45 protein-coding genes (2 of these 45 cut by a window edge) are annotated in these 57,671 nt (G+C 49.6%); 20 read left to right on the forward strand and 25 right to left on the reverse strand.

The window, feature by feature from the left end; all coding sequences use genetic code 11:
• Nucleotides 1-225, forward strand: the final stretch of a protein-coding gene (locus tag BGO59_RS00665) for a hypothetical protein (RefSeq protein ID WP_293679112.1). Its footprint begins 813 nt before the window's first position; 225 of the gene's 1,038 nt are visible here — the last part of the coding sequence; its start codon lies beyond the left edge, outside the window; the stop codon is at nt 223-225.
• Between the two features lie 63 nt (nt 226-288).
• Here BGO59_RS00665 and BGO59_RS00670 read toward each other — a convergent pair whose 3' ends face one another.
• Nucleotides 289-1,254, reverse strand: a complete 966-nt coding sequence (locus BGO59_RS00670; protein WP_293679114.1) for a lipid A deacylase LpxR family protein — start codon at nt 1,252-1,254, stop codon at nt 289-291.
• 162 nt (nt 1,255-1,416) lie between these two features.
• On the opposite strand from BGO59_RS00670, the gene BGO59_RS00675 reads away from it, so the two are divergent.
• Complete coding sequence (locus BGO59_RS00675) at nt 1,417-2,067, forward strand: HAD hydrolase-like protein (protein ID WP_293679116.1); 651 nt, start codon at nt 1,417-1,419, stop codon at nt 2,065-2,067.
• Nucleotides 2,068-2,153: 86 nt separating this feature from the next.
• On the opposite strand, the gene BGO59_RS00680 is transcribed toward BGO59_RS00675, so the two are convergent.
• Complete coding sequence (locus BGO59_RS00680) at nt 2,154-4,445, reverse strand: FAD-dependent oxidoreductase (protein ID WP_293679118.1); 2,292 nt, start codon at nt 4,443-4,445, stop codon at nt 2,154-2,156.
• Nucleotides 4,423-6,471 carry a glycoside hydrolase family 2 protein gene (locus tag BGO59_RS00685; protein ID WP_293679120.1) on the reverse strand — a complete coding sequence of 683 codons (2,049 nt, stop codon included), beginning with the start codon at nt 6,469-6,471 and terminating at the stop codon, nt 4,423-4,425. The genes BGO59_RS00680 and BGO59_RS00685 overlap by 23 nt, the downstream gene beginning before the upstream one ends.
• Nucleotides 6,472-6,535: 64 nt before the next feature.
• On the opposite strand from BGO59_RS00685, the gene BGO59_RS00690 reads away from it, so the two are divergent.
• Nucleotides 6,536-6,769: a hypothetical protein gene (locus tag BGO59_RS00690; protein WP_293679122.1), complete on the forward strand. Its 234-nt coding sequence runs from the start codon at nt 6,536-6,538 to the stop codon at nt 6,767-6,769.
• Complete coding sequence (locus BGO59_RS00695) at nt 6,769-7,179, forward strand: putative toxin-antitoxin system toxin component, PIN family (RefSeq protein ID WP_293679124.1); 411 nt, start codon at nt 6,769-6,771, stop codon at nt 7,177-7,179. The genes BGO59_RS00690 and BGO59_RS00695 overlap by 1 nt, the downstream gene beginning before the upstream one ends.
• On the opposite strand, the gene BGO59_RS00700 is transcribed toward BGO59_RS00695, so the two are convergent.
• The gene (locus BGO59_RS00700; protein WP_293679126.1) at nt 7,132-8,856 is read right to left on the reverse strand and encodes a sodium:solute symporter family protein; all 1,725 of its coding nucleotides are present in this window, start codon (nt 8,854-8,856) and stop codon (nt 7,132-7,134) included. The two genes, BGO59_RS00695 and BGO59_RS00700, sit on opposite strands and share 48 nt — an antisense overlap.
• Nucleotides 8,857-8,905: 49 nt before the next feature.
• On the opposite strand from BGO59_RS00700, the gene BGO59_RS00705 reads away from it, so the two are divergent.
• Entirely contained in the window at nt 8,906-9,346 is a 441-nt protein-coding gene (locus BGO59_RS00705) for a hypothetical protein (protein ID WP_293679128.1), read from the forward strand.
• A 23-nt stretch (nt 9,347-9,369) separates the two neighbouring features.
• A complete protein-coding gene (locus BGO59_RS00710; RefSeq protein WP_293679130.1) occupies nt 9,370-9,546 on the forward strand; it encodes a hypothetical protein in 177 nt (58 codons plus the stop codon).
• A 13-nt stretch (nt 9,547-9,559) separates the two neighbouring features.
• Here BGO59_RS00710 and BGO59_RS00715 read toward each other — a convergent pair whose 3' ends face one another.
• The 3 genes from BGO59_RS00715 to BGO59_RS00725 all read right to left on the reverse strand — a co-directional run bounded on the left by BGO59_RS00715 (nt 9,560) and on the right by BGO59_RS00725 (nt 16,874).
• On the reverse strand, nt 9,560-12,088 hold the full coding sequence (locus tag BGO59_RS00715; protein WP_293679132.1) for a glycerophosphoryl diester phosphodiesterase: 2,529 nt from the start codon (nt 12,086-12,088) through the stop codon (nt 9,560-9,562).
• Between the two features lie 158 nt (nt 12,089-12,246).
• Nucleotides 12,247-13,728 carry a RagB/SusD family nutrient uptake outer membrane protein gene (locus tag BGO59_RS00720; RefSeq protein ID WP_293680243.1) on the reverse strand — a complete coding sequence of 494 codons (1,482 nt, stop codon included), beginning with the start codon at nt 13,726-13,728 and terminating at the stop codon, nt 12,247-12,249.
• A 98-nt stretch (nt 13,729-13,826) separates the two neighbouring features.
• Complete coding sequence (locus BGO59_RS00725; RefSeq protein WP_293679134.1) at nt 13,827-16,874, reverse strand: TonB-dependent receptor; 3,048 nt, start codon at nt 16,872-16,874, stop codon at nt 13,827-13,829.
• Nucleotides 16,875-17,312: 438 nt separating this feature from the next.
• Here BGO59_RS00725 and BGO59_RS00730 point away from each other — a divergent pair, with 438 nt between their 5' ends.
• On the forward strand, nt 17,313-18,326 hold the full coding sequence (locus BGO59_RS00730; protein WP_293679136.1) for a LacI family DNA-binding transcriptional regulator: 1,014 nt from the start codon (nt 17,313-17,315) through the stop codon (nt 18,324-18,326).
• A gap of 131 nt (nt 18,327-18,457) precedes the next feature.
• Nucleotides 18,458-18,844, forward strand: coding sequence for a hypothetical protein (locus BGO59_RS00735; RefSeq protein WP_293679138.1), 387 nt, complete (start codon nt 18,458-18,460; stop codon nt 18,842-18,844).
• A 42-nt stretch (nt 18,845-18,886) separates the two neighbouring features.
• Here the strand turns inward: BGO59_RS00735 and BGO59_RS00740 are convergent, their stop codons facing one another.
• The 3 genes from BGO59_RS00740 to BGO59_RS36420 form a co-directional block, all read right to left on the reverse strand.
• Nucleotides 18,887-19,114 carry a hypothetical protein gene (locus tag BGO59_RS00740; protein ID WP_293679140.1) on the reverse strand — a complete coding sequence of 76 codons (228 nt, stop codon included), beginning with the start codon at nt 19,112-19,114 and terminating at the stop codon, nt 18,887-18,889.
• A gap of 337 nt (nt 19,115-19,451) precedes the next feature.
• A complete protein-coding gene (locus BGO59_RS00745; protein ID WP_293679141.1) occupies nt 19,452-19,706 on the reverse strand; it encodes a transcriptional regulator in 255 nt (84 codons plus the stop codon).
• Complete coding sequence (locus BGO59_RS36420; protein ID WP_365981576.1) at nt 19,690-19,923, reverse strand: type II toxin-antitoxin system HigB family toxin; 234 nt, start codon at nt 19,921-19,923, stop codon at nt 19,690-19,692. The genes BGO59_RS00745 and BGO59_RS36420 overlap by 17 nt, the downstream gene beginning before the upstream one ends.
• A gap of 67 nt (nt 19,924-19,990) precedes the next feature.
• Between BGO59_RS36420 and BGO59_RS00750 the strand changes: the two genes are divergently transcribed.
• The 4 genes from BGO59_RS00750 to BGO59_RS00765 all read left to right on the forward strand — a co-directional run bounded on the left by BGO59_RS00750 (nt 19,991) and on the right by BGO59_RS00765 (nt 25,510).
• Complete coding sequence (locus BGO59_RS00750) at nt 19,991-21,127, forward strand: AraC family transcriptional regulator (protein ID WP_293679143.1); 1,137 nt, start codon at nt 19,991-19,993, stop codon at nt 21,125-21,127.
• Nucleotides 21,128-21,306: 179 nt separating this feature from the next.
• On the forward strand, nt 21,307-21,984 hold the full coding sequence (locus BGO59_RS00755; RefSeq protein WP_293679145.1) for an ABC transporter ATP-binding protein: 678 nt from the start codon (nt 21,307-21,309) through the stop codon (nt 21,982-21,984).
• A gap of 86 nt (nt 21,985-22,070) precedes the next feature.
• Nucleotides 22,071-24,473: an FtsX-like permease family protein gene (locus tag BGO59_RS00760; protein WP_293679147.1), complete on the forward strand. Its 2,403-nt coding sequence runs from the start codon at nt 22,071-22,073 to the stop codon at nt 24,471-24,473.
• A 143-nt stretch (nt 24,474-24,616) separates the two neighbouring features.
• Entirely contained in the window at nt 24,617-25,510 is an 894-nt protein-coding gene (locus tag BGO59_RS00765) for a cyanophycinase (protein WP_293679149.1), read from the forward strand.
• A gap of 179 nt (nt 25,511-25,689) precedes the next feature.
• On the opposite strand, the gene purQ is transcribed toward BGO59_RS00765, so the two are convergent.
• From purQ to ahcY, 5 genes are all read right to left on the reverse strand, one after another.
• Nucleotides 25,690-26,421, reverse strand: coding sequence for a phosphoribosylformylglycinamidine synthase subunit PurQ (gene purQ, locus BGO59_RS00770; protein ID WP_293679151.1), 732 nt, complete (start codon nt 26,419-26,421; stop codon nt 25,690-25,692).
• 63 nt (nt 26,422-26,484) lie between these two features.
• Nucleotides 26,485-27,411 carry a bifunctional UDP-sugar hydrolase/5'-nucleotidase gene (locus tag BGO59_RS00775; protein WP_293679153.1) on the reverse strand — a complete coding sequence of 309 codons (927 nt, stop codon included), beginning with the start codon at nt 27,409-27,411 and terminating at the stop codon, nt 26,485-26,487.
• Complete coding sequence (locus BGO59_RS00780) at nt 27,389-28,168, reverse strand: 5'-nucleotidase C-terminal domain-containing protein (RefSeq protein WP_293679155.1); 780 nt, start codon at nt 28,166-28,168, stop codon at nt 27,389-27,391. The genes BGO59_RS00775 and BGO59_RS00780 overlap by 23 nt, the downstream gene beginning before the upstream one ends.
• Nucleotides 28,169-28,255: 87 nt before the next feature.
• Nucleotides 28,256-29,401 (reverse strand): hypothetical protein, encoded by a 1,146-nt coding sequence (locus BGO59_RS00785; protein WP_293679157.1) that lies wholly within the window; start codon nt 29,399-29,401, stop codon nt 28,256-28,258.
• Between the two features lie 284 nt (nt 29,402-29,685).
• Nucleotides 29,686-30,996, reverse strand: a complete 1,311-nt coding sequence (ahcY, locus tag BGO59_RS00790; RefSeq protein WP_293679159.1) for an adenosylhomocysteinase — start codon at nt 30,994-30,996, stop codon at nt 29,686-29,688.
• Between the two features lie 216 nt (nt 30,997-31,212).
• On the opposite strand from ahcY, the gene BGO59_RS00795 reads away from it, so the two are divergent.
• Nucleotides 31,213-31,689 (forward strand): GNAT family N-acetyltransferase, encoded by a 477-nt coding sequence (locus BGO59_RS00795; RefSeq protein WP_293679161.1) that lies wholly within the window; start codon nt 31,213-31,215, stop codon nt 31,687-31,689.
• 92 nt (nt 31,690-31,781) lie between these two features.
• Here the strand turns inward: BGO59_RS00795 and BGO59_RS00800 are convergent, their stop codons facing one another.
• The 4 genes from BGO59_RS00800 to murF form a co-directional block, all read right to left on the reverse strand.
• Complete coding sequence (locus BGO59_RS00800; protein WP_293679163.1) at nt 31,782-33,443, reverse strand: beta-N-acetylhexosaminidase; 1,662 nt, start codon at nt 33,441-33,443, stop codon at nt 31,782-31,784.
• Between the two features lie 255 nt (nt 33,444-33,698).
• Nucleotides 33,699-34,337, reverse strand: coding sequence for a GDSL-type esterase/lipase family protein (locus tag BGO59_RS00805; protein ID WP_293679165.1), 639 nt, complete (start codon nt 34,335-34,337; stop codon nt 33,699-33,701).
• Between the two features lie 57 nt (nt 34,338-34,394).
• On the reverse strand, nt 34,395-37,136 hold the full coding sequence (locus tag BGO59_RS00810; protein WP_293679167.1) for a hypothetical protein: 2,742 nt from the start codon (nt 37,134-37,136) through the stop codon (nt 34,395-34,397).
• A 180-nt stretch (nt 37,137-37,316) separates the two neighbouring features.
• Entirely contained in the window at nt 37,317-38,633 is a 1,317-nt protein-coding gene (gene murF, locus BGO59_RS00815) for a UDP-N-acetylmuramoyl-tripeptide--D-alanyl-D-alanine ligase (RefSeq protein ID WP_293679169.1), read from the reverse strand.
• A gap of 90 nt (nt 38,634-38,723) precedes the next feature.
• Here murF and BGO59_RS00820 point away from each other — a divergent pair, with 90 nt between their 5' ends.
• Both BGO59_RS00820 and BGO59_RS00825 read left to right on the forward strand, forming a co-directional pair.
• Nucleotides 38,724-40,982: a T9SS type A sorting domain-containing protein gene (locus tag BGO59_RS00820; protein ID WP_293679171.1), complete on the forward strand. Its 2,259-nt coding sequence runs from the start codon at nt 38,724-38,726 to the stop codon at nt 40,980-40,982.
• An 84-nt stretch (nt 40,983-41,066) separates the two neighbouring features.
• On the forward strand, nt 41,067-41,432 hold the full coding sequence (locus BGO59_RS00825; protein ID WP_293679173.1) for a hypothetical protein: 366 nt from the start codon (nt 41,067-41,069) through the stop codon (nt 41,430-41,432).
• A 107-nt stretch (nt 41,433-41,539) separates the two neighbouring features.
• On the opposite strand, the gene BGO59_RS00830 is transcribed toward BGO59_RS00825, so the two are convergent.
• From BGO59_RS00830 to BGO59_RS00840, 3 genes are all read right to left on the reverse strand, one after another.
• Nucleotides 41,540-48,673, reverse strand: a complete 7,134-nt coding sequence (locus tag BGO59_RS00830) for an SdrD B-like domain-containing protein (protein WP_293679175.1) — start codon at nt 48,671-48,673, stop codon at nt 41,540-41,542.
• A gap of 428 nt (nt 48,674-49,101) precedes the next feature.
• On the reverse strand, nt 49,102-50,160 hold the full coding sequence (locus BGO59_RS00835; protein ID WP_293679177.1) for a response regulator: 1,059 nt from the start codon (nt 50,158-50,160) through the stop codon (nt 49,102-49,104).
• Nucleotides 50,138-51,355, reverse strand: coding sequence for a PAS domain-containing sensor histidine kinase (locus tag BGO59_RS00840; protein ID WP_293679179.1), 1,218 nt, complete (start codon nt 51,353-51,355; stop codon nt 50,138-50,140). The genes BGO59_RS00835 and BGO59_RS00840 overlap by 23 nt, the downstream gene beginning before the upstream one ends.
• A gap of 190 nt (nt 51,356-51,545) precedes the next feature.
• Here BGO59_RS00840 and BGO59_RS00845 point away from each other — a divergent pair, with 190 nt between their 5' ends.
• The 5 genes from BGO59_RS00845 to ygiD all read left to right on the forward strand — a co-directional run bounded on the left by BGO59_RS00845 (nt 51,546) and on the right by ygiD (nt 54,465).
• Complete coding sequence (locus BGO59_RS00845; protein WP_293679181.1) at nt 51,546-51,866, forward strand: thioredoxin family protein; 321 nt, start codon at nt 51,546-51,548, stop codon at nt 51,864-51,866.
• Nucleotides 51,867-51,890: 24 nt separating this feature from the next.
• A complete protein-coding gene (locus BGO59_RS00850; protein WP_293679183.1) occupies nt 51,891-52,292 on the forward strand; it encodes a hypothetical protein in 402 nt (133 codons plus the stop codon).
• Between the two features lie 54 nt (nt 52,293-52,346).
• Nucleotides 52,347-52,928: a Crp/Fnr family transcriptional regulator gene (locus BGO59_RS00855; protein ID WP_293679185.1), complete on the forward strand. Its 582-nt coding sequence runs from the start codon at nt 52,347-52,349 to the stop codon at nt 52,926-52,928.
• Nucleotides 52,929-53,042: 114 nt separating this feature from the next.
• Entirely contained in the window at nt 53,043-53,567 is a 525-nt protein-coding gene (locus BGO59_RS00860; protein WP_293679187.1) for an NAD(P)-binding domain-containing protein, read from the forward strand.
• 64 nt (nt 53,568-53,631) lie between these two features.
• Nucleotides 53,632-54,465, forward strand: coding sequence for a 4,5-DOPA dioxygenase extradiol (gene ygiD / locus BGO59_RS00865; RefSeq protein WP_293680246.1), 834 nt, complete (start codon nt 53,632-53,634; stop codon nt 54,463-54,465).
• A gap of 84 nt (nt 54,466-54,549) precedes the next feature.
• Here the strand turns inward: ygiD and BGO59_RS00870 are convergent, their stop codons facing one another.
• The 3 genes from BGO59_RS00870 to BGO59_RS00880 all read right to left on the reverse strand — a co-directional run.
• Nucleotides 54,550-55,311 carry an SDR family oxidoreductase gene (locus BGO59_RS00870; RefSeq protein WP_293679189.1) on the reverse strand — a complete coding sequence of 254 codons (762 nt, stop codon included), beginning with the start codon at nt 55,309-55,311 and terminating at the stop codon, nt 54,550-54,552.
• A gap of 96 nt (nt 55,312-55,407) precedes the next feature.
• On the reverse strand, nt 55,408-56,316 hold the full coding sequence (locus tag BGO59_RS00875; RefSeq protein WP_293679191.1) for an AraC family transcriptional regulator: 909 nt from the start codon (nt 56,314-56,316) through the stop codon (nt 55,408-55,410).
• Nucleotides 56,317-56,394: 78 nt separating this feature from the next.
• Nucleotides 56,395-57,671, reverse strand: the 3' portion of a protein-coding gene (locus BGO59_RS00880) for an outer membrane beta-barrel protein (protein ID WP_293679193.1). Its footprint extends 118 nt past the window's final position; only the last 1,277 of its 1,395 coding nucleotides appear in the window; the start codon falls outside the window, past its right edge — the gene reads right to left on this strand; it ends in the stop codon at nt 56,395-56,397.

A 57,671-nucleotide genomic window follows, 5' to 3' on the forward strand; every position in this document is an offset into this window, starting at 1 on the left:
AGCGCGTATAAACAGGCCGTGACGAAATTCGAACAAACGAAGCAGGACGCTGAAGTAAAAGCTCGTCAAGCCGCCGATGCGACTGCATCAACCGCATCGAAAGCCGCTTTATTTGGCTTTATTGGCCTGTTAATCGGCGTTGTAGCATCAGGTTACGGCGCCAAACTGGGTACGGAATCAAAAAATGAATCTGATTCATTGGATCGCCCCATCCAAACCGCTTAGTATAGCTAAAGCAAACAGACCTGCCCACCCTTGGCCATCTGCCGAAGGTGGGCAGGTCTGTTTTTATCGCCCGAATCGGTATGCCATTGTCAGACCAACAAATTGCTCATTGTGCCGCATGATTGCCGCTTCTCGTTGCTTGTAGGTATACACGATTTGAAACGTCCAGCGAGGTGGTGAAAAGACAAGGCCCATGTCGTGCCGATAGCCCCAATGCCGAAGCGGAGACAAAATGGCTCCGGCATCGTTGGTAAAATACCCTCCTTGTACGGTTGCGTTATAAAACTGGTACTGATAAGCAGGCTGTACAAATACGTATAATTCGGTAGTCTCTCCCGACAGCTCCCGCCCAACACGGGCATCGAACCATGACGACTGATTGGGTTGGGCAAATCGACCGGCCCGAAACAGTAGGCCAGCCGATGCATTGGTAAAGGTATTGCCAACCGTCATTTGGGCTAGACTATGCAGATCAAATCGGGATTTACGCCACGACGCTGGGAGTAGTTCACGCCAGTACTGCCCCTGCAGGTTAATACCAACTTCATTATGAATCTGATAGTTCCAGCCTTTGGGACGCAGCAGATCAAACGTTCTATGGATAAAAATCTGGGTTTGCTCCGCCAGTGAATTTCCCCCAATCGTACCCACCGAGACAGTCGTTTTCAGGACATGGCCTTTTTTATAGAAAAATGTTAACCCTTTCTGTACGTACAAATACCCAGCAAATGGGCGGTCAATCAAATCTTTCGTCGTCTTGGGGGTAACAAACTCTGGTGTGAAGATCATCTGACCTACCTGATACTGACCGACTATTTTCGAAAGGCTGCTCGTTTCAGGGATGCGGTTATTGAGACCAACGGGCATATAATTCATCGTGATAAACAAGCCATTGGTATAGTATCCATCGTGCAGATTCAGGCAATAGTTGTCATTTTCAGATGTAACTTTCAACTCATATGGGTGCTGCTGACCAAAACACGCGCCCGCATAAGCAATCAGGAAACAGAATCGCAGCAGTCGGTTCATCCAGTCAATCATTACGAGGAGTCAATAATGTAAATAACCAAGTTCCGGTTTCCTACTTGTTGCAGCATTCGAACGAGAGCGCCTTCAGCATCATTTTGTACGAGCCATTTTTCTGAACTAATTTAACCGGAAGATCGGTAAGCCCATTGGGTTAGTGTACGCATGGCAAACTTCAAATTAGTCATTTTCGATTTCGACGGCACACTGGCCGATTCATTCCCGTTCTTTCTACGTACGTTCAACAGGCTGGTCAGCCACTACCAGTTTAAGCGAATCGAACCGGAAGACGTTGACCGACTTCGGGGGCTAGATGTTCGTCAGATGATAAACTACGTGGGCATACCCGCCTGGAGGCTACCTTTTGTAGCGCGAAAGTTTATCCGATTGATGGGTGATAGCCTCGATCAGATTCAACTCTTCGATCAAATCAGACCACTCCTCAAACAACTATCCGCACAGGGTGTTCAACTGGCCATTGTCAGTTCAAATTCGGAGGAAAATATCCGTCGCGTACTCGGCCCTGAAATCGCATCGCTGATTCGGTATTATCGCTGTGGCACAGCTATTTTTGGCAAGTCCCGCCAATTCAGAAAGGTGGCAACCCAAAGTCGTATTTCGCCCCGCGATATACTTTGTGTAGGGGATGAAGTTCGGGACATGGAGGCAGCGGAGGCCGAAAAGATGGCCTTTGGTGCCGTAACCTGGGGCTATACCCGAAGCGATGTATTCAGTGCATACGCAAACATCAGGTTATTCCATACTGTCGATGATATTTGCCGCGCCGTATTGGGCAAACACCTGACTATTGATTAAGCCTAGCATCTTTCTATAAACCGCGAGGGCGCGTAGACGCAAGGAAACGTTAATTCGTTGCGTCTTCGTGCCCTCGTGGTTCAACCCTAATAGCATCGAACTTCCATCAGCGCAGCCGGAACGGTTTTAGTCTCTTTATTACCATTGACTCGTTTCAAATGGATGGTCAGGCTGGTTGTGTCGATGGCGGGATCGAAGCGGATGGTATTACGACTCTGGTGGTTGTTCGTGGCCGTAAAAATACGTTCCTGCTGATCGTTGCAGAGGACATACTCGCTCACACAAAAAGGCGAAGCCGTTTCCGGGTGAATCATGATAACCGTTTCGAGCGGATGGTCATAGTCGGAATCAAAAAACAGTTCGACCTGCTGAATCCGTTTCTTTTCGGGCCAGTGTAAAGTCAGCGTTGGGTTTGAATCGTTCAAATCCGCCACCCAGGCATTAGGCTGGCTAAGAGGCCTTTGAAGGCCGTTTCGTACATTTTCAGCACCAAACAATCGAATACCGGGCTCAATCCGTAGCGCAATATTTTGCCCGGCTGGTCGGCGTTGGGGGCACCAGAACTCAAACGTATCGACGCCAATATCTTCCGTAGGTTCCTGCTTGCCATAGTTCGATACCGCCGGGTTAGTTTTGTTAAATACCGAAAGCACGCCCGTTACCCGTACCTCGCTGTACTGTACCTGAACATGGGGATTCTTCAGGAATGTAACGAACACATACTGTGGTTCATCGAGCTGACTGGAAAATGACAATTGTACTTCCTGCCGACCTTTCCGCAACGAAAGCGTTTGGGTTTCGAGGGTTATGTCGGGTGTATGGTTAAAGGGTTTGCTGCTACGTCGCAATTCAACGGTTAACGTTGTGTCGCGATCAGCCGTTACAAACGCCGTCAATTGCGGAACAGGTCCGGCCGGAAGTGGTATCATCTGCGCTACCGAATCTGTTAATGGCATCAGTGGGCCATTTGGCGGTAATTCATTCAGGACAAATTCACTCGAAACAGATACCTGGGCCTGTTGGGCCAAATCCTGGCTATCGTGCAGATGCAGACCGGGTATGTGCTGGCCCGTTTTCAACAATTCCTGCTGTAATGTCTGCATTCGGGCAGGGGCTGTCAACTCGCGGGGAAGCAGGGCACCGTTCGTACAGAGTGCAGCCGCCATGCCTACCGCCTGAGCCACGTGTGCCCCCGTAGCCATCACCCGCGATGAACCGAAAGCCACATGCGACGCACTGATAATACGCCCCGCCAGGAACAGATTGCTGATATTCTGACTGTATAGACACCGATAAGGAATCGGGTAAATGCCTTTGCTGTGCCACTGATTGCAGCCCGGTTTTTCGGAGAAAACCCCATCGGCGGGATGCAGGTCGATACTCCAGCCCCCAAAAGCCACGGCATCGGGATGCGACCGTTGCTCCACTACGTCCTGCTGCCGAAGCATATAGTCTCCCTCGAATCGGCGGCTTTCTCGTTTGCCGGGTATCTGGCCGACCCATTCAAGCGTCATGGTGTCAGCTTCGGGGAATTTGCCGGAGTTTTTGATGTAGTTCCAAACGCCATAAACGACCTTCCACAGCTCCCATTTAATGGTTTCGGTATCATGAACCGTATCCAATCGACCACCATACTCGATCCACCAGAGCTGACAACCGTATTCCTGGGCATTGAACCGCCGATACCTCGGAATTTTGGTAATGTCGTCCAACGCATAGGCAGGAGGCACAAACCGCACGGGTCGGCCCGTATCTTTCGTATAGAAGTACAGCGAATGACCCAGCAGCTCGCCATACTCGGCTGTGGGGGCAAATTTCTCCCCAAACTCCTCCTGGCTTTCGGCCCCCATTCGGAAAGCGGCCCCCGCCTGAAACCCAACCACGCCATCGCCCGAGGCATCGCAAAACAAAGGGGCTACCAGTTCGTAGGCCGTACTGTTCTGACTGCAATAGGCTTTCAGACTACTGATCGTATCGGGTGCCGATTTCTCAACCTCATACACCACCGTATTCAGTAGCAGCGTAATATTCGGCTCCAACACCACTTTTTCCAGTAGAATGGTATCGAAAATGAGCGGATTGCCTTCGGGATTACGGTACAGATTTTCGAGCAGCAATTCGTCGATCACCCCACCCTCGCGCGCCCAGCGATTATTGTTGCCCATGTGTGAGGTGGCCCCCAGCACCCAAAGCCGCACTTCCGACGACGAATTTCCTCCCAGAACGGGCCGATCCTGAACCAGAATCACGCGGATACCCGCCCGGGCCGCTGTAATGGCGCAGCATACACCCGCTAATCCACCACCCGTCACAACCAAATCAGCACTATGGTGAATCGTTTTAGGGGTACGTTTATCAGTTGCCTGTTCGCGTATCATTTTTTAAATCGAAGGTTTGTGTGAGAATTGAAAAGCCCGTGGGTTTAACAATGTCCACGGTTAACGTTTTGTCGAAGCCCCGCACCGGGATTGTCAGATCGACTTGCTGACCGGGTTGCAGGTCGGGAATAGGAATAGTCAGTACAGGGGTTTTGATAACGTAGTTCTTCAGCACATAGGACGGAAAATCGTGGCGGGCCGTCACCCGAAGTTTCAGGGCGTGAACACCTTCAGGCCCCGGTTCCCAGCTTATTTTTTCGAGTATAGCCGGAGCCATACCTGTCTGATGCGCTTTGTATAAGGGTCGTTTTGAGCGGTCACCACGCACCAGCCCCCAGGGACGCGTACCGTCGGGGTTGGTTCCGTTGTGCCGACTCAGGTAATCGTTAAACGACCACCACGATGCCCCCACCACATAGGGTAGTTGCCGTATATCGGACAAGAACTTCTCGATATGCATTACCTGACCCGCTTCACCATCTTTCCCATCGGCGCGGGTGCCGTATTCACTGATAAAAATGGGCTTATCGGGGTAAAGCGAGTGAATATGTTTCAGGACAGTCAGGTGATTGCCATAGGTGTTCGTCGATACAAAATCGCAGTACTGACTGGCCTCATCTTCGGGCTTTTTGGGAAGTATATTCAGACGCATCGACGCAAACGTATACAGCCGGGTAGGGTCGAGTTCGCGGGCATAGGCGATCATGTCTTTGGTCCATCGCTTACCGGCGGGCTGCTCCGACAGGTATTCATTGCCCACACTATAGGCAATCACCGAGGGGTGGTTCCAGTCGCGCTCGACCATCTCGCGAAACTGCTGCCGGAACTTCGTCCGAACGGTATCATTGTCCATTTCTCGGGGTGTCAACTGCCAGTTTCCGGCTTCGGCAATGATGAGCATGCCGTTGCGGTCGGCCCAGTCGTAAACCGTTTCAGAAGGCGTGTAATGGGTCAGCCGATGGAGTTCCATACCCGTTTCTTTCATCAGCCGCATATCTTTCTCCACCAGCCAATCAGGCTCCAGCGAACCCAACCCCGGATAATCGACCACGCGGTTCCCTCCAGCGACTTTGATAGGCTGACCGTTAAGCAGCAGTTGCGCATTCCTCACCTCCACTTTCCGAATGCCAATGTGGGTCTGAACGGTATCGGTAGCAGCAATCACCTGTACCTCATAAAGATTGGGCTGGTCGATGCTCCAAAGCTTTACATCGGCTGACTTCAAAGCTGTTTCGGCTTCTAAAATGGCGGTTTGATTGGCCCCAATACTACCAGCCGTCTGCTTCCAGGTTAGCGGAATAGCTTTTCCATTCTGCATTACCCGAAAGGCCAGTTTAGGCGTTACGGCCTGTGCCGTTGAATTACGAACACGGGTTTTAATTTTTAGGGTAGCCGTATTTTTCGCCAGGTCGGGAACGGCCTCCGTTTTCAGGTTTTCGACATATACCTCCGGCTCTACAGTCAGGTATACCGGCCGGATAAGACCGCCATAGTTGATCCAGCCTGGGAATGGGTCGTTAGGCTGTCCATTGTCTTTTGCACCGGGTATCGTACCTATCCGCCACGTATTGTTATTGACCGACACTGCCAGGGTATTGTTATCCGCTTTCAGGTACGGGGTAATGTCGAAATGAAAAGGGGTATAACCGCCTTCGTGCGTGCCCACTTTCTGCCCATTTAACCAGATTGATGTTTCATAATACGACGCATCGAAATGAAGCAATACCCGTTTACCGGACGTGGGTTTCCAGGGGAAAGTCCGACGATACCAGACGGCTCCGGTATAAAACTGATAGCGTGGGTCGGTCGAAAAGCAGTGCGGCACAGTCACTTTGTCCAGGTTACCCGTTGGGAAATCTTCCCGGTACCATTTATTGGTTTCGCCTACAACCATCGGGTCCATGCAGAATGACCATTCGCCATGCAGCGGAATTGCCCTAGGATCACGAATGGTATACTGGGCATTGGCGGAGGAAATCAGTCCGCCAACGAATAAGGTAATCAGAATGTTTCGTAGGTAATTCATGAGGCAAAAGCAGTTCGTTGATCCGATATGCTTTAGTGTATATTTGTAAAAAAAGAATAAGTAAATGGCAACTTCACAGACGACTCCCACAAAACTGAGCAACCTTCAGATGGAATTACTGAAGTTGTATCCGTATACCGTTTCCGAAGTAGAACTCCAGGAGATTCGACACGTACTGGCCGATTATTTCGCAAGAAAAATTGATACGGAAATGAATCAGTTATGGCTGGACAAAGGCTGGAACGAACAAACCATAGAGGATTGGAAAAATGAACACATGCGAAGTCGTTCTGTCTAATGAAAGTTGTATTAGACATCAATGTTCTGCTGATTTCGCTTCCGGTATCATCACCATATCGCCCCATTTTTGATGCACTCAAAGCAGGAAAGTTCGACTTGGCTCTAAGCAACGACATCCTATTTGAATACCATGAAAAACTGGCCGAAAAAACGTCTGCTATAGTGGCCGATAACGTCATTAAACTTCTGCTTTCGCTGGACAATTGCTTGGTACAACCTATATACTTTGAATGGGGATTAATGCATAATGACCCCGATGACAATAAATATGTAGACTGTGCCTTGGTGGCTAATGCTGACCATTTAGTCTCCGAAGACCGGCATTTTTCTATTCTACGAAACATTGCTTTTCCCCATTTATCAGTTATCCGAATCGACGAGTTTCTTGGTTGGCTCCTCAGCCGATAGCTGGACTTGCTGAGCTGCTCGCCAGGGAATGAGGGCCGCCAACAGAATAACCGCACCAATACCCGCTGTAATGCTGCCGCCCATCGTTGCCAGCGCACTTAGCCCAAACAGCATCAGGGCTGTAAATACCAAAGCGCCAGCAATGACCTGCAACCCAAATCGGTTTTGCTTCCGAACTTCCAGTAACTCTTCGGTCGATTCTGCCTGTGCTTCGTCACGTTTTTGCTTTCGGGCAATTAAATAGCGATAGTATTCGTCAGCAATATGATCTTTCGACCGCGCCCACAATTCATAGCCCAGTAGAAGCAGCAACGGCAAGCCAACTCCGATAATCGTTTCGGCCGCACGGGTCAGTTTAAAATCAAGCAACAGGGGCGACAACACTTTAAAGAATAGATTGACGGTCAGGCTGATACCCGTAACCCAGAGTGTTGTCCGGCTGGTCAGTCGTTTCGAGAACAGCGCCCAGAGTGGTGGCGCCAGCAATGGGCCACCCGATATCGACGAGATACTGAGTACCACTTCAACAATCCCCCCCGCAGCCGGAACCAGCAGGGCAATACCGATCATACCCAAACCAAACACCCACGACGAACCCCGCGCCACCCGAATCAGTTGCCGGTCCGAAGCGGCAGGGTTCACAATGCCTTTATAGATATCGTTGGTAAACACCGCTGATACGACATTCAAAGCCGTATTAGCACTGGCTGAGGTTGAAAAATACATACCTGTCAACATCAGGCCGAGCAGACCCGGCGGCAGAACAAGCTTGCAGATCATGAGGTAGGCATTTTCGGTATCCAGGCCCGTCAGCGATGGATTGATGGCCTTGTAAATCATGGGGGGCATCATCCAGATGACCGGGCTGATGAGGTACAACCCAGCAAACAGAAACGCCACCTTCCGGGCCGATTTCGGGCTATCGACGCTAGTGTATCGCTGAACAAAGGTCCAGTTGCCACCGATGTAGCAGATATGATAGATCACAAAAGCCGCTACAAAGCCAAAAGTATATTCACCGTTCAACAAGTCGAAAAAGCCGTCGGGAACGTGATGCGTAAAGCTGTCAAAACCACCTACTTTATCGAGCGATAAGGGAAGCAGAATAAACACCGCTGCCGACAAGACCACGAACTGCAAAATATCGGTCACCATCACTGCCCAAAGTCCTCCTACGGCTGTATAGGCAATCATGAATAGCCCCAGCCCGATAGTACAGGGCACCAGTGGCAGGTTCAGCGATGAACTGACGAGCTTAGCGACCGGGTACAACACGGAACCTTTGATGAACAGCGACACCAGCGTAAAGATGAATATATAGGCTTTCTGTACTGTAGCCCCCAGCCGTTCGCGAATGAACTCAGCAGCCGTCAAAGCCCCCGTTGCCTTCCAGCGCGGAGCCAGATACAGCCCTGTCACCAACGCACCGATACACATGGTCCACTGGATGGTGATAGCCACCCAGCCGTGTTTGTAGGCGATAGATCCCCAGGCCACGAAGGTACCAGCGGAGAAGAAGCTCATGAACAGCGACAGTCCGCCAATAAACCAGGGTACGGCTTCTCCCCCCGCAAAGAACGATTTCAGATTCCGTCCTGTCCGGGCGAAGAGCATACCAATTCCCAGCACAAAGGCCGAGAAGATGACAATGACGGTGGTATCGATGGCTGTATTCAACTTTATTTAACTTTTCGTTTATTTGTAATCGTATAAAATATCCCTAACAGTGGAGTACCCGTCCTATTCATTTAACCAGACACCCGATGCCACTCAGTTTTTCTTCGAAAGCATTGGTCCCAAAGGCCTGATTCAGAAAGTGGTTATTTTCAGCTTGATTAGTACCCCTGCCATATACAATTTAGCTTTAGGCGATGTTAAATCTGGCACCGCCGAAATCGACGATCAATCAGTCAGCGATAATGGCGATATGCCTCTTATTCTAGCTACTATATTCCAAATCACTCACCAATTTTTGTCTGACCATCCAGCGTCTACTGTTTTATTTAGAGGTAATTCTCCATCTCGAAATCGGCTTTATCGCATGGCTATTAACCGGGCGAGAGAAGAACTATTGAATTATTTTATTATGTTTGGTTACTACAGTGATTCTTGGGAAGGATTTCAATCTAACCGCCCTTATGAATCATTCCTGATTCGAAAAAAATGAGTATAACAGCAATAAGTAAATCTATGAATACGACCAAAGAACCAACACCTCCTAGGGTTGTGCCGAAGCGGATTCTGAAAGGTAAGGATGGTCGTGAACCGTTTGCTGACAAGATTGCCGATAATAAAGCCTTTATCGAACGAGTCGGACTTCCTGAAGAGTTCAAAAGCCGGAAGTCGTTTGCCACAAAAAAGGAATAGTTCATAGTTGAGGTTATAATCCTTTATCGTTTAGGGTCATCACGTCGATTCCGAAAGCGGGTAATTGTTTTTTAACTGGTTTTCCGTTTTTAGCGGTCACGGTACAATCGCTGGCTTGTGCCCGGTTATTGAGCAACACGACGAACAGCTTCCCACTCTGTACGGATTTCGCCAGAATATAATCGACGGATGGATTGTCAATTGTGATAAGGTTTTCGTCGATGATCAGATTGGCTTTTTCGCCATTTACCATTCCCGCAGCAAATCCATACGTTTGGTGCGGCCCCACTTTAGGTGTAACAAACCCACGTGGAAACGTCACCTTTCCTCCCGACCGCAATTCAGCCTCAGCCAGCAGGTAATCCGTCAGCCAGCCAACCTGCCACCAGGCATGGTGTGGGTAAGGCCCCGCCCCCCGATTCATGGCATTCCAGTAATAGGAGGCCACACTCGTTTTCGCATCGACAAAAGCATCCCGACCAATGGCGCCTGCTCGCGCCATATCAGCAAAAATGGGTTCTTTTGTGAGGGTGTACATCCGAATGAACAAACCTGCGTGGCTGCACAACTGAATTGGTCCCGCCCGATTGGCTGATCCGAAAATACCGCCATGTTCAAAGCTTAGTCCCGTCTGGCTGATCTCCCAATCCTCCCGCTGCACGCCATTGACGGTTTTCAGGGTATGATTGGCAATAGGATGTGTATAAATCGATGTCGTATAGATTTTAGCAGCTTTAATGGCTCCATCCCGGTAGCGGACATCTTTGGTCAGGTCGTACAAATCCAGCAGGGCCTGAGCCGACTGTCCCGTGGCAAAATCAGGTGCGTAGCGGGCATCGCCACAAACGCCCAAAAAGCTACCTGTTTCGATGGCATTTTTCAAAAACCAGTCGGCCCCCTTTCGGGCAGCAGTCAGGTATTTCGGATCGTTTAGCAGTCGATACGCCACGATCAATCCGTAAAACGTCGGCCGAACGTCCTGAATGTCTTTAAAGATTTCCTTTTCCGTATGTCGATCGTAGGCAACGGCCCAGTGTCCATCGGACTTTTGCCAATCGATCAGCCGGTCGGCTCCGAAGCGTAGACGTTCTTTCAGCTCCGTATTCGTGGGTTCAAAGAGGAGCATATTGCCCATATCGAGCATGGTGTAGTAGGTCAGTGCAATCGGCTCGACCACCTCACCCCATTCTTCCACAAACTTTTTAGACTTGGCCAGATAGTATTGTCCTTCCACCGCCCCCTTGAAAAAGTTATTCGCCGTTTCCTGCTGTACCAGCTTGAAATTCAGCGCGTATGGCAACACATTTTGAGTCAGCAATGGGTCTTTTGTCGCATTGGCCAGCATCCACATGGCACCGTAATCGGAGTTTTTCATGGCGTCTTTGTTTGAACCGACCACCCCGCCCAGATACGACTGCGCCCCGATCTTTTTGCCTTCAAACTCCTCAATGTTCCACATCGACGTTTTAGGGTCGGTCAGGTAGTGATGCATTTTCTGGATACGGTCGGTCAGCGACTGTTTGCTTTGCCGCAAGGCCAACGTTTCTTTGAACCGATAGATGTCGTACACTGCATGATTCAGCGCTTTAAACCAGTCACCATCCGTCAGGCTGTACCGGAACGTGTAAGTTACACGTTCACCCGCTTTTAGTGCCGACTTTGGTTCACCCAGAATCGGATAATATAGGGTTGGGAAGAGTTGCGCCTTGCGATTCATGTGCGATAAGCCAATGTTCCAGGTTGTCTGCGTGATTTTATCCACGGCCCAGGGATCGCGCGCCAGTCCCGGTTCAGGAATCACCGAGAGGGTAATGCCGTTTTTGCCCGTCAGCATGGGGCTAAGGGTACTAGCGCACCGCTCGCGATAAATGGCTGGTAAGGTTGGAATACCATGCCCATAGGCGTAGGCCAGGGCGAAGTTTTTCTGAAACGCATTACCCTGAAAATACCCTGGTACGGTTGCCCAGGCCAGGCTCTGCTCAGTCAGTGTAGCCAGCGTCGGGCTGGCCAGTGAGAAATAGCCCTCTTTTTTGGGTGTAACGGTCTGTTTGACAATAACGTCCGTTCCAAATTTCGGATCGAATGACCATTCCGTACGAATCGTAGCTACGTCCGTTTCCTGCTGAAACTGAAGGCTATTTTTACCCGTTTGCTTAGCTTCTTTCGGAAAGAAATAGAAAGCCTGTCCAGCTTTGTTCAGCGAAACGGGGCTGGTACTTTCGGCCCACTGCTCTTGCTGATAATGATATTTTTCACCTGGGAAAACCGCTCCTGTAATATCCCGGAAAGTCGTATCCGGCTTATCGGATGGTTTTTCAGCGGCATAGAGCAGTGTGTTCTCACCCGAAGGAGCCGATAACGCAGTCCAGCCTGTTCCTTTCCGAACCGATACCTGCCCAATAGTCCAGCCTTTGGCCGAATTCTTCCAGACAATTTTTACCTGCTCATTGGCCAGCGACACCGTTTGACCCGACTGTGCATAAACCGTCAGGCCTATCAGCCAGCACGCTACCAAAAGCGTATTTTTCAACTTGTAAGCCATTGATTGATAATAGGTAGTTAAGGAATCTGCTTAAACGTTTGGTCCAATGCTGTTTTGGCTCAATTTGTAAAGAGTCAAACAGCTTCAAGGTGAACTTCTTCTCCGTGATTTGTAAGGGCACAGACCACGAAGAAGAAAGGCATCCACTCGTTCACTCTTTACTTCCAGTCCGGATTTTGTTCCAGTTTCAGGTTGGCGTTCAGCTCGTCCTGGGGTATCGGGAAATATTTATTCTTCGCGGTAACAGGGCGCGACGGGTAAACGCTATTCACGGCTTTCGGAATCACCGTCAGGTATTTGCCCGTACGGGTCAGGTCATACCAGCGGTCACCTTCGGCAAAGAACTCCCAGGCACGCTCCTGGATGACCGCATCAATGAAGGCGTCTTTGCTCAGTCCCGTTTGCAAATCGGGTAGCCCTGCCCGTTTCCGAATGGTGTTGATGTATCCATATGCCGTTGGTGTTGCCCCATTTAACCGCGCTTCGGCTTCGGCAGCAATCAGGTACACATCGGCCAGACGTAAAATAGGGATATTGCATATCATACCCGTCGTGGTGTTTGGGTCCTGATATTTCTTGATCAGCACGGCATCGGTCGTGATTGGCGTAATGTTCTTTTGAGGCACAATCTTTCCGCTTCGATCCACGTAGTTTGTATCGAGCAACTGGCGTCGTTTATCGGCTGGATTAAAAGAATTGAAAAACGACATATAGGCAAACATCGATCCGAAGGTGGTTCGGCCATAATCGGCCCCTGCGCTACCGGGAGGGCCACAAAGCCCTGTCAACTGGTGCGTACGACCGGGATTGATGGGATCAACTTCATAAGCCCACATATTCTCGATCCGGGCGGCATCTTCCTGATCGTATTTGTACACATTACGCACATCGGGCATCAGCGAATACTTGCCGGAGGTAATGACTGCCTGGGCTTTTTCGAGTGCCTTGGCCCAATCTTCGTTATACAGAGCCGCTTTGGCGTACAGGGCATTCACCACCTCTTTCGATGGACGTCCTTTATCGACCGCAGGAAATGAAGGCAGTCCGGCTGCGAATGCCTGATCCAGATCACTATAGATCTGCTTATACACATCCGCCTTGGCGCTTTTGCCTACCACAGCAGCCGCTTCCGAATAGCTAGGCGTGGTTTTGACGACGACATCACCGAAATTCTTGGTCAGTGCCCACAGGTAAAACGCCCTCAGATAATAGGCTTCGCCAATGATCTGTTTCTTGCGGGTTTCGTCCATCACAGCATCAGGTACTTTGGCAATAATCCAGTTGGCTTTTTCAATACCGTCGTAGCCCGATGCCCAGATTTGCTGCGGGGATTCGTTGGTCCGGGAATTGCTCTTCTGTACCGTATAATTAACGTCATACGAGAAGAGTGTCAGCGTATTACGACCCACCACACCGCGCGGATAGGTCTGATCATCACTGAAATCAGGCACCAGCGTCATTGCCGGGCCGCTATACATATCGGCCAATGGATCATAGGCGGCAATCAGCCCTTTTTCGGCATCAGCCGCCGTTTTGTAAAACGCTTCGGTATAGATGGACGAGTAGATGGTTTCGTCCAGTTTGCAACCTGCAAGGGTAAGGGTTGCGAGTATAGGAATAAGTATTTTTTCATGGTTTATAAAGAGTGAAAGAGTGAAAGAGCGAAAGAGTGATTAACTGCTTCATTTGAAGAATGACTGACGATTTTCGCTCTTTCACTCATTCGCTCTTTCACTCTTTAGAATGTGACCTGCAAACCGCCCAGGAATGATTTCGCTTGTGGATACACGAGATTGTCGATGCCAATGGCCGTATTCGAACCCGCATAGGTGTTTACCTCTGGATCGAAACCACTGTATTTAGTGATCGTGAAGAGGTTATTGGCGCTTATATACACCCGAATCTGCTGAATACCTTTGATTTTGGGAAGGCTGTAACCCAGCGTAATATTCTTACAGCGCAGGTATGAACCATCTTCCACAACGTAGTTGCTAACGGGCATACGACCACCCTGGGCCGGAGCCGGGAATTCATTACTCGGATTTGTGGGTGTCCATCGGTTCACAACTCCTTTCAGCATATTCCGTTGCCCCAGCGGCAGGGTAAACGAAAGGCGACTGGCGTTGTAAATATCATTGCCCTGCGAACCCGACAGAAACGCGCTGAAGTCAAATCCTTTGAAAGAGAGGTTCGTCGAAAAACCGTAAATAAAGTTCGGATTCGGATTGCCCGTAATCACCTGATCGGCAGCCGAAATAGTCCCATCGCCGTTGATGTCTTTTACTTTCTGGCTACCCAGCGTACCACCATACCCTGGCAAAATTGCCTCGCCCGTTTGATTGACCCCATCAAAAACGTAAGTCTTAAACAAGCCAAGTGGGCTACCTACCTGCAAAACCGAATAGGAGGTAACAAACCGCTCCTGAGTTGTACCGCCGTCCAGATCCAGCAGCTTATTGCGGTTAAAAGTCATATTTCCCGAAACACTCCATTTCAGCGGCCCCTCCAGAATTCGGGCATTGACGGCCAGCTCAAGTCCTTTGTTTTCGAGCGAAGCAAAGTTGCCGACAATAGTGCTATAGCCTGAACTCAGTGGCAGCGTTTTTACATACAGCAAATCTCTGGTCGTTTTCTGGTACACGTCCATAACCAGGCTAATCCGGTTGTTGAGGAAGCCTACATCAAGGCCAATATCTGCCTGGGCCGAACGCTCCCACCGCAAATCAGGGTTCGCAATCCCCGACGGGTTGATACCGGTGGCATACGCATGGTTGATGTTGTAATCGCTACCCGATGCCGAAACCGTTGCCAGCGACTGGTAGGGATCAATGCCCGCAGCATTTCCGGTAATACCGTAGCTGGCCCGCAGTTTTAAATCGGAAAGCCAGGTAACGGATTTAACAAACGGCTCTTCGATGATCCGCCAGCCAGCCGATGCCGCCGGAAACAATCCATATTTGTGGTTAGCCCCAAACCGGCTCGATCCATCGACACGGGCGGTCAGGTCCAGGAAGTACTTTTCCTTGTAGCCATAGTTGATCCGACCCAGGTACGAATCCAGCCGTTGGGTGGTCCGGTTGCTGGTTACGGTACGGTTAAGCGCCAGTTGTACGGCTTCGTTCTGAGTGGCATCGTTCGGAAAACCAGTCGCATTGATCTGGTTCATGTTATAGTTTTCGACCTGGGTAGCAAATACAGCCGTAGCCTTGAACGAATGATTTTGCGCGAAGGTGTGGTTATACGTCAGAATACTCTCGTGCAAAAGCGCCAGGTTGTTGGTATTCGTTTTGGAGCCTGATCCCGAATTATCCGTCAAATCCGATTTATTGACAATCGAACGGGGCGAATAGGTATCCCGGAGGCTATTCTGCATATCAATATTAAACGAAGCTCGGTAAGTAAGCCCTTTCAACAGATTCGCTTCTCCATACAAATTAGCGAGCGTCCGCCGAATCGTCGTCTGGTTCAGGATTGCCGTGTAATTCAGCGGGTTGACTACCTCCCGATACTGACCATTTGCCTGCTCACCAAATGGAAAGATAGAACCATCGGCCCGATAGGGTTGCAGTGTTGGTGGTGCCCCAATGGCCGCTCCCAGCACGGTGTTTGTGACGACAGCCGCATCACCAATGGTTTGCGACCCTGTGGTAACGCCCGAATTGATTACATAACTCCCTAAAACACTGGTCCCGATCTTCACCCGGTCGCTAATCCGATGATCGACGTTCAGGCGATACGAATACCGTTTGAAGTTGGAGTTGATAATAATACCGTCCTGATTGAAGTAGTTAGCCGAAAGCGCCAGTTGCGTTTTTTCTGAACCACCGTTAATTGACAGTTGATGGCTTTGAATGGGCGCTTCCCGGAATATGATCTTCTGCCAGTCCGTTCCTTCGCCCAGCGATGCGGGGTTTGCGTAGTAATTGTTTTTAAACGTCTCGTTTTCAACCTGCGCAAACTCGGCCGCATTTAATAAAGGGAGCATTTTATTTACCTTCTGCACCCCATAATAGCTATCGAGGGTAACGCGGGTAGCGCCCGTTTTACCACGCTTGGTCGTAATCAACACCACACCATTAGCAGCCCTTGACCCATAAATAGCAGATGCTGAAGCGTCTTTCAGGATCTCAACTGATTCAATATCATTCGGATTGATGGTCGAAAGGGGACTTACATTGTTAATCTCGCCACTGTTGTTGGTGCCATTCGAAATCTGAATCCCATCCACCACATACAGGGGTTCCGAATTTCCATTGATGGAGTTTGTACCCCGAATCCGCACGCTGATATTTCCGCCCGGAGCGCCCGTATTCTGGCTAACCTGCACCCCCGCAACCCGTGCCTGTAAGCCCTGGGCCACGTTGGCAACGGGGGTTTGTACCAGTTCGGCCGACTTTACCGAGGCAATAGCGCCTGTCGTTTCGATCTTCCGCTGGGTACCGTAGCCGACCACAACTACCTCATTCAGTGATCGGTCGTCCGACTGCAAGGCTATGTTGATTGTGCTACGGTTCGCAATAGCTACCTCCTGCGTGACGAAGCCAATGTACGAGAAAGTCAGCGTGGCCGTCCCCCCCGGTACCGATATAGAATACTGTCCATCGGCGTTTGTGGTTGTTCCCTGCTGAGTTCCTTTTACCAGGACGTTGACGCCGGGAAGCCCCCCGTTGTTTGTTGCATCGGTCACGCGCCCGCTTACGGTGCGAGCCGACTGGGCATAACCTGACAGCGAGATTATCAGACAAAATAGCCCAATTGCAGTTCGTAGTAGTAGAATAGATTTCATTGAGTAAGCAGTTTTCTGCCTGTTCGGTTTGGGAATATTAAAATCAAAAAAATACAAATTTCAGCAAATCATCAACTCCACTGGCTTATCCATAACTCAGCGTATAGCGAGCTGAGAAAACAGCTACCAAACGCTCAAAAACAAGTGTTTTCTTATCCAGTGATTGATATTAGCTCCCAACCGTCATTCTACAAAGATTTTTTTGACTTTTTTTATTGGGAATGTTCCCAAAATCTTGGGAACATTCCCAAGATTTGAAGTAGAATTATTTACTACTTGCCTTACAATGATTACCGAGCCAATTTACAATATTGAAAAAATCATATTATTGCAAATTGTACACAATAGTCTTTTACCTTCCACTTGTGACTAAACACCCGGTCGGAATGGTAAAATGGTAAACCTTAGTATCTAAAAGAAAGGCGCTAACCCTACCCAATGCACCAGACAACAATTATTGATATTGCCCGCGAACTAGGGATTTCTAAATCAACCGTATCACGGGCCTTAACGGGCCATCCAAACGTTAATGCAAAGACCCGTCAGCGTGTACTGGATATGGCTGCCCAGGTCGATTATCAGCGGAACCAACTAGCCATTTCGCTCCTGACCAACCGAACCAGTACAATAGGGATTATAGTCCCTGAGTTCATTAGCTTTTTTTTTCCTAAAGTCATTATTGGCGCTCAGGAAGAGCTGGCCCGGTCGGGCTATAACGTGGTGATTTGCCATTCCAATGAATCGTATGAAACGGAGGTGACGAATGCCAAAGCGCTGCTGGCAAGCCGGGTCGATGGACTAATTGTATCGCACACCAAGGAAACCCGCAACTTCGACCATTTCCGCGTATTTCAGCGGAAGGGCATTCCGGTCGTGTTTTTTAACCGTGTATGCGAAGATATGGACGTGTCAAAAGTGACGGTCGATGATTATAATGGTGCGTTTCAGGCGGTCGATCACCTGATCAAAACGGGTCGACGACGCATAGCGCATCTGGCAGGCCCAGACACGCTTACCAATAGCCGGAGTCGATTAAACGGTTATCGGGATGCGCTGACCCAGCATGGAATAGCCATAGACCCGGAACTGATTATCTCATACGATCTGAATCTGGACAAGGCCAATATCTACGTAAATCACCTGTTGAATTTGCCCAATCCGCCCGATGCCTTGTTCACAATCAACGACCCGACCGCCCTCGAAGCGTTGAATGTTGCCAAACGCCGGGGTATTCGGGTTCCACAGGATTTGGCCATCGTTGGCTTTAGTGACGACCCAATTTCGGCCCTGATCGAACCCGGCCTGACGACCATTGCCCAACCAGTCGATGAACTGGGCAAACAGGCCGCTCAACTCCTTATTAAACAACTGCTAGCCGATGATGAGCGCCCGGCTTCGGAAACGATAGTCCTACCGACCCGCCTGATTGTTCGTGGTTCAACTGTTAATTAAGTAAAATACAGAGCCTCTGTTACACAGATAAATAAACCTTTTAAAAAACATTTCGATCCTTCACCAAATTGGCATGGTATATGATATGTTCAGATCAACTATATCCTCTATATACCCATATCTGAACAATCATGAATACTACTCAACCAGATTCCGTCTGGAGCATTATCGACTCGGCCATTACGACTCAGCGCGTTATTCAAATTAAACAGAACAAAAGCTGGCGAACCCTGGAACCGTATCAGTTCGGGTTTCCCAAAGAAGGTCGAAAGCAGCTAACCATCTATGGATACTACCTCGACATTGTCCCGGATGCGGACACACCAAGCCGATGGCAATTGGTGGAACTGGAGAATGTTGAAGAAATCGAGCTAACCAATTATTGGTTCCAGCCCCGCGCCGATTATACTGGCCAAACCGATCTGATGCAAACGATTTTCTGCCAGCTCACCGCGCAAAAGAAACGACGTAAGAAGCGATTGAACAAACCGGATATAATCCCCTATTCACCAAATTGACCCAGCAATTTACCGGGTGTCACAGGCTCCTATAAACTCGCATTACATCGGTGTATTTTTCAATGTCCGCTCATTGGATAAGTTCGGTTTCTCCGGACTGTTGGTAAGTTGCATTTTGGGCACGCTCGTGTTGGCCGTAAACACGTTATGCGGTGAAGCCTGTTTGGTAGGAGTCCGTTCTAAACGGTTGTATTGCTGCTGACGATCGACCAGACGGGTACCGGCCACAAACAAAGCACCCATTACGACATAAGGAAACAAGGACTTCATGATCTTGACTTGAATAGCCATTAAAACGAGGTTAGCGAAACAAAGCTACAACAAGATCTGCCGACCTAAAGCGCAAGTACATATCAGGTGATTTTTACAGGACAATTGGCAGGTTTGGGTTTATGGATGGTTTTGAAGAAGTATTATCCTTTCGTTAACCGTTAACCATCTCCAAAAAATGGCACTCCGGCCGCAGATTGCCAAAGTGCCTTTATAAAGTCAAATCCTGTAATCAGTAAGCAGCGATTAGGCTTTCAGCGGGAATATGGAGTGTATTGTGAAGCTTGCGAATCATTTGCAAACTGAGCTTCCGTTTACCGCTCAATATTTCAGACTGTCAGGCACGACTTCCTAATATACTAGCCAGCTCACTTTTATCTTTACCGAGTTGTTCCAGTCGGAATATAATAGCCTCTACAGGAGTTGGTGCGGATACAGGGTAGTGTTTATTTTCATAATCTTCCACAAATAAGGCAAGGACATCCAATTCATCCGATTCTGGCGAATCATCCACCAAATCCATCTGCATTAGCTCATATACCCGCTCTAAAGCGGCTTCATATTCTGCTTCGTTTTTAATCACTTTTAACATAGGACACTGTCTTTACATCTATCTTATCATATTCAGCATGTGTGCCAACCCAGACAATGAACACAAGCTTCTTTTTAAATTCAATGTCAGCAACCAGTCGGTATGAATTACCTTTGATATTGAAAACAAAGCGTTTGCCCGTTATCACATCAGCAGTAGAATAATCAGCAATAACGTCGCAATTTAAACCCGTCCAACAGAATCCTGATGGACGAATAGCTACTTAGTAACCCGTATTTTTACGCCCATATTCTAGTGCTTACTCGGTATCATTCAGCAATTTGGTGGCCTTTTTCGAACAGCTTTCCTTAATCATCATCTACGCGGGCATTGCTCAGGGTGTGTTTGTAACCTTGCTGTTGAATAACCGGAACGTTCGGGAAAATCGGGCGAATCTTTTCCTTTCCGTCCTGTTGCTGGCCATGTCGTTCACCATCCTGCACACAACCTTTGCCGGGCGGGTGATCACACACTTTTCCATTAAATCGTACGCGCTGGGCGATCCTAGCTTTTTTCTGATCGCACCGTTGCTTTGGCTATATGTTCAGGAACTAACGGGTCACCGGGTTCGACTATCCGCTCAGACGATTGCCCATTTTATTCCGTGTCTGATTGCTATCTTTTTTTCACTTCTACTAAAAGCTCTTCCCTCCACTAATCCATTGATTAGCTATCTGGATAGTCATCGGTCGTGGCGTTCGGGTGTATTCTGGTTCTGCATGGTCGTTCAATTTTCAGTCTATCTGTTCTACATCCATAAACGATGGCTCACCTATCAGAAGTTGATAGAACAGGAAGTATCGAATACCGAAAATGTCAGTATTGCCTGGGTTCGGTTTTTTATGGGTGTATTCCTGAGCATCAACCTGATTTTTCTGCTGATTCTGCTCAATGTAATTCATCATGGCGCGATGTTCTGGTCGAGCCGAACAATTGCCGTTATTTTTTCACTATCCATTTTTGCCTTAGGCTACAAGGGCATTCTTCAGAAGGCAATTTTCGCGCTTTCATCCATCAATACCCAGCAAGAGCTCCCAACTCCTTCGTCTGAAGTACCATCGACAACCACCAAAAAGCCCGACCAGCAACTTATCGACCGACTGCTTCACTATATGGACAGTGAAAAGCCATACCTCGACCCGGAGTTGACCCTGAGCGATCTGGCCAAACGACTCAGTATCAGCCGAAGCGTACTCTCTCAATTGATTAATGAAGGTATGGGCGATAACTTCTACAATTTTATCAACAAATACCGGGTCGAACAGGTAAAGGTATTCATGGGCGACCCGGCAATGAAGCATTTCAACCTGCTGGGCCTTGGCCTGGAAGCGGGTTTTAAATCGAAATCGACCTTCAACCTCATTTTTAAACGATTTACCGGACTTACCCCAAGCGAGTATATAAAAATGTTGAATGACTGAATGATTGAATAGTTGAATAGTTGAATAGTTGAATAGTTGGCGCATATTTATTCAATCATTCAGTCATTCAATCATCGCTCCGGCGACCCGGTCAACATTAATAACACGTCCAACTGGATTTAGGCAGACGATTGCTTTGTGCTTGTTTACGAGAATTGCCTCAAAAACGCTAAAACACGGTGCAACACAAACCAGTCATTGAACTCATCGGCGTAACCAAATCCTTTACGCTGGCGTCAGGTACATTCCAGGCATTGAAGCAGGTGTCGCTAAGCATTCCAGCGAGTCAGCTAATAGCCATAACCGGGAAATCGGGTAGTGGCAAATCGACACTCCTCAACCTCATTACCGGCATCGATAAACCCACCACGGGAAGTATAACCGTCAACGATGTTCGGATCGATAAACTATCCGAAAGTGCATTGGCCTCCTGGCGTGGTCGGAATATCGGGGTGGTGTTTCAGTTCTTTCAACTCCTGCCAACGCTGACCATTCTGGAAAATGTGATGCTGCCCATGGAATTTTGCGATCGCTACCCAAAAGCCGAGCGCAAAAATCGGGCACTCCAGCTACTCGAACAGGTAGACATCCGCGATCAGGCCAATAAGTTTCCAGCGGCTCTGTCGGGTGGGCAACAGCAGCGGGCAGCTATTGCCCGGGCTTTGGCCAACGATCCTCCAATCATCGTTGCCGACGAACCGACCGGCAATCTGGATTCACAAACCGCTTCGGCTATTTTCCAGCTTTTTGCCAAACTGGCTCAGGCCGGCAAAACAGTTATTGTGGTCACGCACGAAAAAGAGTTCTCAGCCTGGTTCAAACATACCATCGCTATTTCGGACGGTGTAATTGATTAAACACGGAAGTACAGCGTACACATAGGTAGCCGATTGCTAAAAACGCTATGCTCTCCATGTCGCTGTGCCAACAAAATCTACCCCTCATGAAAATCAGCTATTTAAAAGTCCTTCGGGACCTTACATCAGACTATACCAAGAATAGTATGCTGGTCCTGTCGATTGCGATTGGCGTATTTGGCATTGGTTGTATACTGGGTGGCTATTCGGTATTAAGCCGGGAAATGACCACCAATTATACCAGTACCCTACCAGCTTCAGCTACTATCGAACTCGACGACTCCATTCCACGTAGCCTGGTCGATCGTGTCAAACGATTACCCGTTGTCAAAGAAGCTGACCGACGCGCTACGCTTATGGCCCGAATGTACGTCAATGGTAGATGGTATCCACTGCTACTTTTTGTTATTGATCGATTCGATGACCTGCGAATCAGTACGTTCCATCATCTGTCGGGCGCAACAGAACCTGCGTTAGGCACCATGCTAGTCGAGCGAACAGCGCTGAGCATGATGGAGGCTAAGGAAGGTGCTACCTTAACCGTCAAAACCCAGCCAGGCGGCCCGAAATCCGTACGCATTGCGGGTACGGTTCATGACCCGGCGCTGGCTCCAGCCTGGCAGGAACAGGCTGGTTATGGCTACATTACGTTGGAAACCCTGCACTGGCTTGGCGAAACTCAGTCGTTCGATCAGCTTAAAATACAGGTTGCGTCGGACGGCGACTCGGCCCCGCGCATCACCGAGCAGGCCCAGACGGTATCGGCATGGCTCGCTAAACAGGGCTACAAGGTGGGTGAAATTCAGGTACCCCCACCGAATCGGCATCCTCACCAAAGTCAGATGAGTTCGATCATGACCATCTTTATCGTGTTCAGCTACCTGATTTTACTGCTCGGCTCCATTCTGGTTGCAACATCGATAGCAACGCTCATGGTCAAACAGGTTCGTCAGATTGGCGTCATGAAAACAATTGGCGCTACGTCTGGCCAGATTGCAGGGCTTTACCTGTTTATGATCCTTATACTCTGCACCGTTGCACTGGTAATCGGTATACCACTTAGCCGAATGGCCGCTTCGGTGTTGTATACCCGCATTGCCAACCTCCTCAATCTGGAACTAACCGACACCCGCATTCCAGCCTGGGTGCTTCTGTTACAAATAGCCACGGGCTTGCTGATTCCGTTGCTGGTAACAGCCTTTCCGGTTATTCGGGGGAGCCGTTTACCCATCCGCAAGGCGCTGGACAATTATGGGGTATCGCAGTCGGGCCAAACTGGGGCATCGTGGCTTGCTCCACTGTCGTCGATCCGCTTTCTGGGCGAAACGTTCCTGCTCTCGTTGCGCAATGTGTTTCGGCAACGTACCCGGCTTGCGATGACCCTGGGCCTCCTGGCGGCTGGCGGTGCTATGTTTATGACCGCCCTGAACGTATCGTCGGCCTGGGATACCAATCTCCGTCGGATATATACCCAACGACTCTACGACCTCGACATTCGATTAACGAATCCCACGCAGGCCAGTGAAGCCATTGCCCAACTCACTCATCTGAAGGGCGTCAGACAGATCGAAGTGGGTTACTTTGCTCCTGCCTCAATGGCCCGGCAAGGTTCGTTTGCCGTTACCCATACCTATCCCGATAAGGGGCATGGTAGCTTTACAATTCAGGCGCTACCCGTTCCAACCAGATTGTTGAACCCTACGATATTAGAAGGTCAGTGGTTGCAAAACCGAACCGCAAATGAGGTTGTACTGAACCAGTTAGCCCGTAAAAAAGAACAGAAAATTGGCGACAGTCTGATACTCTCTATCGCAGGAAAACCAACGGCCTGGCGAATTATTGGCTTTACCGAAGATGTGGGCTCTCCCGCTACAGCTTATGTTTCTGCAGAAGCCTTTGCAAAAATCAGCCCACCCACAGGCCGTACCACCATGCTTCGTATAGCCTTTACTAACCGCGACAGAACGTATGCCAAACCGAAAATTAACGAGATTGAAAACCGGCTTGAGCAGGCAGGTATCGCTGTTCGGTCGAGTGTGCCAGTTTGGTTGTTGCACAATGCCATAGCCGCTCACATGAAAATTCTGGTAAACTCGCTACTGGCTATGGCGATTCTGATGGCGCTGGTCGGTACGCTGGGCTTACTATCTACCATGAGCATGAATGTGCTGGAACGAACGCGTGAAATTGGCGTAATGCGGGCCATTGGCGCTACGCCTACCCGTATCCACAAGCTGATTATGTGGGAAGGCTTGGCCATCGGTGGGCTCAGCCTAACTCTGGGCTTTATTTTCTCCTTACTGCTATCCACTTACCTCGGACGTTTCATTGGTCAAATGGCTTTTCGTACGCCATTGAGCCTGACCATTTCACCACTGGCGTTTGGGATATGGGTTAGTATTGTTGGGATTGGCTCCTACCTGGCCACTGTTTACCCTGCCCGACGCGCCAATCGACTCACCACACGCGAAGCACTGGCTTATGAATAATCGGCTTTACTGCTCGTCTGCGATTTTATTGCAGACGAGCAGTAAAACATCATGTGGATTTAGGATTAATTAATTCATGGGAGTACGGTTTGCGTTAACTTTGGTAATGTGTCGAGTACACGATAACCAAACGACAATCTGACATGAAAAAGCACTTCGTCTACCTCTTTTTTCTCCTGCTGATAAGCCACATAAGTCGGTCGCAGACGCCCTCCACATCACCAACTGTTGGACCCGAGCAGGGTTCACTGATGATCGTTGGTGGTGGGGCTATGGGGCCCGAACTCTGGAACAAATTCGTTGAACTGGCGGGAGGCCCCGACAAAGCCGACATTATCATTATCCCGACAGCCGGGGAAGATTCAGCCGCCAGCAGCGCCCCCCGCGAAAAAGAGAAGCTAACGAGCCTGGGCGTAAAAAATATCACCATCCTGCACACTCGCGATCCGAAAGTAGCGAATCAGGAATCGTTTGTAGCCCCGCTTCGAAAAGCCACTGGCATCTGGTTCGTAGGCGGTCGACACTGGCGACTGGCTGATTCGTATCTGAACACCCTGGCTCATAAAGAATTCAATGCATTGCTTAGTCGGGGTGGGATTATTGGTGGCACCTCAGCCGGGGCCACTATTCAGGGGTCATTTATGGTTCGGGGCGATACCAAAGGCAATTCAATCATGGTTGGCGATCATACCCAGGGGCTCGACTTTATTCATAACGTTACCATCGACCAGCATGTAATGCGCCGGAATCGTCAGTTCGACCTGATTGATGTGATCAAAACCCGACCTGAACTCCTTGGCATCGGTATCGACGAGGGGACGGCTATTCTCGTCCAGAAAAATACGTTTGAAGTACTGGGAGCCTCGTATGTAGGCATTTACGAAGCGGGGCAGATTGCCAGCAGTGCCAAATATCCATCAGGGATGAACAGTACGGGCGGCCCCTTTTACTACCTGAGCAAAGGCCAGAAGTTTGATCTCAAAACGCGCAAAGTTATTTCTACCCAACCCACTCGTACCAACGAACCCGCGAAATAAAAAACAGTCAGGGGCCGATCTAGCTCCTGACTGTGGCGTGTGCTGTCGATTACTCATAACCGACAGGGTGAGGTTTCTCAAAACCGAACGACGCACAAGGTTTTGAGAAACTTCACCTATTAGATGCTTGCATCTGACCGCACAAAAAGATCAATGCCAGATAACACTTGCCCAGATTATTAAACCAACACCGTTTTCAGGAGTTGCTCCAGAATGAGCCGTCCGTCGGTATTGCCAAGAACGGAGTCGGCGGCCCGTTCGGGGTGGGGCATCATACCGAACACATTTTTAGCCTTATTACTCACTCCGGCGATATTTTCTAAACTACCGTTGGGGTTAGCCGATTCGGTTACAACACCCGATTCATCGCAGTAACGGAACAGAACCTGGTCATTATCATTGAGCGCCTTCAACGTATCGGCATCGGCAAAATAGCGACCATCGCCATGCGCAATGGGGATTTTGTAGGCTGCCTTATCCAGCCCAGCCGTCAGCAGTGCGTCCTTCGATTCAGGCTTGAGATAAATGTTTTTACAAACATACTTCTGGCTGCTGTTCTGAAGCAAAACACCCGGCACCAGACGTGCTTCGGCCAAAATCTGGAAGCCATTACAGATACCCATCAGATAACCACCCCGATTGGCATGGGCAATTACTTCGTTCATAATGGGCGAAAAACGAGCAACAGCCCCTGTACGCAGGTAATCACCGTAAGAGAAACCACCCGGCAGGATGATAAAATCACAACCTTGCAGGTCATGGTCCTTATGCCAGAGTTTGATAACCTCCTGGTCCATCAATTTCAGAACATCGACAGCATCCTGATCACAGTTCGAGCCGGGGAATACAACAACACCGAATTTCATAGTGGCGAAAGAGCGAAAGAGTGATTGAGTGAAAGAGCGATACATTGAACCAGCCTCATTCGCTCATTCGCTCTTTCGCTCTTTCACTCAATTACAAAGGTACGGACTTTACTTTACTTCAACGGCGGTTCCGCTATTCGAAACCGCTTTTCCTCGCTCAAAAGTGAGGTCAATACGGCCCAGATTAATGCCTGCGAAACCAACCTGATTAATCCAGACAGGCTGACCGTCCATGTTATTGACCGCCACGGGCGCATCCAGAAACGTGTGCGTATGTCCGCCAATGATCAGATCGATGTTCCGGCTTTTACCAGCCAGTACGTTGTCCGACACGGTGGCGTCATTGTATTTGAATCCGAGGTGCGACAGACAAATTACATAGTCGCATTTTTTGTCGTTCCGAAGCTGCGCGGCCATGTCATTGCCAATCTCAACCGGATCGAGGTATTTTGTTTCTTTGTAAGCGTCTTTCGGAATCAGTCCGGCGGGTTGGATACCTAACCCGAAAACCCCTATCCGAATACCGTCCTTGTCAAATAGTTTAAACGGCATGGTTTTACCATCCATAACCGTGTTTTTGAAATCGTAATTGGCAATCAGCAAGGGAAAGCTGGCTTTACCAAACTGCGTCACCATATTGTCGATCCCCCCGTCAAAATCGTGGTTACCAATGGTTCCGGCATCATACCCCAGTTTGTTCATGGCCAGAATTTCAGGCTCCCCTTTGTACAGGTTAAAGTAGGGCGTTCCCTGAAAAATATCCCCCGCGTCGAACAGCAGCACATTGCTTTGCTCCTGGCGAATTTTCTGAATCAGCGTAGCCCGACGCGCCACGCCACCTTTTCCGGCATTGCGGCTCCCATCCATCGGAAACGGGTCCAGCCGACTATGTACATCGTTGGTATGCAGTATGGTTAGTGAGGTTGGCTTGCGATAGCCCGTACTGGCCAACACATCGGGAGCCACCGAACCAACAACGGCAGCTGTGCCCAGTAATTTCAGGAACTGGCGTCTATTCGATGCTAATGCGTCCATCCGTTGTGGGTGTTATAGGTTGCCCGGTTTTGCCGCGCTGACGAACATAGTCGATGAGTGCATCCCGGATTAAGTAATTTATATCTTCGCGTTTGACAGCTTTTTTCAGAAAATCGGTATTATCGCCCCCATTGGCAATGTAATCACTCAGTGCAACCGTATAGGTTTCGTTTGGCTGAAGTGTACGACCGTTGGTAAACGTAACCGACTGTACCTGCTTATCATGCAGGGTTATCTTGACGCCCCCCATAACCAGTCCATGCCCGTCAGCAAAATGATTCAGAAACTGCCTGAGCATATCGCCCGTAAGCGTAAGCACAACCAGCTGATTATCGAAGGGCATTACACCAAAAACAGACCCAGTTGTAATAGATCCTTTCGGTAAATTATCCCGAATGCCACCATAGTTGAGGTGTGAGCAATCGATTGGTTTGCCGTAGCGCTGCGACGCCTGTTGAAGTAGCGCATCCGTAAGCAGGTCATTGAGCGGCCCCTCCGGCAATTTTTTTTCGATGGGCGCCGTTGAGGTAGCCAGCACCGCGTTCATCGTTTGGTCGAGCTTCTGCCGATATGGCTGGAGAAAGCTGTTGAGACTTGGGTCGGATACTGCCGCCAGTGAATCGACGCCGATTCGGTTGGCAGTTCGGTTTGTCAGATGATAACCCGACTTACAGGCCGATAAGATGGCCAAAGTCAGGATAAGAACATATTTTTTCATAGGCATCTGCAAGTTCGGAAACTCTTGCGTATCCTGCATTAATAAATTGTTTTTAGTTCTTTACCTGAGGATTAAAATATACTTCTAGCGTTAACGAACTCGCGTCAGCCAGCTACCACCAGCCTGTTAAATGGTGCTGCCCGGTAGGGTAATCGTTGTTGGTTCGGGCTTGTAGCCCACTTTTCGGATACGACCGAAGCCACCCAGACCAATCTGTAGATTAATCAGACCACCCGAAAAAGGCTTATCATCGAGGATGGGACTGTAGGATAATTTGGTTCGTATAAACCAGAAGCTTACTTCGGTACGATCATTTTTGGGAGCGTTATTTCCAAGTTTTATGTCAAAAGCCAGGCCTGCGGTGGGCGCGTGACTTAGCAAGGATAGTCCCTGGTAGCGTTCGTCTTTCCGATCGCGGGGCGACAAATCAAACAAGAGATAACCCAGATACGGAATAATTCGGGTTCGCGGACCATCATGTACAATGCGCCCCAACCCCGCTTCGAACAACATAGGGCTGATAGGCATATCTTTTTCCCAAGTCTGATTCTGATGCGAAAAGCCTTGCCGTAACGTGCCATTATACAGCGTAGGATGCAGCATCAGCATGGTTCGTTGAAAGGCAATGTCGATTCCAAACACAACGCCCCCCGCCGAACGAATGGTTTGCGCTAAGGGGCCGGTTGCCAGGATGCCACCACCGCCAAAAAAGACCCCGTAGCCTATTTTTGAGGCCCGGTAGATGGTTACCAGGTCGGGTGTGTCGTGCAGCCGTTGAACCACCTGTTTCTCCCAGCGCAGCAACGCTTCCTGATCATCGCCCCCACCCGTTTCGGCCCGAAACAGGTTGACCTCCGCTCCCAGTTCGGAGTTTGTCAGGTACTCAATCTGCCGGGCCTGTTGTTTAAATCGACGATCCGCACCCAGGGCAATTAGTTTGGCCTTCATCTGGCGGGTGTGCACTTCAACCAGATCAAACAGCACCTGATTATACGCCAATGTCCGCTCGTTACGAGCTGTTTCCGACACCCAGGATAGATTACGGAACATCAGGCAAAACGCTTCGACGGCCGGTTGCCCCCAAAGCGATGTAGGCCGAACCTCATACCCAATTTGATAATAAAACTCTGAGCCCCCTAAACCGGGCTGGGTAGGCGAGTGGAAATCGGATAATTCCAGACGACGGGTTGCACTCCAGTGCAGCGTGTCGATAGTCACCTGCCCCGAAACGAGAAAGGGAAACAACAACAGTACAAGGAGTAGACGTTTCATCATCCGACAAGTGAAGACAGCGTGTAAATTTAGAAATAAGTACTTTATTCTAAAGTGATTAGTTGCACTTCAACCTTTAATAAACTATATAAACCTACTGATCCTTCAGGAAGTTTTCCCGAGATTGTATCAGATGCCAGAAAACGGCCTGACCATAAGCTGTTTCGTTGTTTCAATACTAACAAAAAGTATGCAAAAAAGCGCGCAGTATTGCTTTAAGCGATAAACGGGAAAAAGGGGGTTGTGGCCCCCTTTTTCCCGTTTATACGTTCGTCTACTTATTCTTAGTACCGATACATTTCCGATTTGAACGGACCAGCAACCGATACGCCAATGTAATCGGCCTGTTCCTGCTCCAGCGGCTCCAGTTTAGCACCAACGTGAGCTAAGTGCAGGGCAGCTACTTTTTCGTCAAGGACTTTCGGTAACACGTATACCTTGTTCTCGTACTTGTCTGAGTTGAGCCACAGTTCGATCTGAGCCAGCGTCTGATTCGAGAACGAACACGACATCACGAAGCTAGGGTGACCCATCGCACAGCCCAGATTCACCAGACGGCCTTCGGCCAGGACGATCACTTCTTTACCTTCAATCTCGTACATATCAACCTGTGGCTTGATAGCGCTCTTGCTGTGGCCGTAATTTTCATTCAGCCACGCCATATCGATTTCGTTATCGAAGTGCCCAATGTTACAAACAACAGCCTTATCCTTCATGGCTTTGAAGTGGCGGCCTTTGATAATGTTGACGTTACCTGTAGCAGTCACAAAAATCTGTGCACGCGTAGCGGCTTCATCCATCGTAACCACTTCATAGCCGTCCATAGCAGCCTGCAACGCGCAGATTGGGTCGATCTCGGTTACCAGAACCCGGCAGCCAGCCCCGCGCAACGATTCGGCCGAACCTTTGCCTACGTCGCCATAGCCAGCTACAACAGCCACTTTACCAGCCAGCATCAAATCGGTAGCCCGACGGATAGCGTCTACCAGCGATTCACGACAGCCATATTTGTTATCGAATTTCGACTTGGTTACTGAGTCATTCACGTTGATTGAAGGCAGATGCAGCGTGCCGTTTTTCATGCGCTCATACAGGCGATGAACCCCCGTCGTTGTTTCTTCCGAAAGGCCTTTAATGCCCTGAATCAGTTCAGGATACACATCAAACACCATATTAGTCAGGTCACCACCGTCGTCCAGAATCATGTTGAGTGGCTTCCGGTCTTCGCCGAAGAACAGCGTTTGCTCAATACACCAATTGAACTCTTCTTCGTTCATTCCTTTCCAGGCATAGACCGGAATACCAGCCGCAGCGATAGCGGCTGCCGCGTGATCCTGGGTCGAGAAAATGTTACAGGACGACCAGGTTACATCAGCACCCAGTTCAACCAGCGTTTCGATCAGAACGGCGGTCTGGATCGTCATGTGCAGACAGCCAGCAATACGGGCTCCCTGAAGCGGTTTCGTCGGACCATACTCAGCACGAAGGGCCATCAGGCCAGGCATTTCGGCTTCGGCAAGCCGGATTTCCTTGCGGCCCCACTCGGCCAGCGCAATGTCCTTAACTTTGTAAGGAACGTAAGTTGAAGTTTGCATATAGTTTTACGACCGATATTCGGCCTTATTACGAAGATACGATTCGATAGACTATTTCTCCGCAGCGTTTGATTTCTTAGTAAAGTGCAAAAATAAGAAGCGGCTCGCAGAATCCCTATCGCTCCGTAAATACTTTAGCAAACAGTTGATTGAATGGCAACTGACTATCTATCAGCATACTCACCTACTAAATCTGAGCAAAACACCGAATGTACGATGGATCTGATTTCTATTATACCTTACCGGCCTGAATACCAGCCTGATTTTAAACGGCTTAACCTCGAATGGATTTCACGTTATTTTACGGTTGAAACCCACGACGTAGAGCAGTTAGACCATCCTGAAATCCATGTACTACCTCAAAACGGCCAGATCTTTCTGGCTCAGGCGGGCAATCAGATTGTTGGCTGTGTGGCCATAATCAATACGAGTAAACCGGATCAAGGCAATGCGGTATTCGAACTAGCCAAAATGGCTGTTTCACCAACAGTGCAGGGAAAAGGGATTGGTAAAAAACTATGCCAGGCGGCTATTGCCTATGCCAGGCAGCTTGGCGTCAAAACCATCTGGCTCGAATCGAACCGGATGCTCACGCCAGCCCTGACCATGTACGCCAGCGTAGGATTTCGTGAAGTACCCAGTGTGCCAACTCCTTACGCGCGGGCCGATATTCGGATGGAAATGACGTTGTGACTCCAGCTCGCCTGCAATTGTAGCGTAAACGAGCAAAGGGCTAGCGCAAGTAATGTAGATGCGCCAGCCCTTTGTAAACTAAATACCACAACCTATTTCTGAGCGGTTTGCCCAGGCCAGACATATTCGAAGCTCTTATTGATAGGCGCTTCGAAGTAATTGACTTTCAGGTAGTCGAGCCGTTTTTTATGCGCTTCCAGGCGCTGCTTGAAATCGTCGACATTTTTGGCTTCACCAGGCGTCCAGGCAGTTTCGGCAACGGCCAGCAGACGCGGATACGCCATATACTCCACGTAATGCGTTGTGGGCATATACTCCGACCAGATATTGGCCTGCACACCTAACACATGCTTTGCCTGATCGGCCGTCAGGCTATCCGTAACGGAGGGGTTGAAACTATACACTTTTTCGAGTGGCAACAAACCGCCAATGGCTACAGGTTGCGTTTTGGGATCAGTCTGGTAATAATCCAGATAGCAATACGTAGTTGGGCTCATGATCACATCATGATTTTGCCGGGCAGCTGCGATACCGCCGTTTACCCCCCGCCAGCTCATCACGGTAGCATTGGGCGAAAGACCACCTTCCAGGATTTCATCCCAGCCAATAATCCGTCGCCCTTTCGACGTAACAAATTTGTCGATGCGCCGAATAAAATAGCTTTGTAGTTCGTGTTCATCCTTCAGGCCTTCTTTCTTCATCAACTCCTGACAGAACTTACTCTGCTTCCACTCCGTTTTGGGGCACTCATCGCCACCAATATGGATGTACTGACTCGGAAACAGATCCATTATTTCGGTCAATACGTTTTCCAGAAAGGTGAACGTCTCCTCACGCGGAAACAAAACCTGATCATGAACACCCCAGGTACCTGTGACGGGAATAACCCGGTCGGGGTTCGCGCCTAGTTCAGGATACACAGATAGAACAGCTACCGAATGACCCGGCATTTCGATTTCAGGAATTACGGTTATGAATCGTTCTTTCGCATACTTCACCACTTCACGTACGTCGTCCTGCGAATAAAAACCACCGTAAGGCTTATCACTGTATTTTCGGTCGCGGTAATGCCCCACCATGCTACGAGGGCGAATCGATGCGAACCTGGTCAGTTCTGGATACTTTTTGATCTCGATGCGCCAGCCCTGATCTTCGGTCAGGTGCCAGTGAAACACGTTCATTTTATGCAGGGCCAGCAGATCGATGTATTTTTTAATGAACGACACCGGGTAAAAATGCCGCCCGACATCGAGCATGGAACCTCGATACCCATACCGAGGCTGATCTTCGACCAGACAGGCAGGCACCGTCCAGGCAACACCTTCTGCTTTGGTTGGACTAAACACAGCCGCTGGCATCAACTGCATGAGCGATTGAACCCCGTAGAAAAATCCCTGTGGCTGGGCAGCCGAAATCAGAATCTGTTTTGGCGACACAGTGAGTGTATAGCCTTCGGCACCTAGTACGGCATCTTTTGTCTGAACAAACGCAATTCCAGTTGATGCCTTTCCGGTTATGACAGAGGTTGCTCTCCCGGTCGATTTACCCAGCTGATCGGCCAGCATCTGGGCAATCTGACGAACTTCAGGATTTGTTGATTGAATCGAAATCGTTGGTTTGGCGGGCAAGGTATAGCTCCCATTCCGTTCCTCCAGCCGAACAGGTTTTGGGATAATGGCATAGGTTGCCTTCTGGGCATAGAGTCCGTGTGTTGCCACAATGACGGCAATCAAACAGAAAAACAGTTTTTTCATAGGCAGAAAAGTAAGGATTATCGCACAAAGGTACGCGAGGTTTTGGGAGATGCGGCACTTAAATCTGCCATCGCCCTAAAGGATAGCGTTCGTGGAGGCAGGTTCTTAAACCTGCCCTTCATGCGGTTTCTCAAAACCGAACGATTCGTACAACTTGGTTTTGAGAAACCTCGTCAGGGCAGATTCTCAAATCTGCCCCCACTCCAACGGGCGATGGCGTAAAGCCAGCTTACGGTCTGAACGGCAGTAAAAAGCTTATTTCAAATACGGTTTAAGCACTTTTTGCCATCGTTCGTAGCCTGCCGGAAGCATATGTAGACTATCGGATCGAAACAGTTCGGGAACAGGCTGTCCATTTTTCAACAGCATGACCGGACGAATATCGACAAACTGGGTATTTCGTTGTTTCGCCAGGTACGCCTGAATCAACCGATTGGCATTATCCATTTCCGAAAAATACTTCCGACGCGACGGACTAGGCTTTATTGAGATAAACGTAAACGTCGTATTAGGCAATTTCCTGCGAACGTGCTCGAACAGCGTAACCAGACGTTCGTATACTTCCTGCCCCGTTTTTCCGGCAGCAACATCGTTTTCGCCTGCATACAACACGACCTGCTTTGGCTTGTAGGGCACGATGACACGATCGGCGTAATGGATCACATCGCTCAGTTGCGAGCCACCAAAACCACGCTGTAAAACAGGTTTATTCGGAAAGTAATTACCGAGATTTTCCCATAATCGGATTGACGAGCTTCCTGTAAAAACGATTGGGTTTCGGGGTGGCGGAATCGTTTTATCAGCCTGTTCAAACGCCCGAATCTCCGATTCAAACGCGTGTTCCTGCGCAAACAGGCATAGAGAAAAAAGAAGCAACAATAAGATACGTAGCATTAGTTTTAGCAAGTGTTTTCACTAAAAGCTACAGCTAAGGCCAAACTCATCTCCCACTCAGAAAGAAATACGCCCCCCGGCATCAAAAAGTAATGTACCGTTTTCTACTAAGCGCTTCGCCTGAACTACTTGGCTCACCGTTACATGATGAGTTGCTGAAATCGTAACGTCGTCATAGCGACCGGGCACACAGTTACAATTCCAGGTACTGCCACTCGTCCAGCTACCATCGTGTACGCTGGTAATAACACCATACACAGTCCTACTGGCTGATGCCGAACACCCTAATGCCGTACCCGTCACAGAATATACGCCGGAGGTTGTTAGTACAATGGAGGCAGTCGTGGCACTGGTCGACCAAAGATAGGTGGTAGCGCCCGAAGCCGTGAGTGTGGTCGATTGCCCACCTGTAATGGTCAGGCTGGGGTTGGCCGTGACCGTCAGGCTAGGGATTGGATTCACAGCAAGGGTAACGCTGGTTGTTGGGCTGTTCGCACCATCCGTGGCGGTTACGGTAACCGTGTATACAGTTGGGCTATTAACCGTCGGAGTTGTAAAAGAAGGGGTACTTCCTGTGGCCGTTAGCCCGGCTGGCTGACTGCTCCAGGTATAAGAAGAAGGTGTAAAGTTAGCGGCTGTCGCTGTCAGGCTAAACAGACTTCCCGAACACACAGCGACCGGATTGGTTGGGCTGATCCGCACAATGGCCGGGCCTGCCACCTTGCGTACCCGCTGGTTATCGGTGTCAGCAATGTACAGATTATCGTTGTTATCAATGGCCACATTCAATGGATTAGCCAAACTCGCAGCAGTAGCAAGCCCTCCATCGCCACTAAAGCCATAAAACTCGTTACCAGCTACGGTTGTAATGACTCCATTAGCCGATACTTTACGAACACGATTATTCTGTGTATCCGCAATATAGAGATTACCATGCGTATCAATGATTACATCGCCGGGATTAGCCAGATTAGCCGCCGTAGCGGGTCCGTTGTCACCGCCAAACCCAAACGTACCATTACCCGCTACGGTTGTAATACTGCCAGCGGGCGTAACCTTACGAATTCGATGATTGCCCTGATCGGCAATGTACAGATTCCCACTTCCATCTACTGCCACACCAGCCGGATAGTTTAGCTTAGCGCCCGTAGCCGATCCGCCATCGCCACTATACCCAGCCGTTCCGGTACCGGCTACGGTCGTAATACTACCCGCCGCTGTTACTTTACGAACGCGATTATTCTGTGAATCAGCGACATACAGATTACCGCTCCCATCCACAACGACACCAGCCGGAAAGTTCAGCGCAGCCGCCGTAGCTACTCCCCCATCGCCACTAAACGAGGCTGAACCATTACCTGCTACAGTCGTGATACTGCCCGCCGGTGTTACTTTACGCACTCGGTTATTCCCCTGATCAGCAATATACAGGTTACCACTGCCATCAATAGCCACGCCAGCCGCATTAGCCAGGCTGGCCGCTGTTGCCGGTCCTCCATCGCCACTAAAGCCATAAGTACCATTTCCGGCTACGGTTGTAATGGTGCCAGACGTTGCGAGCTTTCGAATGCGCTGATTCTGCTGGTCAGCAATATATACATTGCCAAGCCCATCGACGGCCAGACCAAAGGGATTAGACAAACTGGCCGATGTGGCCGCTCCGCCATCACCACCATAGTTGATCGTTCCATTACCGGCTACCGTTGAGATGGTGCCCCCCGTCAATACTTTTCGGAGTCGGTTATTCTGCGAATCAGCAATATATACATTCCCGCTCCCATCGACCACTACCCCTCCGGGCGAATACAAACTTGATGCCGTAGCGACCCCTCCATCCCCATTGTATCCAGCCGTGCCATCGCCTGCTATTGTACTGATAATTCCAGCAGACGTTACCATACGAACCCGGTGGTTACTGGCATCGGCAATGTAGATAGTTCCACTCCCATCCACCGTTACGCCAAATGGATTGTTCAAATTTGCCGTAATAGCCGCACCCCCATCCCCCCCAAAACCTGCCACGCCGTTTCCAGCAACAGTCGTAATACTGCCAGCCGGTGTAACTTTACGAATCCGATTATTTTGTGAGTCAGCGATGTATAGGTTTCCGCCCCCATCAATAGCTATTTCAGTTGGGCTGTTTAGCTTAGCAGCGGTTGCCGCCCCTCCATCGCCCCCAAAGCCCGCTGTTGCACTTCCTGCTACGGTTGTGATTGTACCCGACAAATCCACCTTTCGGATACGATGGTTCTGCTGATCAGCGATGTACAGGTTACCCGTTCCATCCAGAGCAACACCCGTTGGATTGGCTAAACTGGCGGCCGTAGCGGCTGCCCCATCGCCACTATACCCAGCCGTTCCGGTACCCGCTACAGTCGTGATACTACCCGCCGGTGTTACTTTACGAACGCGATTATTCTGCGAATCAGCGATATACAGATTACCATTTCCATCAATAGCTACGCCAGTTGGATTCGCTAAGCTGGCGGCTGTCGCCTGTCCTCCATCGCCCCCGGAACCATAGCTGCCATTTCCTGCCACCGTTGTAATGCTGCCCGCTGGCGTGATCTTACGAATCCGATGATTCCCCTGATCAGCAATGTACAGATTCCCGCTTCCATCCATGACTACACTGAATGGATTCGATAGGTTAGCCCCCGTCGCCAGACCGCCATCACCTTTTAGAGAAGAGCCCGCTACGGTCGTAATGACCTGAGCCTTGAGTTGCGTATGCGCTGTTGCGAAAAGAGCGCTTATCGTTAGTATTCGGACAAAGTAGTTAAGGAGAGGACCTTTCATGGCGAAAAAGGATTGAGGCAGCGAGCCGTATCTAGTCGACACACCCGTACAACCCCTGTCACCATCAAAATTTATACCTAACTATCAATTAGTTAGCATTAATCGATTCTATGGCCTCTCTCACTCGTAAGTGCAGTTTCAGCACCCCCTGTATTTATGAAAAGTAACTGCAACCCACCGCTAAATAAATGGAATGACCGACTCCAGGCTCATGCCCCTCGAACCTTTCACCAATATGTGCGTATCAGTCATGGGATGGTCCATCAACCAGTTGTGCAGTGAAAACTTATCAGGGAAATAGAAGGCTTTGGGTAGATACGATAGCGCATATTTTATGTCTTTACCCGCCAGAATTACCCGATCAAACTTTCCTTCAGCAATCAATTTGCCCAACGATGCGTGTTCCGCTTCGCTCTCGTTACCCAGTTCGTACATATCGCCTAAAATCACGGCTTTATGAGCCGCAGGCATAGCCGCAAACTGACGAATGGCAGCCGCCATCGAACTGGGATTTGCATTATAGGCGTCGAGCAGGATTGTATTTGTTCCTTTCGTAACTACCTGCGAGCGGTTATTCGTTGGGTTATAATCGGCAATGGCTCGGTTCGCGTCTTCGGAGGTTACGCCAAAATAATCGCCGATGGCCAGAGCCGCTAACATATTCTCAAAGTTATAACGACCGGGCAAATGCGTCATAACCTCCTGCCCGTCAGCATCCCGGTAAATAACAACGGGGGATTCCTGGAGCAACTCCACGGGTTCGCCCGGATAAAAGATAGCTTCGGCAAAGGTTGTTTCGGGGCGGTGTGTTTTGAGCCGCTCACGGTAGAGTGCCGTCAATATGGTATCACGCGAGTTGATAAATACCGTCCGACCCTGTTGGGCCAGGTAATCATACAGTTCACCTTTCCCTTTTTTCACCCCTTCGAAACCGCCAAACCCTTCCAGATGGGCTTTACCCACGTTGGTAATCAGGCCGTGCGTCGGTTGGGCAATGGAACAAAGCAGTTCAATCTCTTCCTGGTGATTGGCGCCCATCTCTACCACGGCCATTTCGTATTGGTCGTTAATAGCCAGTAAGGTTAGCGGTACGCCAATGTGGTTATTAAGATTACCCACCGTGGCATACGTCCGGTATTTTTTCGACAAAACCCCAGCAATCAGTTCTTTAGTAGTCGTTTTCCCATTCGATCCCGTCAGGCCGATCACTGGAAACGTAAACGTTTGCCGATGGTGCCGAGCTAAATCCTGCAAAGCCGTCAATGCATCGGCAACGAGCAGACACGAACCGGCCAGCGATTCACGAGCGGCTACATCAGCATCATCGACCAGGGCATAGCGAGCCCCGGACGCCAACGCCTGCTCGACAAACTGATTTCCATCGAATTTGTCTCCTTTCAGCGCCACAAACAAACAACCGGGCGTAATTCGACGCGTATCCGTGGAAACACCGGTACATTCCAAAAATTTCTGATAGAGTTGTTCTGTGGACACCATGCCGATAGACTTAAATAGATGCTTCGTTCGTTGTTTTCGTGAATTGGCTGGTATATGGAACGCAGCCGGTTTGCAAAGGCCCAAAATTAGATGAAAAAGCTATTTACGCTTTGTTTTTTGATGCTACCCTTTTTTACCCATGCCCAGTCGGGAGGTAAAATCGGGTTTCAGTACGATCAAAATCCGACGGTTAGTGCGAATGGAAAAGCCTTGCTCAATCCCTGGGCAGGCGGACTCAATTCGGCACAGTACTCAACCATTCGACTCAACAACGATAACCGCGACGATCTGGTCGTATTCGACCGGAGTACCGGAAAGGTCAATACATTTGTCGCCATCGACAATCCTACCGGCAGTGGAATCGCCTGGCGGTACGCGCCCGAATACGAAACAGCGTTTCCGATTAATGTATATAGCTGGCTGCTGCTGGTCGACTACGATGGCGACGGCCGAAAAGATGTGTTTGCCGCCAGCTCAGCGGGGGTACAGGTACTACACAATGAATCACAGAATGGACAGGTTGTGTTTAAGACAGCCGCCAACCCGTTGACCACCATTGGCCTGAGTGCATTACGCATCCCGATTTATGTAGCAGGTACCGACATCCCAGCTATTACGGACTTCGACGACGACGGTGATATCGATATTATTACATTCGATTCAGACGGTAATATTCTGGCCTATCAGCAAAACATGAGCGTTGAACGAACGGGCACCAAAGGGCTTGATTTTCAACGAACGGGTGGAACCTGCTGGGGGCATTTCCGAAAAGAATTCTGTAATGATTTCACGTTCGGCTTCTTTTGTGACGAAAGCGTTGGAGGACGAATCGCGGCTCAACCAAGTGCCAGCAATGCCAGACTCGCCAAACCGTTGCATACAGGCAACACCCTCACCGTTGTCGATACCGATGGCGATGGGCATAAAGATCTGCTCTTTGGTTTTGTGAGTTGCGAAAACATTGCCCGTCTGAAAAACGCAGGCTCCAACAACGATAAAGCCAATTTTGTAAGTTACGACAGCCTGTTCCCGGCGGGTGCCCCCATTCTGTTCCCGGCTTTTCCAGCCACGTATTGGGAAGATGTAGACGGAGATGGCCAGAAAGATTTAATGGCGTCACCGAATGTCAGTTCCAACGATGGCTATGCTTTCGATTTTCGAGCATCGAACTGGTTTTATAAAAATACGGGTACAACCCAAAAACCCGTCTTTCAACTGAGCCAGAAAGATTTCCTGCAAAACGACATGCTCGACTTGGGCGAACGAGCGGCCCCTGCCCTGGCCGATCTGGATGGCGATGGCGATCTGGATATGCTGGTGGGCTTCGGTGGGGTTGGTTTGGGTAGCAGCTACCGGGCAGGTATCTGGCAGTTCGAAAACAAAGGCACGCTGCAAAATCCAGCCTTTTCGCTGGTCACAACCGATTATTTAGGCATTTCAACATCCCTGAAGCTAACCAACACCGTTCCCTCTTTTGTCGATGCGGATGGGAACGGAAGTTTGGACCTAATCCTGACAGGAGTTGGGGCCAATGCCCTCGAAATCCGGGTATTGCTCAACACGGCAGCTAAAGGGACGGCTGCTCAGTATAACCTGACGAATGCGATACGCTGGCCTAAGCCAGACGTAGTGGGTCCGTATGATCTATTGACCGTAACCGATGTGGATAAAGATGGAAAAGTTGACCTACTGGTTGGGTATTATAGCCTGGGCACTATTCAGTACTACCGCAATACAGGAACCGCAACAGCCCCGTCTTTTCAATTGCAAAACCAGTTCTTCGGTGGCTTTACCAACGATGATTATACGTATGCCAAAGCTCGGTCGCTGGTAGTGGCCGACCTGAATGGCGATCAGAAGAACGAACTGATCGCAGCTGCTGACAATGGAACAGTCCGTATATATCAGTTTCCCGAAAAACCTGACCAGTCGCTCACGTTGATTGATTCACTGGCCTCCATCGGTGTTCCGGGAAAAGGGCTGATTGCCACTGTTGGGGATCTGGATGGCGACCAACTGCCCGATCTGATTCTGGGAAGCGTATCGGGCGGGCTGCGTTATCTGAAAAACACATCGCAGAAAGTAGTCATTACGGGCACTACTGACGAGCCTACAGGCCCGTGGGTATTTCCGAATCCAACCGATCGCTTTCTGACCGTACGACCACCTTTTGCCGGACAGGTGGAACTGCTTTCCTTATCGGGGCAGACGATGTTGCCGATGCAACCTGTAGCCGTTGATGCCGACACGGTACTGGACCTTGGCAACCTACCCGATGGCAACTATCTGCTCCGGCTAACGGGAGAAAATCGACCGGCTCAGGTTCAGAAAATCGTGGTCTGGAAATAAATCCAAACTCTTTTTTTTGTAACTAGTTAGTGAATAAGCACGCATGGTCATCCTGATCTACCCTTTCTAACCAGTTATACAACTATGGAAAATACAGACAACGCCGATATGCAGAGCCCAAATCAGGCGATGGGCAATTCGATGAAGGGAGTATCACCCCAGCACAATGATTTGCCACCCAACGATGAGAGCGACGACACCGCTATCTATACAGGTCTGGGCGTCAATAATGATCCAGATATCATGAATCCTGGCGATGAAGAGGCTGTGGACACAGTACTGCATACGGATACAGCTACAGCCCGGCATGCTACCGATGAACTATCGAACGACGCGGAGGATGACGAATTCACGAATGACTTTGCCAATACCGACCTTTCCGACGATGATATCGATGAGCAGATCATTGAACTGGCCGAAGAGGAAGAAGAAGGGAATGAGCGGTATTAACCGAACTCTTTTCGCTCATAAACATCAAGAAGCCGTCGGGATCGTATAATCCTGACGGCTTCTTGGTTTATTCAGGTCTCAGCATGTAGTCAATCGAACTGGCCTGTCTATTTTACACGTCTAATCACAAACGGTACACAGGAGGTTGGTGGGCAGCCGCAAACCGTTTGCCCCAGTAGCACCGTCTCATCGCGATAACAGCCTGAACCATTGGTAATACGTATCGTATACGACTGGCCTGCCACCGTTGCCGGGTTAGGTAGGTTAGCCACCAGGATACCATTGACAGGTATAGAAGTAGACGATCCGCCAGCTATAACCTGAACTGAATTGAAGCTGCTACCCACCGAAACCTGATAGAAATAGTGGGTCGTATCGCCTTCGCTCAACATCCAGTTACTTACTACTATAGCTCCATTTGGATTAACCGTATTGGTAGCCGTGTTGCAGTCGGGCTTTTGTGTGATAGCCGCGTAGGTAGCAATCGAATCTTCCACAATCAACGTAGGACAGCACGAACCATCAGGACATTGACCAATTACATTACCATTCGCTACGACTGAGTAGCTACCAGCCTGAGTGGCTGTATACGAACTCGTCGTGGCTCCCTGAATAGCAACGCCATTGCGATACCACTGATAGACGCCTAAACCTGCCGTAGTGCTAATTTCCACAGCGTAGTTGCTGCCTTTACATACATGAACTGGCGCTGGACACGTATAGGTACAACTAGTGGGAGCACTGTAGATCGTGCTGGCCGATATGCCACCCGTGAGCGTTGCCACCACTGTATGGGAAGCAGCATTAGAAGCTCCTGTTACACTAAAGGAGGCTGTGGCTTGCCCGGCTGTTACGGTCTGACTACCAATGGCAGCCCCATTGTCAGTAAGTGTCAGTATCGAGCCCGCTACCACATTACTCAGCGAGACACTTGCCGTGGCCGAGTACGTATTGGTGGCACTATCACAAACTGGATTACTTACCACAAGTGCCAAAGCGGTCGAAGCCACCGAGCAGCTAGCGGGTGCCGTATAGACTGTAGTCGTGGTTGAACAACCCGGCAAACTGGCCGTAACCGTATGGGAAGCCCCATCCGAGGTCAACCCATTGAACACCGCTGTATACGTCGCTGAACTTACCGATGCGGTGGCAAAGGTCAGACTCTGCCCCCCTGTCGAAATAGTTAGTACCCCAGCATTCGGGTTGGTCAGTTGGACTACTGCGGTAGCGGAATAGGTGTTGGTAGCACTGGCACAAACACCGGCGGTGGCCGTCGCCGTCAGGCTACAAACAGGTGCGACCGAGCAACTAGCCGGTGCGGTGTAGGTGGTAGTGGTCGTTGAACAACCCGGCAGAGACACTACCACCGTATGACTGGCGCCGTTGGAAACTAACCCGTTGAATACAGCATTGGCTGTCGTTGTTCCTGTCGAAGCAGCTACAGCAAACGTTACACTATTAACCCCATCACTGACAACCAACGTACCGGCAGTGGGATTAGTCATCGTAACAGTTACTGTATTAGAGAAGGTATTTGTCGCACTAGTACAGAATCCTGGGGTGGCTACTGCACTGAGGGAGCATACTGGAGCCACAGAACAACTAGTCGGGGCAGTGTAAGTTGTCGAAGCTGTTCCACAGGCAGTGCCACTACTGGTTACGGTTACCGTGTGTGTAGCGCCATCACTCTGCAAGGTAGTGTAGCTGAACGCAATCGATGTAGTACCCGCAGCGACTGTCAACGACCGTACATAACTGCCATCAGTTAACGTTAATGTCTGGCTCGATGGGCTATTGGTAACTGCGATCGTCCCCGACAACACATACAGATTGGTAGCCGGATTACAATTTGCTCCCGAAGCTGTCACCGACAGGTTACAAACCGGCGTTACAGAACAGCTAGCCGGTGCCGTATAGGTGGTGGTCGTCGTAGAACAACCCGGCAGACTGACCGTAATCGTGTGATCAACACCGTCGGAAAGTAAGCTATTGAATACAGCTACGTACGTCGCCGAACTTACGGCCGAGGTCACGAACGTTAAACTCTGCCCCCCTGTCGAAACAGTTAGTATACCAGCAGTCGGGTTGGTCAGTTGGACTACTGCGGTAGCCGAATAGGTGTTGGTAGCACTGGCACAAATACCGGCGGTGGCCGTCGCCGTCAGGCTACAAACAGGTGCCACCGAGCAACTAGCCGGTGCCGTATAGGTTTCGCTAACTGGAGAGCAAGCCGAATTGGAATAACCAGCCGTCACAGTATAGACCTGGCCATCGCTCACCAGACCAGAATAACTGAACGTACCTGATGAATTACCAACTGGTAGAGCAATACTACGCGCACTAAAGGCCCCGGAACTGATGGTCAATGTACCACTGACAGGTACATTGACAGCCACCAGCGTACCCGACAAAACATAGGAATTGGTAGCTGACTGACACAAGCCAGGCGTCAGCACAAGATCCAGTCCACAGGGAGGAGCTACCGAACAGCTAGCTGGTGCCGAGTACGTCACAGAAGTAGCGTTACAGGCAGTAGCTGAGGATAGCACAGTCACGGTATGAACTCCTCCATCAGAGACTAATCCAGCCAGTGTATAACTCAATGGGCCATCCCCCACAAGAGTTGCTACCGTGTTGACATTACCAACAGCGATTGTAAGTGACTGGGTTGATGCTCCATTGGCCAATGTATTCGTTGCCGATACCGTCCCCGTTATCACATACGTATTCGTAGTACTGTTACACTGGCCCGGTGTTACGGTAGCCGTCAGTGAACACGGCGGAACCGTGTCCACAAATAGAGTGAGCGGCTGCGCATCGGAGCAAGAATTGGCGTCGCTTACTTTCACTGTCAGGCTAGCTGTACCAGAACTGGTAGGCGTGCCCGAGATCACTCCTGTGCTTGGGTCGAGACCTAGCCCCGCTGGTAGCTCCCCGCCAATGAGTGTATAGTTATAAGGAGTAGTACCACCCGTCGCCGTGAGCGTTTGACTGTAAAGACTGCCAACCTGGCCGTTGGGTAGCGAAGCAGTCGTGATGCTGGTCGAGCAGACCGTACAGGAAGCAGGAGCTACGTAAACCGTGCTGGCCGACGCCCCACCAGTCAGCGTAGCTACCACCGTATGAGAAGATAGGTCGGAAATACCTGTTACACTGAACGAGGCAGTGGTTTGCCCCACCGTTAAGGTTTGGCTACTGACAGAAGCACCATTGTCGAAGACAGTGAGCGTTGTGCCAGCCACAATATTGCTCAGCGAGACACTCCCTGTAGCCGAGAACGAATTAGTCGCACTGTTGCAGACTGGGCTGGCTACGTTCACAGCCAGATTTGGGCAGGCTGTCTGTGGCAGTAACGTCGTAACGACGGTGTAACAGCAGGGACCGTTGTAAAGCACCACACTGTAGCTCTGACCAACCGACGTAGCCGGATTGGCTAACCCACTGAACGTAGCCGATGAATTGCTGACTGGCTGACTACCCGTAGCCGTATAGCTCGGAATAGCACTCCCTCCAGCTACCAGAAACACTTTATCGGCATAAACAATCCCGGTGATCTGTATTTGCGCATCGTTACTGGCTGCCGATCCCGAACAAGTCGCTTTACTGGCGCTCACGCTGGCGACTGTCGTTGGCGCACAAATGAACCCGGCATCAATCGTATGATTTACTGAACCAGCAGCGCCCGTTACAACTGTTGCTGCCGCAAAACCACTGATAACCTCTGCATTACTATCGTTGGCGGTATTGGCCGTTGGCTGCGTACTGAAAGCCTGCGTCAGCTTGAACGTACCCGTGCTGGTTGTCAGAATGCCCGTTGCATTATCGTATTGATTGGTCGTGCCATCTGTACCGAACCGTACCGTATATGCTGTGTTTGGCTGGATCAGCGTTGACGAAGCCACATTGCCCAGGGTACTGCTGGTAGGGTTACTGTTGAAATAATATTCTCCATTTGCATCCGTCGTTGTGCTGGTAATGAGCGTGTTTCCGTTATACAAAGCAACACTCACTCCGACCAATGCTTTCTCACAAGGGTCCTGAATGCCGTCCTTATCCAGATCTATCCATAATCGGTTACCGATTTCGAGGTAGGTTGGCACGTCGCAGGTTATCACGGCATCGCCCAGACCAGCAGCTTTACCAAATGTGCCGGGAGTCGGGCTGGTTTGATAAATCTGATAAGCACTGTTGATAGCGCCCGTCGTATTGCTTAAATGGCGCAGACCACCTGAATCATAATAGAGATTATCCTGCCCACCAGTAAAGTCAATGGGGTCCATTGAAACCTCGATTACCTCCCCACTGCCCGGACGTAAGGCTAGGCCGCCAACTGCATTTTCGGAATGAGGCAGGGCGCCACCAAAAATCCAGTTATCGTTATAAAACTCCCCAAAGCCCGGCCCCTGATTATTATTTGGGGCATAGCCTACTGCCGGACCGGCCTTCCCATTATTTTCCAACACGAAGGATACTCCATTCGAGTAGGCCCGCAGCACATCCCCACCCGCATAATTACTATACGAAATCCCGTCGTTGCCATTTGGATTATAGTTATTCCAGCCCACCTGTAAACTGGTCCGATCAGCGAAAGCCAGTACCATCGAGCCATCAATATCGAACTCTATACCCGACAAAATCGGCTCGGGATGGACCATTTTTCCGGTAACAGGGGTCTTTTTGCTGGTCCAGTCATCCGTCCAGGGATACCAACCTGTTATAGAGCGGGTATCGGCTACACCACCTCCATCCCACGGATATCCTTTAGGATAAGTGAGTGGAAAGTCGAAAATAGTATTTACCGTTGTACCGCTTAACTCCTGGACGTAAGCTCTCAGGTCGCTCTTGCTTTGCGACATACTGGCATCACAAACAAAACCTGTGTAAACCTTTCCTTTATGCACTTTTACTGCCCAGATATGGAGATTCCCATTTTTGCAATTTATGCCTGTACTCATATCAAAGCTCTTCACATTGGCGGCTGTAGGCAGTGTGCCACTTGTGTTATAGGCTGTCATGTCAACAGCGTACAACTTATTATCATGCAGATTGGTAAAGTACAGTGTATTGCCATCTTCCGAAATATCCAGCCCACCAATACCTGCTTTACCAATGGCCAGATACGCCTGATTATCGACACTTGGCTGGGTTTTATCGCCTGGCAGGCCCCGGGTAGAATTATCCGCCAGCGACCCTACATCGACACCCAGAGCTGTTACACTGAGTAAAGGCGAAATGCTGAAACTACTACCACCAACAGGTACTGTACTGAAATCGGCGACATAAATACCGCCCAGGCCCAGTGGGCCAAGTCCCGCATGCCGTCGTATGGTGGCTGCCGAGAAAACCTTTTTCGTAAACCGGTTGTAGGCCATACCCCATAACGTACCCACCTGATCGGCAGTTGCATGGGCCATAATGGCTCCATTCATCAGACCCGAAGCCGCATAGTCGAAGGATACCACAGCATCGCTGCTTCCGGCATTTCCGCCAGCCAGAGGATCACCATTTACATAACAGGGGATGACTAGTCTGGGGTTTGTCTGACAATAATCGGTATTATCCAGAACTCCCAAATCTACATTACAACTAGCCGCATTGACGAACTGGACAGTTGTGCGGCCATGAGCCCCGTTGGGTGTACCCATACCGGCATAGGCAGGCAGATTACTGAACTCCACCCGGATCGGGTAACTACCCGCCGACAGGCCAGTAAACGAATAAATACCAAATGCATCGGTGGTTGCAGTAGCTACCAGTTTATCTGTACAGTCATATGCATTGACAAGTACGCCAGGTATACCCGTGATTTCGCCTGTGTCTTTGACTCCATCAGCGTTGAAATCATTGAAAACGATTCCGCCCGTCTGGCCAGTGGCACATACGGTAGGTGGGCAAGCAGCGGGTAACGAAACCCCCGCACTCACCGCTGAACAACTCGAATTGTTCGTAAAAAAGGCCGAGGCTATCTGACCCGAAGCCGTTGCAGACAAATCGACTTCAAAGGCGACCACCTGAGGACTAACGATGGTACCACTACCGCCCGCAGTCGTATACGAACCGGGATCGATGGTTCTGGTCTGACCCGCATAGGTGACGGTGATCGCATCAGACGCATCATTCACATTGGAGCTAACCGTAGCACTTGACCAACTCACCTCTACACTGACCGTGGCCTTGCTCGTCCCAGTTACCGAATAGCAACCCGATGCTGTAGGTTCAAGAGAAATGCTGCAAACGGCTGGGCAGGTAATATCCGAACAAAGAAACGCTAATCCTTTAGCCCGTTGTAAAGATGCCTGTGAATTGTCGTACGGAATATATACACTGGCCGTCGATGTACCGGGATTAATCTGATACACACAAGCCGTTGTGGCGCCCGAGCCTACATATACATTATTGTCGGGCCCTATGGCAATAGCCCAAAGTGGACTATCGGGTGCCCCCGCCGTAGCGGCCGGAGCCGATGTACTAATTCCACTACCGATTAAATTTCCCGTGTCACTATCCCGATGTTCAATTACATTATTATTAACAACCCAGAGGCTCCCATCGGACGCGACCGTAATCCCTACGAACACTGCCGGAAACTTACTCTGGTTGATAAGCGTGCTGTTAACACTTAGATTAGACGGATTAACCGACAAGATTCGGGTAGTTAAATTGGCTGCTCCGCCGTTCAAAAAATCAGTTGGGTTCCAGCCTGTTGTAACGTATACGTTTCCATTTATCGGGCTTACACTAACTCCCCAAGGGTAATCCGTTGTTAATCCCAACGAATTGTTCGATGCAAAACTGGTATAGGTAGACGGAATTCCCGAACTAACATCGTATTTGTATAAACCCTTTTGAGCGGCTACGTACAGGTCGTTGCCAGTGGGATCAACCGCGATACCCAATGCATAATCAGCCGATAGATTGATCACCCCCTGCAAGCCGTTGCTGGTATATACGCTTATTTCGCTGCCTCCGGTAGTAGAAACATATACTTTCTTGTATACTGGATCAACCGCAACCCCCTCAGAAGAATTAGTAGAGAACCCTGGACTACAGCCATTTGCAGAATACGTAGGCGAGTTGACCATGCTCCCCGTGTACGGAAAATCGAAGATGTGCAAGCTGCCTGATGGAGCCCCTACGGGATAATCAGCTAACAATAGATACCGTTCACCTGTGCAGGTAGATTGAGCCTGTACCTGCACACATACCAGCATCGTTTGCAGTAAAAACAGGCTAACTACCATCAGTAGCCTTCGGTTAGCCCGTATAGCGACTACCGCATCAACATTCCTTGAACAACCTCGTTGTTTACAAAAAAAATGTGTTGCCTTCTCAAATGAGTCGTAGGTATACATCGATTGCATAACATAAAAGAATACGTACAGAGAAGCTCCTAAATACAGACACAGACGCTTCCAACTTTTCTTCTGTTATACAAAACCTATACCAGCAATCTATTTTTCGGCAGAATAATAAAAAATTAATTCATTTTTGGTTACTTATAAGAATCCAAGAAAAATGTATTGCTTATTTCTAACTAAACCTAGTAAGATTCTTATTTATATAAATTTGTTAACTCAGCTAACCTTATTGTCAATAAGTATGCCAACCCAGGCCTCCCAAAAGGCATTTCCCTCTTTGTTCATTACCTTACCACAATCATGTCGATCTATTACCAGTTTGCCCGGCGTAGCTTATCAGGTTGCAGTACCCGGATACCGGCTCCCGTGATCTCGATCAGGCCATCGTGTTTGAATTCGCTAAGCGTGCGGATCAACGACTCGGTAGCCGTTCCGATCACTGACGCCAGATCGTCACGGGAGAGCTGGATGGGTGGAGCAGGTTCGCCATTGGGCAGGGGCTCCTGCAAGCGCAGGAGTGCATTCGCTACCCGCCGACGCAATGAACTATAAGCCATACCCAGCAACTGATCTTCCCGATCGCTGATGCGTCCAGCCAGCATCCGTACAAACGCCCGTCCAACTTCGGGATGAACCGTCAGCAAATGACGAAAATCTTCTTTGGGAATATAGATCAGCTCCGAATCATCGAGTGTCAGCGCCGATTCGGTGTAGGACTTTTCTTCGAGTAGGGCCAGATCGCCAAAAAAATCGCCTGCTCCGTAAATGCCCGTTACCAATTCCTTTCCATCATTGTTGGTTCGAATGGTTTTTACCCGGCCACTTTTCAGGAAATAAAGCCGGGCAGGTTCGTCGCCTTCCGTATACACAAACTGTTTCTTGGCCATAAAATGCGGTTTGCGATCAATGGACAGCCGCTGTAGTCCTTCAACCGCACTTACATCGTCCAGAAATTCGTTAAAACCTTCCTGCTTAAGGTTATAGCTCTCCGACCTGATCTTAGAAAATCGATTCAGACGTCCCTCTACGGCACTGAGCAATTCCGACTCATCGAAAGGTTTGGTCAGGTAGTCGTCGGCACCTAGCTCCATACCTTTTCGGAAATCCGTACGTTCCGATTTAGCTGTCAGAAAAATGAATGGTATACTCGCCAGATCAGGGTTCTTATTGACAATATGCAGGACGCCATACCCATCGAGTACGGGCATCATAATGTCACAAATAATCAGATCGGGCCGGTCGGCAAGAGCCAGCTCTACACCGATTTTACCATTATTGGCCGTCTGTACTGTATACCCGGCCAGCTCCAGAATTTCAGCGGTGTTCTCCCGGATATCGTCGTTGTCTTCAATTAGCAGAATGGTTTTCATAAGGGAATGTAATCGTTACGGTAGTGCCTTCACCTAACTGGCTGGTCAGTACGATAGTCCCGTTCAGCAGTTCAAGGTATTTGGCAACAATATGAAGCCCGAGGCCAGTACCCGCGAAATTGGTAGCGTTCTTAGCCCGGAAAAAACGTTCAAACAAATGTTTCTGATCATCCTCTGAAATACCGATTCCCTGATCCCGAATGGTCAGTTGAAAGGCCGTTTCGTTACAAACAGCAATCAGATCAATAACCTGATTTTCAGTAGAATACTTTATAGCATTCGACAGTAGATTAACCACTATTTTACGCAATAGCGATGGATCGCTTCGGATTAGTTTCGGACAGTTTATCTGCATCTGAACATGCTGACCCACTTTCAGCATGTCCTGCAAATCCGTTACAACCTCGTTGATCAAGCCAGTAAGCTCAACCCACGACCAGTTGGCCTCCAGGCGACCTTCCTCCAGCCGCCCCACCGATAGAAACTCTTCCAGAATGGTATTGAGGTGATACACCGATGATTTGATCCGCTGGATGTGCCGAATTCGCTTGTCCTGCTGTTCGGTTGCAGGGTATTTTTCAATGAGGGAAGCCGACGTTAGAATGGCACTCAACGGGGTTCGGAACTCATGCGAGGCCATCGACACAAAGCGGGACTTCAACTCTCCCAGTTCCCGCTCAACCGTCAGGGCTTTAGCCAGTTCGTCTTTCGACTGCTCAAGCTGATGAAGCGTTGCCATCAGGGCGTGCGTTCGGTCAACAACCTTCTGCTCCAGTTCGGCATTGAGCTGTTCGATCCGGGCTTTCTGAGCCAGTAGTGTCAGGTCAGCCTCTTTTTTGGCCGTAATATCAATTATATAGGCAACAGTCAGCAGTACGGTTTCCCGATAAAAATAACTCAGACTGATTTCAGCCGGAAAAATTGATTCGTCCTTGCGTTTTGCATACAGGTCGCGTCCATGCCCCATAGAACGGACCTGAGGGTGTGCATTGAACGAGGATCGGAGCGCTGCATGCCGATGGGCTACCGGATTAGGCACGAGTGCATCGATCGATAGCCCTGTCATTTCTTCTTTCGTATACCCAAATAAGGTATGGGCATGTCGATTGGACGACACAATACGTCCCTGCTCATCCGAGACAATTATGCCGATGGTAGCGTGGGTAAAAACGGCCTCAAACGAGTCGTCGAACATGATCAATACGACAATTAGCACTCAGCCTGCGTAGGAAAAGCCTGAGCGACCTGACAAAAATTACTTCCAGGTGCAAAGTAAAGGGCTGGCCAACGTAGCCGACTGATTATAATCAGTCGGGATACTGATCTGTATCACCTCTTGCCGAAGCGAAAAAGGACACCTTTGAGCTATTAATTGGCTTATTGTCATGGTACCTTACTCATCCGTAGTGACGACAGTTCCACAAGTACCTGTGTTATTGGTATTTACGTCGTCCTCGACGGCACAACGAACTGACGTGGAGCAGCTTCTGGATAAAATGCGTTCGGTGCTATACCCGAACGTGCAAATCATGCGGGTGAACGAAAGCAGCCATCCCGAAGTAGTACGCAGTTTTGGCGTAACGTCTTTACCGGCGTTTGTCCTGTTAAAGCGTGGCCTGGAGCTATGGCGCTATGCTGGCCCAGTCGACCATCCCGATCTTGTCAATCAGTTAGAAACTCAGTTGATCCAGACATCCATCAAGTAGTTATAAACCCTCATGAACTCAACCATGAATTCGACAACTCATCCAGTCACAACCGCATCCTGCCATCAGGAACATCAGCACTGGCAACAGATTATCCAGCAACAGGCCGAAGAAATTCGCCAGCTTCGGGCACTCCTGCTCGAGGTGATGAATCATTACAACACCCGAAGTCTTCGGCACGATGCCGTTGATTACTTCCAGGATTTGAGTCATTTACAGGCCAAACTGGATCAGCTCAACCGGAATCTGATCTGTACCGGAACCGATTGCCCACCCATCCGGCAAGCCCAGATTTGCTCCGATACCCATTTCGGTCTTTCGGCTACGATTGAACGCCATACGGCGGCCTTCATGCATGAATTTACGCGTGTAAAAGACGGCTGCCTGCAATTTCTGTCGGGCATGATGAGCCTGAATATGCTGTAAGTTTGGTAGCTAATGCGGCTGGTCGTATACTTGCTGCGATCTTCCTCGCACACAATGTACGACCGGCTCTATCAGCATATTTCGCGTCTGGTCAGCCTGACCGACGATGAGTTTACCCTTCTGAAAACGCTCTTTATTCCGAAGAAACTTCGCCGGAAGCACTACCTGTTGCAGGAAGGTGATGTTTGTAAGGCCATTGCTTTTGTCGAAAAAGGGTTATTGCGTGCCTATACCATCGATACGAAAGGTACCGAGCATATTCTTCAGTTTGCGCCTGAAGACTGGTGGATATCCGATATGTACAGCTACCTTACGGGTGAGCCTTCCGATACGCAGATCGATGCGCTGGAAGATTCGGAGTTGCTGCTATTGGAGCGGATCAATATGGACCTAATGGTGGAAAGCGTCCCTAAAATGGAGCGTTTTTTTCGGATCACGCTACAGAATAATTACATAGCCACCCAACGCCGGATCAAAAGCGCCCTGAGCCAGTCGGCCGAAGAAAAGTACGCTGATTTTATCCACCGCTACCCAGCCATAGTACAGCGTGTTCCGCAACACATGATCGCTTCTTACCTGGGCATCACTCCCGCTTTTCTAAGCCGTATTCGGAGCCGAAAACCTCATTCTGATTGATTTTCGTTGATCTAGTACAACATTTTTTCTTGTCCTAAGCCATCGTTTTTGGCAGCACGTTGGTGGTAATTTTGTCCTGTCAGTCAGGTAGAAACGACTTGACGACGAATCATCATGAAGCCAACAATCGCCATCATTGGTTCGGGAAGTACAGGTTCGGCTTTTGCCACCCGACTAGCACAGCAGGCATACAGGTTGCTCCTGTTCGATCAGGATAGTTCCAAAGCGCAGACATTGGCCAAAAACCTCTTGCAAACCGGCCATTCGGTCGATGTGGAGGCTACTGACTGCAAGGTAACCGCCTGTTGGGAAGCCGATGTATTGATTCTGGCTGTTTCTGAATCAGCAAAAAAAGCCGTAGCGGAGCAGATACAGCAGGTAGCAACCTGTAAACTTGTTATCAACCTCGCAACGCTGGCCGGACCTGATCAAGCAACAAACACACATGCTGGCGAGGAACTCCAGCAATGGCTACCCAATTCGAAACTTGTGCACGTATGGATAGCACCGTCTAAGAACGGCACATTACTCGATACGGCTTTTATTACGGGCCAGCATGAAGAAGCCATAGCCACTGTTGCAGACTTACTGACCGTTTCGACGCTCACTCCGATTGTGGTGGAAGACTGGTCAGCTTAACCGAACGCCTGTCATGATGAAACGTGATCGATTTATAAAGACGATAGTAACCGGAGCCATTACGATGAATAGCTTAGCTGATTTTAAAAAATTTACCGCTGACCTGGACGAAAAAGGGCCGCTGATGCCAGTACTTTTCGTTGGACACGGTTCGCCCATGAACGGGATCGAAGACAATGAATTTAGTCGGCGCTGGACAAAAATAGCGACCGAAATCCCGACGCCAACGGCCGTTCTGGTGGTATCGGCGCACTGGTTCAGCCGGGGCACTAAAATCACAGCGATGGATTTTCCGGAAACCATTCACGATTTTGGCGGATTTCCGAAAGCGCTGTTCGATGTACAGTATCCGGCCCCTGGCAGCCCCGCGCTGGCTCAGGAAACGGCTTCGCTGATTCACTCAGCTCATGTGGAGCTAGCGCACGACTGGGGGCTCGACCACGGCACCTGGACCATCGTTCGGCATATGTATCCCGATGCGAAGATTCCGGTTCTGCAACTGAGTATCGATTTCACGAAGGGGCCGCAATTCCATTACGATCTGGCGCGTGAACTGTATGCACTCCGTAAAAAAGGTGTGTTGATTATGGGCAGTGGGAATATGGTACACAACCTGCGGATGGTTGCCTGGGATAAGATGAATGTTCCCAACTACGGCTACGACTGGGCACTGTCGCTAAATGATCGGTTCAAACAATTGATCAGCGATGGCGACACCAAGCCCTTAATCAACTATAATCTGCTGGGTCGGGAGGCTGCGCTAGCTATTCCCACACCTGAGCACTATTTACCCTTACTCTACACGCTCGGTCTGAAAGGTAGCCAGGATTCGGTATCCTTCTTCAACGACCGCGCTGTAGCCGGTTCGTTAACGATGACGTCCGTTAGGTTGGGCTAGGAGCCGGGTGCGTGGGGCAGGGATAGCACGTTGACAGCCTTACTATTCAGTGCTATCCTTGCCCCACGCACCTTGCACCACGCACTACAACCCCTGTCCGCCAGATACCTCGATCCGTTGGGCATTGATCCACCGCGCTTCGTCGGTACACAGGAAAGCTACTACTCCGCCAATATCATCGGGGAGGCCAACCCGACCGAGGGCTGTTCGGCTGGCGATCTGGGCGTTGATCTCTTTATTGTCCCGCACACGGCCGCCACCAAAATCCGTTTCGATAGCGCCCGGCGCTACCACATTGACGGTAATACGCCGAGGACCTAATTCCAGCGCCATATACCGCGACAGTACTTCGATAGCCCCTTTCATCGACCCATACGCCGACGAACCTGGGTACGTCATGCGAGCCAGTCCCGACGAAATATTGATGATCCGGCCACCATCGTTAATGAAGGGTAAAGCTTTCTGAGTGAGAAAAAACACACCTTTATAATGGATATTCAGGGCGGTATCGAACTGTTCTTCAGTCGTTTCGGCAAAAGCACTGTATAGCGCCGTTCCCGCATTGTTGATCAGAAAATCGAAATGATCGGTGGCGAAGGTTTCCTGCAAAACGGTTTTCAGCTGACCGAAAAACGCGTCGAAGCTTTTCACATCGCCTGCATTCAGCTGTAAAGTAGCCGCTTTCTGCCCGGCCTGTTCAATCTGGGCGACGACGGCCTCTGCTTCGGCCTGTTGGGTATGATAGGTCAGAATAACATCGATTCCCTTTTGGGCGAGGCTCAACGCCATATTTTTACCCAATCCACGGCTGCCGCCGGTTACTAACGCAATTTTGTTTGTGCTCATCGTTTCTGGTTGTTTTGATGAGACAAAGGTAAATCAACCGATAGCACAGGTGTTTGCGCGAATCAATCCGAAGTTTGCAAAATTCAAACCAAGACCCTAAGCCCGGAAAGCAAGCGGTGCCAGCGACGTCTGTTTTTTGAAGAAATTGGAGAAATGGGCAACCTCTTCGAAACCCAGGCTATAGGCAATCTCAGAAATAGTCCAGTCGGTTTGTTTCAACAGGATCTTGGCTTCCTGAACAATCCGGCTACTAATCAGATCGGTAGTGGTTTTGCCCGTATTTTCTTTAAGCACTTTGTTCAGGTGGTTGACATGCACCGAAAGCCGGTCGGCAAAATCTTTAGCGGTCCGCAAACTGATTTTCTGCTGGGGCGACTCAATTGGAAACTGACGTTCGAGTAGTTCAATGAACAGCGACGAAACCCGCGTAGAGGCTGTATGCGCGGGATATAAAGCCGTTGCAGGCTGTAGTTTTTGGCCGTAGTGGATCAATTCGAGAACGTAGTTTCGCAACAAATCATACTTATACGCATAATCAGACGAGATTTCCCGGTACATTTTCCGAAAGATGTAGAGCAGGTCTTCGATGTTCTCATCCGCCAATTGAAAAACAGGATACCCACCGGGCTTAAATATTGGCAACTCGTCCAGCACAATTCCACTTTTAGGCTGAATCAGAAAATCGGCGGTAAAAATGCAGAAATAGCCCGATAACCCTTCCTCCTGCGGAATCCAGTGATACGGAATTTTGGGCGTAGCAAACAGAAGTGCACTCTTCTCAATATCAATGACCTTATCGGCGTACTCAGCTTTACTCCGCCCACGAATCAGGCTGATTTTGTAATAAGCCCGCCGATTATAGGGCATCAGACGAGGGTTCTTCTTGATTTTCGCATGGACTTCTTCAATATTAAATACATTGAAGTGCCCAATCTCTTTGTTAAGATCTTCGGGAATAAGTGTCGCAATTTCCTTGTAAAACCCTTCCAGCGTGGTCGTCTCCATCTGTCTACCTGATTTGTAAAAATCAAATATAGTCACTTTCCAACGATACACCTTACGTTCTTAAATTTTGCCAGATACCTATTTGGTTAGGTCCATCATCAAGGACAGATTAACGCCAACAACCTGTTGAGACTGGGTATAGCTGCTCTTCCTAAAATTGTATTGCCACACCGGCGAGACCTGCCCAACAAAGCGTTTATAGTGATACTGAAGACCAGCGCCCAGTACAAAATTCTGAAACACACCCGATGGGTCACGGGCTTCGAAGGCCGTGTGATGCTCGGCCCCCTGAAAGCTGCTTTCAAAATGTACTGCCTCATAAGCCGATAGATTCAAAAGCGTACCCGACAAAAAAAACAACGACCACTGACTGCGTAAGGGCAGATAGTATTTCAGCATGACCGGCACCTGCAATGCCGTCGTTTGAATGGCAATATCTTCGATTCGATCATATTGGCCAGGCAAATACGCTTTGTATTTCTCAACAAAATCCTGGCCAGTTTGCCTGTTATAGTCGTCGTCGTGATCACTTCGCTCGGCTCCATATCGACTGATTTGCAGGCCCGTCGATACACTAAGTGAACGATTAAGGAAAAATTCTACCGAAGGGCCAATCCCCCAGGCGGGCCCGGATGTCACTGCGGCTGTTAGCCCCAGTCGAGGTCGTAGCGCAGCCAGCGAAAATGCAGGTTTCACCGATCTAGTCGATGCCACACTTGTACTGGGTAGTTTAACCGCTGGCATGTCCTGTGCTGGTTTTTGAAGCTGAGTGGATACGGAGTCGCTACGACTCGAACGACTCGTGACCGAATCAACCTCCACGGATACGCTCGGAACATTAGGTTCTTTAATCGCTTCATTCGTCAGGACAGACGTATGTTGACTTCCAGATGCCCGCTCCGAAAGATCAGCTATTGGCCGCTTCGGTTTCGATACGTTCGATCTATTTGCTGCGAGTAATTGGCTTTCGCTTGTTGACCTGCGTGAAAGCTCCGCCAATTTTGACGCTGCCCGACTACGCATCCTTAATCTCGACGCCAATACCGAGACAGGGGTTTCTTGCCGATGCGTATTGGGCCATGTCAGGTCGTTCGCGTCTGCTAGCAGGCGATTGGCCTTACTTGAAGTGTCGTACTGTTCTATAATCCGTTTGACCACATAAACCGTATCCCGGCGAACTGACATTGCCCGATGATTGGACGATTGGATTTGAGCAGTCTGTTTAGCGAATGTATTGATTTGTTCATGCAACTGAGTCAATTCCTGCTTTTGATCATACCACAGATACAGTACGCCGATTAAGCCTAGCATGGCGAAAGCACCAAAGGTCCAGCCCCCATACTGGCTAAACCAAT

The sequence above is a fragment of the Spirosoma sp. 48-14 genome (genome assembly GCF_001898575.1).
GTDB lineage: Bacteria > Bacteroidota > Bacteroidia > Cytophagales > Spirosomataceae > Spirosoma.

Coding starts and splice junctions, on each gene's coding strand:
- BGO59_RS00670 (WP_293679114.1), bottom strand. CDS start 1,254: ATGAACCGACTGCTGCGATTCTGTTTCCTGATTGCTTATGCGGGCGCG.
- BGO59_RS00765 (WP_293679149.1), top strand. CDS start 24,617: ATGAAAAAGCACTTCGTCTACCTCTTTTTTCTCCTGCTGATAAGCCAC.
- BGO59_RS00695 (WP_293679124.1), top strand. CDS start 6,769: ATGAAAGTTGTATTAGACATCAATGTTCTGCTGATTTCGCTTCCGGTA.
- BGO59_RS00685 (WP_293679120.1), bottom strand. CDS start 6,471: ATGAATTACCTACGAAACATTCTGATTACCTTATTCGTTGGCGGACTG.
- BGO59_RS00850 (WP_293679183.1), top strand. CDS start 51,891: ATGAATTCGACAACTCATCCAGTCACAACCGCATCCTGCCATCAGGAA.
- BGO59_RS00805 (WP_293679165.1), bottom strand. CDS start 34,337: ATGCTACGTATCTTATTGTTGCTTCTTTTTTCTCTATGCCTGTTTGCG.
- BGO59_RS00875 (WP_293679191.1), bottom strand. CDS start 56,316: ATGGAGACGACCACGCTGGAAGGGTTTTACAAGGAAATTGCGACACTT.
- BGO59_RS00740 (WP_293679140.1), bottom strand. CDS start 19,114: ATGAAGTCCTTGTTTCCTTATGTCGTAATGGGTGCTTTGTTTGTGGCC.
- BGO59_RS00775 (WP_293679153.1), bottom strand. CDS start 27,411: ATGGACGCATTAGCATCGAATAGACGCCAGTTCCTGAAATTACTGGGC.
- BGO59_RS00800 (WP_293679163.1), bottom strand. CDS start 33,443: ATGAAAAAACTGTTTTTCTGTTTGATTGCCGTCATTGTGGCAACACAC.
- BGO59_RS00780 (WP_293679155.1), bottom strand. CDS start 28,168: ATGCAGGATACGCAAGAGTTTCCGAACTTGCAGATGCCTATGAAAAAA.
- BGO59_RS00830 (WP_293679175.1), bottom strand. CDS start 48,673: ATGGTAGTTAGCCTGTTTTTACTGCAAACGATGCTGGTATGTGTGCAG.
- BGO59_RS00675 (WP_293679116.1), top strand. CDS start 1,417: ATGGCAAACTTCAAATTAGTCATTTTCGATTTCGACGGCACACTGGCC.
- BGO59_RS00820 (WP_293679171.1), top strand. CDS start 38,724: ATGAAAAAGCTATTTACGCTTTGTTTTTTGATGCTACCCTTTTTTACC.
- BGO59_RS00840 (WP_293679179.1), bottom strand. CDS start 51,355: ATGTTCGACGACTCGTTTGAGGCCGTTTTTACCCACGCTACCATCGGC.
- BGO59_RS00690 (WP_293679122.1), top strand. CDS start 6,536: ATGGCAACTTCACAGACGACTCCCACAAAACTGAGCAACCTTCAGATG.
- BGO59_RS00715 (WP_293679132.1), bottom strand. CDS start 12,088: ATGGCTTACAAGTTGAAAAATACGCTTTTGGTAGCGTGCTGGCTGATA.
- BGO59_RS00735 (WP_293679138.1), top strand. CDS start 18,458: ATGAATACTACTCAACCAGATTCCGTCTGGAGCATTATCGACTCGGCC.
- BGO59_RS00680 (WP_293679118.1), bottom strand. CDS start 4,445: ATGATACGCGAACAGGCAACTGATAAACGTACCCCTAAAACGATTCAC.
- BGO59_RS00730 (WP_293679136.1), top strand. CDS start 17,313: ATGCACCAGACAACAATTATTGATATTGCCCGCGAACTAGGGATTTCT.
- BGO59_RS00825 (WP_293679173.1), top strand. CDS start 41,067: ATGGAAAATACAGACAACGCCGATATGCAGAGCCCAAATCAGGCGATG.
- murF (WP_293679169.1), bottom strand. CDS start 38,633: ATGGTGTCCACAGAACAACTCTATCAGAAATTTTTGGAATGTACCGGT.
- ygiD (WP_293680246.1), top strand. CDS start 53,632: ATGAATAGCTTAGCTGATTTTAAAAAATTTACCGCTGACCTGGACGAA.
- BGO59_RS00760 (WP_293679147.1), top strand. CDS start 22,071: ATGAAAATCAGCTATTTAAAAGTCCTTCGGGACCTTACATCAGACTAT.
- BGO59_RS00745 (WP_293679141.1), bottom strand. CDS start 19,706: ATGTTAAAAGTGATTAAAAACGAAGCAGAATATGAAGCCGCTTTAGAG.
- BGO59_RS00710 (WP_293679130.1), top strand. CDS start 9,370: ATGAATACGACCAAAGAACCAACACCTCCTAGGGTTGTGCCGAAGCGG.
- BGO59_RS00845 (WP_293679181.1), top strand. CDS start 51,546: ATGGTACCTTACTCATCCGTAGTGACGACAGTTCCACAAGTACCTGTG.
- BGO59_RS00870 (WP_293679189.1), bottom strand. CDS start 55,311: ATGAGCACAAACAAAATTGCGTTAGTAACCGGCGGCAGCCGTGGATTG.
- BGO59_RS00855 (WP_293679185.1), top strand. CDS start 52,347: ATGTACGACCGGCTCTATCAGCATATTTCGCGTCTGGTCAGCCTGACC.
- purQ (WP_293679151.1), bottom strand. CDS start 26,421: ATGTATCGCTCTTTCACTCAATCACTCTTTCGCTCTTTCGCCACTATG.
- BGO59_RS00785 (WP_293679157.1), bottom strand. CDS start 29,401: ATGAAACGTCTACTCCTTGTACTGTTGTTGTTTCCCTTTCTCGTTTCG.
- BGO59_RS00810 (WP_293679167.1), bottom strand. CDS start 37,136: ATGAAAGGTCCTCTCCTTAACTACTTTGTCCGAATACTAACGATAAGC.
- BGO59_RS00725 (WP_293679134.1), bottom strand. CDS start 16,874: ATGAAATCTATTCTACTACTACGAACTGCAATTGGGCTATTTTGTCTG.
- BGO59_RS00835 (WP_293679177.1), bottom strand. CDS start 50,160: ATGAAAACCATTCTGCTAATTGAAGACAACGACGATATCCGGGAGAAC.
- BGO59_RS00795 (WP_293679161.1), top strand. CDS start 31,213: ATGGATCTGATTTCTATTATACCTTACCGGCCTGAATACCAGCCTGAT.
- ahcY (WP_293679159.1), bottom strand. CDS start 30,996: ATGCAAACTTCAACTTACGTTCCTTACAAAGTTAAGGACATTGCGCTG.
- BGO59_RS00860 (WP_293679187.1), top strand. CDS start 53,043: ATGAAGCCAACAATCGCCATCATTGGTTCGGGAAGTACAGGTTCGGCT.